General features: G+C 66.7%; 45 protein-coding genes (1 of these 45 running past the window's edge). 32 read left to right on the top strand and 13 right to left on the bottom strand.

The window, feature by feature from the left end:
• The 4 genes from R5W23_RS24315 to R5W23_RS24330 all read left to right on the top strand — a co-directional run.
• Positions 1-1,662: amylo-alpha-1,6-glucosidase (locus tag R5W23_RS24315; protein ID WP_320688556.1), on the top strand; the 1,662-nt coding region annotated here is incomplete at its 5' end.
• A 477-nt stretch (positions 1,663-2,139) separates the two neighbouring features.
• A complete protein-coding gene (locus tag R5W23_RS24320) occupies positions 2,140-3,765 on the top strand; it encodes a sensor histidine kinase (protein WP_320688557.1) in 1,626 nt (541 codons plus the stop codon).
• A gap of 3 nt (positions 3,766-3,768) precedes the next feature.
• On the top strand, positions 3,769-4,212 hold the full coding sequence (locus R5W23_RS24325; protein WP_314733575.1) for a response regulator: 444 nt from the start codon (positions 3,769-3,771) through the stop codon (positions 4,210-4,212).
• Positions 4,213-4,228: 16 nt separating this feature from the next.
• Complete coding sequence (locus R5W23_RS24330; RefSeq protein WP_320688558.1) at positions 4,229-7,222, top strand: PAS domain S-box protein; 2,994 nt, start codon at positions 4,229-4,231, stop codon at positions 7,220-7,222.
• 9 nt (positions 7,223-7,231) lie between these two features.
• On the opposite strand, the gene R5W23_RS24335 is transcribed toward R5W23_RS24330, so the two are convergent.
• Both R5W23_RS24335 and R5W23_RS24340 read right to left on the bottom strand, forming a co-directional pair.
• A complete protein-coding gene (locus R5W23_RS24335) occupies positions 7,232-8,254 on the bottom strand; it encodes a WD40/YVTN/BNR-like repeat-containing protein (RefSeq protein WP_320688559.1) in 1,023 nt (340 codons plus the stop codon).
• A 75-nt stretch (positions 8,255-8,329) separates the two neighbouring features.
• Positions 8,330-8,512, bottom strand: a complete 183-nt coding sequence (locus R5W23_RS24340; protein WP_320688560.1) for a hypothetical protein — start codon at positions 8,510-8,512, stop codon at positions 8,330-8,332.
• Between the two features lie 230 nt (positions 8,513-8,742).
• Here R5W23_RS24340 and R5W23_RS24345 point away from each other — a divergent pair, with 230 nt between their 5' ends.
• The 4 genes from R5W23_RS24345 (at position 8,743) to R5W23_RS24360 (ending at position 12,926) form a co-directional block, all read left to right on the top strand.
• Entirely contained in the window at positions 8,743-10,290 is a 1,548-nt protein-coding gene (locus tag R5W23_RS24345; protein ID WP_320688561.1) for a HoxN/HupN/NixA family nickel/cobalt transporter, read from the top strand.
• 44 nt (positions 10,291-10,334) lie between these two features.
• A complete protein-coding gene (locus R5W23_RS24350; RefSeq protein ID WP_320688562.1) occupies positions 10,335-11,003 on the top strand; it encodes an LON peptidase substrate-binding domain-containing protein in 669 nt (222 codons plus the stop codon).
• Between the two features lie 110 nt (positions 11,004-11,113).
• Positions 11,114-11,629: a thiol peroxidase gene (gene tpx, locus R5W23_RS24355; protein ID WP_010043435.1), complete on the top strand. Its 516-nt coding sequence runs from the start codon at positions 11,114-11,116 to the stop codon at positions 11,627-11,629.
• A 334-nt stretch (positions 11,630-11,963) separates the two neighbouring features.
• Positions 11,964-12,926, top strand: a complete 963-nt coding sequence (locus R5W23_RS24360) for a hypothetical protein (RefSeq protein WP_320688563.1) — start codon at positions 11,964-11,966, stop codon at positions 12,924-12,926.
• A 199-nt stretch (positions 12,927-13,125) separates the two neighbouring features.
• Here the strand turns inward: R5W23_RS24360 and rsmA are convergent, their stop codons facing one another.
• Entirely contained in the window at positions 13,126-14,058 is a 933-nt protein-coding gene (gene rsmA, locus R5W23_RS24365; RefSeq protein ID WP_261187078.1) for a 16S rRNA (adenine(1518)-N(6)/adenine(1519)-N(6))-dimethyltransferase RsmA, read from the bottom strand.
• Between the two features lie 187 nt (positions 14,059-14,245).
• Positions 14,246-14,848 carry a riboflavin synthase gene (locus R5W23_RS24370; RefSeq protein ID WP_320688564.1) on the bottom strand — a complete coding sequence of 201 codons (603 nt, stop codon included), beginning with the start codon at positions 14,846-14,848 and terminating at the stop codon, positions 14,246-14,248.
• Between the two features lie 38 nt (positions 14,849-14,886).
• Here R5W23_RS24370 and R5W23_RS24375 point away from each other — a divergent pair, with 38 nt between their 5' ends.
• From R5W23_RS24375 to R5W23_RS24390, 4 genes are all read left to right on the top strand, one after another.
• Positions 14,887-15,951 (top strand): Rieske 2Fe-2S domain-containing protein, encoded by a 1,065-nt coding sequence (locus R5W23_RS24375; protein WP_320688565.1) that lies wholly within the window; start codon positions 14,887-14,889, stop codon positions 15,949-15,951.
• A gap of 95 nt (positions 15,952-16,046) precedes the next feature.
• Positions 16,047-16,658: a PEP-CTERM sorting domain-containing protein gene (locus R5W23_RS24380; protein WP_320688566.1), complete on the top strand. Its 612-nt coding sequence runs from the start codon at positions 16,047-16,049 to the stop codon at positions 16,656-16,658.
• A 772-nt stretch (positions 16,659-17,430) separates the two neighbouring features.
• Positions 17,431-19,434 carry a methyl-accepting chemotaxis protein gene (locus R5W23_RS24385; RefSeq protein ID WP_320688567.1) on the top strand — a complete coding sequence of 668 codons (2,004 nt, stop codon included), beginning with the start codon at positions 17,431-17,433 and terminating at the stop codon, positions 19,432-19,434.
• A 246-nt stretch (positions 19,435-19,680) separates the two neighbouring features.
• Positions 19,681-19,926, top strand: a complete 246-nt coding sequence (locus tag R5W23_RS24390) for a hypothetical protein (protein WP_320688568.1) — start codon at positions 19,681-19,683, stop codon at positions 19,924-19,926.
• 134 nt (positions 19,927-20,060) lie between these two features.
• Here the strand turns inward: R5W23_RS24390 and R5W23_RS24395 are convergent, their stop codons facing one another.
• Positions 20,061-20,723: a hypothetical protein gene (locus R5W23_RS24395; RefSeq protein WP_320688569.1), complete on the bottom strand. Its 663-nt coding sequence runs from the start codon at positions 20,721-20,723 to the stop codon at positions 20,061-20,063.
• A gap of 236 nt (positions 20,724-20,959) precedes the next feature.
• Here R5W23_RS24395 and R5W23_RS24400 point away from each other — a divergent pair, with 236 nt between their 5' ends.
• Together R5W23_RS24400 and R5W23_RS24405 are read left to right on the top strand one after the other, a co-directional pair.
• Positions 20,960-22,114 (top strand): mechanosensitive ion channel family protein, encoded by a 1,155-nt coding sequence (locus R5W23_RS24400; RefSeq protein ID WP_320688570.1) that lies wholly within the window; start codon positions 20,960-20,962, stop codon positions 22,112-22,114.
• Between the two features lie 355 nt (positions 22,115-22,469).
• Positions 22,470-23,324, top strand: a complete 855-nt coding sequence (locus tag R5W23_RS24405; RefSeq protein WP_320688571.1) for a phytanoyl-CoA dioxygenase family protein — start codon at positions 22,470-22,472, stop codon at positions 23,322-23,324.
• 180 nt (positions 23,325-23,504) lie between these two features.
• Here the strand turns inward: R5W23_RS24405 and R5W23_RS24410 are convergent, their stop codons facing one another.
• From R5W23_RS24410 to aroB, 3 genes are all read right to left on the bottom strand, one after another.
• A complete protein-coding gene (locus R5W23_RS24410) occupies positions 23,505-24,728 on the bottom strand; it encodes an inositol-3-phosphate synthase (protein WP_320688572.1) in 1,224 nt (407 codons plus the stop codon).
• A gap of 152 nt (positions 24,729-24,880) precedes the next feature.
• Complete coding sequence (locus R5W23_RS24415) at positions 24,881-26,104, bottom strand: glycosyltransferase family 87 protein (protein ID WP_320688573.1); 1,224 nt, start codon at positions 26,102-26,104, stop codon at positions 24,881-24,883.
• Positions 26,105-26,183: 79 nt separating this feature from the next.
• Positions 26,184-27,278 carry a 3-dehydroquinate synthase gene (gene aroB, locus R5W23_RS24420; RefSeq protein ID WP_320688575.1) on the bottom strand — a complete coding sequence of 365 codons (1,095 nt, stop codon included), beginning with the start codon at positions 27,276-27,278 and terminating at the stop codon, positions 26,184-26,186.
• Positions 27,279-27,479: 201 nt separating this feature from the next.
• On the opposite strand from aroB, the gene R5W23_RS24425 reads away from it, so the two are divergent.
• Positions 27,480-29,741, top strand: a complete 2,262-nt coding sequence (locus R5W23_RS24425) for a bifunctional SulP family inorganic anion transporter/carbonic anhydrase (RefSeq protein ID WP_320688576.1) — start codon at positions 27,480-27,482, stop codon at positions 29,739-29,741.
• 196 nt (positions 29,742-29,937) lie between these two features.
• Here R5W23_RS24425 and R5W23_RS24430 read toward each other — a convergent pair whose 3' ends face one another.
• Positions 29,938-30,363 (bottom strand): hypothetical protein, encoded by a 426-nt coding sequence (locus tag R5W23_RS24430; RefSeq protein ID WP_320688577.1) that lies wholly within the window; start codon positions 30,361-30,363, stop codon positions 29,938-29,940.
• A gap of 146 nt (positions 30,364-30,509) precedes the next feature.
• Here R5W23_RS24430 and R5W23_RS24435 point away from each other — a divergent pair, with 146 nt between their 5' ends.
• From R5W23_RS24435 to R5W23_RS24445, 3 genes are read left to right on the top strand one after another with little or no spacing between them, the layout of a single operon-like run.
• Positions 30,510-31,196: a sigma-70 RNA polymerase sigma factor region 4 domain-containing protein gene (locus tag R5W23_RS24435; RefSeq protein WP_261187065.1), complete on the top strand. Its 687-nt coding sequence runs from the start codon at positions 30,510-30,512 to the stop codon at positions 31,194-31,196.
• Positions 31,197-31,242: 46 nt separating this feature from the next.
• Positions 31,243-33,150: a protein kinase domain-containing protein gene (locus R5W23_RS24440; protein ID WP_320688578.1), complete on the top strand. Its 1,908-nt coding sequence runs from the start codon at positions 31,243-31,245 to the stop codon at positions 33,148-33,150.
• 33 nt (positions 33,151-33,183) lie between these two features.
• Positions 33,184-33,858, top strand: coding sequence for a hypothetical protein (locus R5W23_RS24445; RefSeq protein WP_320688579.1), 675 nt, complete (start codon positions 33,184-33,186; stop codon positions 33,856-33,858).
• Between the two features lie 154 nt (positions 33,859-34,012).
• On the opposite strand, the gene R5W23_RS24450 is transcribed toward R5W23_RS24445, so the two are convergent.
• Positions 34,013-36,478 carry a hypothetical protein gene (locus R5W23_RS24450; protein WP_320688580.1) on the bottom strand — a complete coding sequence of 822 codons (2,466 nt, stop codon included), beginning with the start codon at positions 36,476-36,478 and terminating at the stop codon, positions 34,013-34,015.
• 433 nt (positions 36,479-36,911) lie between these two features.
• Between R5W23_RS24450 and R5W23_RS24455 the strand changes: the two genes are divergently transcribed.
• From R5W23_RS24455 to R5W23_RS24485, 7 genes are all read left to right on the top strand, one after another.
• Entirely contained in the window at positions 36,912-37,136 is a 225-nt protein-coding gene (locus R5W23_RS24455) for a hypothetical protein (RefSeq protein ID WP_320688581.1), read from the top strand.
• Between the two features lie 80 nt (positions 37,137-37,216).
• A complete protein-coding gene (locus tag R5W23_RS24460; protein ID WP_320688582.1) occupies positions 37,217-38,023 on the top strand; it encodes a hypothetical protein in 807 nt (268 codons plus the stop codon).
• A 52-nt stretch (positions 38,024-38,075) separates the two neighbouring features.
• The gene (locus R5W23_RS24465) at positions 38,076-40,616 is read left to right on the top strand and encodes a ComEC/Rec2 family competence protein (RefSeq protein ID WP_320688583.1); all 2,541 of its coding nucleotides are present in this window, start codon (positions 38,076-38,078) and stop codon (positions 40,614-40,616) included.
• A gap of 413 nt (positions 40,617-41,029) precedes the next feature.
• Positions 41,030-41,236, top strand: coding sequence for a hypothetical protein (locus R5W23_RS24470; RefSeq protein WP_320688584.1), 207 nt, complete (start codon positions 41,030-41,032; stop codon positions 41,234-41,236).
• Positions 41,237-42,186: 950 nt separating this feature from the next.
• Complete coding sequence (locus tag R5W23_RS24475; protein WP_320688585.1) at positions 42,187-43,584, top strand: serine/threonine-protein kinase; 1,398 nt, start codon at positions 42,187-42,189, stop codon at positions 43,582-43,584.
• Between the two features lie 5 nt (positions 43,585-43,589).
• Entirely contained in the window at positions 43,590-44,759 is a 1,170-nt protein-coding gene (locus tag R5W23_RS24480) for a UvrD-helicase domain-containing protein (protein ID WP_320688586.1), read from the top strand.
• Positions 44,759-46,132, top strand: a complete 1,374-nt coding sequence (locus tag R5W23_RS24485) for a hypothetical protein (RefSeq protein ID WP_320688587.1) — start codon at positions 44,759-44,761, stop codon at positions 46,130-46,132. Before R5W23_RS24480 ends, R5W23_RS24485 begins: the two co-directional genes overlap by 1 nt.
• A gap of 62 nt (positions 46,133-46,194) precedes the next feature.
• Here the strand turns inward: R5W23_RS24485 and R5W23_RS24490 are convergent, their stop codons facing one another.
• A complete protein-coding gene (locus R5W23_RS24490; protein WP_320688588.1) occupies positions 46,195-46,413 on the bottom strand; it encodes a hypothetical protein in 219 nt (72 codons plus the stop codon).
• 83 nt (positions 46,414-46,496) lie between these two features.
• Here R5W23_RS24490 and R5W23_RS24495 point away from each other — a divergent pair, with 83 nt between their 5' ends.
• The 3 genes from R5W23_RS24495 (at position 46,497) to R5W23_RS24505 (ending at position 50,760) form a co-directional block, all read left to right on the top strand.
• On the top strand, positions 46,497-47,585 hold the full coding sequence (locus R5W23_RS24495; protein WP_320688589.1) for an IS630 family transposase: 1,089 nt from the start codon (positions 46,497-46,499) through the stop codon (positions 47,583-47,585).
• Positions 47,586-48,529: 944 nt separating this feature from the next.
• Positions 48,530-49,387 carry a TatD family hydrolase gene (locus R5W23_RS24500; RefSeq protein WP_261187059.1) on the top strand — a complete coding sequence of 286 codons (858 nt, stop codon included), beginning with the start codon at positions 48,530-48,532 and terminating at the stop codon, positions 49,385-49,387.
• A 107-nt stretch (positions 49,388-49,494) separates the two neighbouring features.
• Positions 49,495-50,760 carry a hypothetical protein gene (locus R5W23_RS24505; protein ID WP_320688590.1) on the top strand — a complete coding sequence of 422 codons (1,266 nt, stop codon included), beginning with the start codon at positions 49,495-49,497 and terminating at the stop codon, positions 50,758-50,760.
• Positions 50,761-50,946: 186 nt separating this feature from the next.
• Here the strand turns inward: R5W23_RS24505 and R5W23_RS24510 are convergent, their stop codons facing one another.
• Complete coding sequence (locus tag R5W23_RS24510) at positions 50,947-52,710, bottom strand: methyl-accepting chemotaxis protein (protein WP_320688591.1); 1,764 nt, start codon at positions 52,708-52,710, stop codon at positions 50,947-50,949.
• A 607-nt stretch (positions 52,711-53,317) separates the two neighbouring features.
• Between R5W23_RS24510 and R5W23_RS24515 the strand changes: the two genes are divergently transcribed.
• From R5W23_RS24515 to tsaD, 3 genes are all read left to right on the top strand, one after another.
• A complete protein-coding gene (locus tag R5W23_RS24515) occupies positions 53,318-53,863 on the top strand; it encodes a DUF4240 domain-containing protein (RefSeq protein ID WP_320688592.1) in 546 nt (181 codons plus the stop codon).
• Positions 53,864-54,001: 138 nt separating this feature from the next.
• Positions 54,002-55,741 (top strand): serine/threonine-protein kinase, encoded by a 1,740-nt coding sequence (locus tag R5W23_RS24520; RefSeq protein ID WP_320688593.1) that lies wholly within the window; start codon positions 54,002-54,004, stop codon positions 55,739-55,741.
• A 65-nt stretch (positions 55,742-55,806) separates the two neighbouring features.
• Positions 55,807-56,829: a tRNA (adenosine(37)-N6)-threonylcarbamoyltransferase complex transferase subunit TsaD gene (tsaD, locus tag R5W23_RS24525; protein WP_320688594.1), complete on the top strand. Its 1,023-nt coding sequence runs from the start codon at positions 55,807-55,809 to the stop codon at positions 56,827-56,829.
• A gap of 193 nt (positions 56,830-57,022) precedes the next feature.
• On the opposite strand, the gene R5W23_RS24530 is transcribed toward tsaD, so the two are convergent.
• Entirely contained in the window at positions 57,023-57,280 is a 258-nt protein-coding gene (locus tag R5W23_RS24530) for a hypothetical protein (protein WP_010049143.1), read from the bottom strand.
• 254 nt (positions 57,281-57,534) lie between these two features.
• On the opposite strand from R5W23_RS24530, the gene R5W23_RS24535 reads away from it, so the two are divergent.
• On the top strand, positions 57,535-57,671 hold the beginning of the coding sequence (locus tag R5W23_RS24535) for a class I SAM-dependent methyltransferase (protein WP_320688595.1). It continues 871 nt past the right edge of the window; only the first 137 of its 1,008 coding nucleotides appear in the window; it begins with the start codon at positions 57,535-57,537; its stop codon lies beyond the right edge, outside the window.

The raw sequence follows: 57,671 nt of genomic DNA on the forward strand, positions 1-57,671 counted from the left end.
TACTTCGCCTACCAGCACAACACCGTGTTCGTTCGGTACCGGCTAACCAAAGGCGCCGCTCCCGTCCGGCTGAAATTGAAACCGGCGGTCCACTTCCGCGGCCACGACGACCACGTCGGCACCCCGCGCGGTGCGCCGGTCGCGCTCACCGCGGTCGACGACCGGTACGAGCTCTCGTGCGGGGACACGTTCCCGGTGCTCAAGCTGTCCCTCGACGGCGGCACGAATGTCGGGTTCACGGTCCGCGGCGAGCGCGTTCCGGACGTGGTGTACCGCGTCGAGGAGTCGCGCGGGTACGAGTTCCGCGGCGTGCTGTCCGCGCCCGGGTTCTTCCGACTCGATCTGGCCCCGGGGCAGGAAGCCACCCTCGTCTGCTCGACCGAGCCGTGGGAGCAGGTCCGGGCCGTGTCTCCGGCGGAGGCGCTATCGGCCGAACTGGCTCGCCGCCGACAACTGGTCGAGCAAGCGGCTCCCGGCGCGCGGACCGGGTTCGCTGCGGAACTGGTACTCGCCGCCGATCAATTCATTTTTACCCCTGTGGCCCGCGTCGCCGGCGATGCCCCTGGGCACGGCGAGGGGCCACGGTCGATCATCGCCGGTTACCACTGGTTCACCGACTGGGGCCGCGACACGATGATCAGCCTGGAAGGGTTAACGCTCACCACCGGACGGCACGCGGAAGCCCGGCACATCCTTCTCACATTTGCACAGCACATCAAGGATGGGCTCATCCCCAACCTGTTTCCGGAGCGAAACCGCGAGGGGCTCTACCACACCGCCGACGCGACGCTGTGGTTCTTCCACGCGCTCAACCGCTACCTCCGGACCACGGAAGACCGCGGGACGCTCAGGCGACTGCTGCCGCAGCTCCGCGACATCGTCGGGCACCACGTCCGCGGAACACGGTTCGGCATCGGGGTAGACCCGGTTGACGGGCTGCTCAGCCAGGGCGCGGAAGGGTACCAGCTCACCTGGATGGACGCGAAGGTGGGCGACTGGGTCGTCACCCCGCGACGTGGCAAGGCGGTAGAAATCAACGCGCTGTGGTACAACGCCCTACGGCTTCTGGAGCAGTGGTTACACGAAGAAGGTGAGAAAACGGTCGCCGACGTGGTCGCCCGGCACGCAGCACGGTGCCGCGAATCGTTCAACCGGCGGTTCTGGTACGAACCCGGAGAGCACCTGTACGACGTGATCGACGGACCGGACGGGGGCGCCGACCCGGCCCTGCGCCCGAACCAAGTGTTCGCGATCGCGCTCGATCACCCGGTGCTGGACCGGGAGCGATGGCGGCCGGTGCTGAACGCGGTCCGCGAGCAGTTACTCACGCCGGTGGGGCTACGGTCGCTCGCGCCGGGACATCCGGACTACAAGCCGCAATACTTCGGCGATCTCCGAGCGCGGGACGCGGCCTACCACCAGGGGACCGTATGGGGCTGGCTCGTCGGCCCGTTCACGGACGCCTGGCTGAAGGTGCATCCGGACGACCGCGCCGCCCCGCACGAGTTCCTCGCCGGGTTCCGCCGGCACCTGGGCGAGGCGTGCGTCGGCTCGATCAGCGAGGTGTTCGACGCCGAGCCGCCGCACACCCCACGCGGCTGCGTCGCGCAGGCGTGGAGCGTGGCCGAGGTACTCCGGCGCCTCGCACAAACGGACGATTGAACGGGACGGGCCACTCCGTACCCACCCGCTCGGCGGTTCCGCGCGCGGCCGAAGAGCCAGACGGTCGGGCCGCGAATCACCTGTAACTGGAACCGAAAATTCCCACCAGGGCTGAACCGGCGCCCCGATCTGAACCAATAGCCAAAACATAGTTAGCGCGACTTGCGACCATTTTCAATGAGCGCGTGTCCGGCCCAGCCCCACGTTCCCGTTACCAATTTTGTGCCCCGGTCGTGCGGTAGCGTTTGCGCGAGGGTGGCAAAAATGGCGAGCCGCGCGAATCCGGTTAAACGCGGTTGAGTGAGCGTCACGCATCGCTTAACGTGGAGCATGCAACGGGCTAACGCCCCCTGCCGCCGGAATGACCAAAGCTCGCATCAGTTTAAAGCCTCGTATTCCGGCGGCGATCCGCAATCTCATCAGGGTCCGCGCACGGCGAGCCGGGGCGCTTCGCGGGTGCGTTCGGCGGGTGGTACCGTGAACTTGACCGTTTCTCAAAAGGGCGTGGCCCTCGTGCTGGTGCCGCTCGCGTTCCAGCTCGTGTTCGTCGCGCTGGTGCTGAAAGCCCAACACGACCAGGTCGAGGCCGGGCGGTGGGCGGCACACACGAAGGAAACGATCGTCCAGGGCCACGAGGTCAACTCGGCGGTCCTGGACGCTCATGCGGCGGTGCGCGGGTACGTGATCTCCCGGAGCCCCGCGTTCGCCCAGCCGTACCAGTCGGCCCGCCGCGAGTTGCCGGCGCGACTGGACGCGCTCAGCGAACTGGTCGCCGATAACCCCGGTCAGCAGGCCCGCGTCGCGGCCGTACGGGACCGCGCCGAGGGGCTGCTCGCTTGGCTCGACGCGGTCGCCGTGCTGGTTGCGAGCGGCAAAGACGCGGAAGCGGTGGAGCGGGTGCGGGGCGGTCGCGGCAACGAACAGGCCGACGCGCTCCGGTCCGAGGTCGCCCTGTTTCTGGCCGAGGAGGAGCGGTTGGACCACGAGCGGGCCGTGTCGCTGGAGCGGGCGCGTGTGCGGTTCAATTGGCTGCTCGCGACCGGCGGCGCTGCCGCGGTGGGGTTCACCGCCGCTCTCATCCTCACGTTCCGCCGGACCATCACGCAACGGTTCGCGACCCTGGAGGCGAACGCCCGCGCGCTCGGCGCGGGCGGCACCCCGGCCCCCCTCGACGGGAACGACGAGATCGCGCACGTCGATCGGGCGTTACGCGCAATGGCTACCGAACTGAGCCGCGCCTCGGGCGCCCTTCGGGAGATGAACGAGGGCCTGGAGCAGCGGGTGCGGGAGCGCACCATCGAACTGGAAGCGGCCAACCGGGACTTGGCCCAAAAGAACACCGAGAACGAGATGTTCGTGTACAGCGTGTCGCACGACCTGCGGTCCCCGCTGGTGAACCTCCAGGGGTTCAGCAAGGAACTCGAGAAGGCCGGGCAGCAGCTCGCCGCGGTGCTCGACGACGCGGCGGTGCCGCCCGACATCCGGGGCCGCGGGAAGTCAGTGCTCGGCGGCAAGATGGCCAAGTCCATCGGGTTCATCCAGACCGCGGTGCTGCGGCTCTCGGGGATCATCGACGCGCTGCTGCGGCTGTCCCGCGCCGGGCGGGTCGAGTACCGGTTGGAAGCGGTGGACCTGACCCCGGTGCTGACGCAAGTGGTGGCGGCGGCGCAGGGCACCATCGCCGAGCGCGGGGCGACGGTCCAGGTCGCCCCGCTCCCGCCCGCGTGGGGCGACCGAACCGCGCTGGGGCAGGCGTTCGCCAACCTGATCGGCAACGCGCTGACGTACCTGGACCCGAATCGCCCCGGGCTGATCGAGGTCGGCTGTGCCCCTGAACCGGGTCCCGACGGGCTGCACACGTACTTCGTCCGGGACAACGGGCTGGGCATCGCCGAAGGGCACCAGCAGAAGATTTTCCAGGCGTTTCAGCGGGCGCACCCCGGGGTCGGGTCCGGCGAGGGGCTCGGGCTGGCGATCGTCGCCCGTGTCGCCGAGCGGCACCGCGGGCGGGCGTGGGTCGAGTCCCGCCCCGGCGCCGGCAGCACGTTCTTCCTCGCCCTCCCCCCAGCGCCCCGCGCGTCCGCCAAAGTCAAGGGAGGCTGACCCATGCCGAAGCGAGAGCTCATGATTCTGATGGCCGAGGACGACGCGGGGCACGCGTACCTGATCCAGCAGAACCTGGAGGACGCGGGCATCTCGAACCCGGTGGTCCACGTGCCCGACGGGCAGGCGGCGCTCGACTTCATCCGCTGTGAGGGGGCGTTCGCGGGGCGGGTGCCGAACGGGCCGCTGCTCCTGCTGCTGGACATCAACATGCCCCGGGTGGACGGGGTCGAGGTGCTGCGGCGGCTCAAGGAGGACCCGCGCACCGAGCAGATCCCGGTGATCATGCTGACCACCACCGACGACCCGCGCGAGGTGCGGCGGTGCTACGAGCTGGGGTGCTCGTGCTACGTCACCAAGCCGGTCGAGTACGACCGCTTCGTCGAGGCGGTCCGGCGCCTGGGCCTGTTCCTGGCCATCGTCCAAGTGCCCCGAGAAGACCGCTGAGTTTCAGGAGCCGCCCGTGCCCGCCACCCTCTCCGCCACCGTTCTGATCGTCGAAGACGACCCCGGGATCGCCGCCCTGGAGCTGGACCGGCTCGAAGAGGCCGGGTACCGGTGCGTCGTGGCGGCCGACGCCGACGAGGCGCTCGCCGCGCTCCGCGCCGAGGACATCGACCTGATCCTGCTCGACTACCGGCTGCCGGGAGGGGTGAACGGGCTCCAGTTCTACGACCGGATCAGGGCCGCCGGGTACGCCCAGCCGGTGATCCTGGTGACCGGGTTCGGCAACGAGGCCACCGCGATTCAGGCGCTGCGGGTCGGGGTCCGGGACTTCGTGACCAAGTCGATCGAGTACCTGGACTACCTGCCGGACGCAGTGGGCCGCGTGCTCGGGCAGGTGCGCACCGAGCACCAACTGGCGGGCATCATCGGGTCGGCCCGGGACGCGATCATCAGCACCGACCTGGACCGCCGGGTGACGGTGTTCAACCCGGCGGCCGAGCACATGTTCCGGTGCCCGGCGGGCGCCGCGCTGGGGCGCCCGGTCACCGAGTTCGTGCCCGACGAGTCGCTCACCGCCGGCGCCCCCGGGGACACCCTGCCCCTGACCGCGCGCCCGGGGGCGTGGGGGGTGCGGGCCGGCGGCAAGCGGTTCCCGGTCGAGGTGTCGGTGTCGCGCGGCGAGGAGGGGTCCCGCCGGTTCTTCACGCTGATCGTGCGGGACGTGACCGACCGGGTGCGGATGGAGGACGAGCTGCGGCGCACCGCGGGGCTGCTGTCCGCGGTCGTCGAGGGCACCACGGACGCGGTGTTCGTCAAGGACCGTGGGGGGCGCTACCTGCTCGCGAACCCGGCCACCGCGGCGTTTCTGGGGCGCCCGGCCGAGGCCATCATTGGCCGCACCGACACCGAACTGATGAGCCCGGACGGGGCGCGCCAGGTGCGCGCGCATGACCTCCAAGCGATGGCCGCGGACCGGGCCGTGTCGGTCGAGGAGGAGCTGGTGCTCAACGGGGTCCGGCGCACCTTCCTGTCCACCAAGGGGCCGTACCGGACGTCCTCCGGGACGGTGGTCGGGATGATCGGCATCTCCCGCGACGTGACCGAGCGGAACCGGCTGGCGGCCGAGCGGGACGCGCTCCTCGCCCGGCTCCAGCTCCAGATCGACCGGATGCCGCTCGCGTACGCCCTGCTCGACGCGGGCGGGCGGGTGATCGAGTGGAACCCGGCGGCCGAACGCACCTTCGGGTACTCGCGGGCCGAGGCGCTGGGGCTCACCCCGTTCGACCTGACGCCGCCGGCGTTCCACGGCGCGGCCGCGAACCTGATCGCCCGCATCCGGAGCGGGGACCTGGCCGCGCACTCAGTGAACGAGAACGTGCGCAAGGACGGCCGGGTGATCACGTGCGCGTGGTACAACACCCCGCTCCTGGGAGCGGACGGGCAGTACGCCGGGATGCTGTGCCTGGGGCAGGACGTGACCGCGCGGGTGGCGGCCGAGGAGGCGCTGCGGCAGCGGGACCGGGCGATCCACGCCGTGACCCAGGGGATCATCATCACCGACGCCCAGCGGCCGGACCACCCGATCGTGTTCGTGAGCCCCGGGTTCGAGCGGCTCACCGGGTACTCGGCCGCCGAGGCGCTGGGCCGCAACTGCCGGTTCCTCCAGGGCCAAGACACGGACCCGGCGGCCGTGGGCCGGGTCCGGGACGCGCTGCGGGACGAGCGCACGTGTACGGTGGAGCTGCTCAACTACCGCAAGGACGGCACCGCGTTCTGGAACGAGCTGTCGCTGTCCCCGGTGCGAGACGGCGGGGACCGGGTGACCCAGTACGTCGGGGTGCAGACCGACGTGACCCAGCGCCGCGCGCTGGAGGACCAGTTCCGCCAGGCGCAGAAGATGGAGGCCGTCGGGCAGCTCGCCGGGGGCGTCGCCCACGACTTCAACAACCTGCTCACCGTCATCAACGGGTTCAGCGAGCTGGCCCTCCGCCAACTGCCCCCCGACGACCCCTGCCAGGCGCTCGTGACCGAGATCCGCGACGCCGGCGAGCGGGCCACCCGACTCACCCGCAAGCTGCTCACGTTCAGCCGTAAGGAGGTGGTGGAGCCGGTGGTGCTGGACCTGAACGCGGTGACCGACGGAACCCGCGGGATGCTCCGCTGGCTGCTCGGCGAGGGAGTGCGGCTGGTAGTGCAGTTGGATCCGAAGCTGGACCGGGTTCGGGCGGACGCCGGGCACATCGAACAGGTGATCCTGAACCTCGCGGTGAACGCCCGGGACGCCATGCCGAACGGCGGTACCCTGACTGTCGGCACCTCGAACGTCACGTCCGACGGCCCGGACGGCCCCGGCCACGTGCCCGCGGGCCGGTACGTGCGGCTCGCGGTGGCCGACACCGGGGTGGGCATGACCGCGGAGGTCCAGGCCAAGATCTTCGAGCCGTTCTTCACCACCAAGGGCGTGGGCCAGGGCACCGGGCTGGGGCTGTCCACGGTGTACGGCATCGTCCAGCAAACGGGCGGGCACATCCGCGTGGCCAGCGCCCCGGGGCGCGGGGCCGCGTTCGAGGTCTACTTCCCGTCGGTCGGTCGGGTCCCCGCCGACGCACAGCCGGCGCACGCGGCCGAGCCCGGCGGCCCGACCGGGCGGGGAACGGTGCTGGTGGTGGAGGACGACGACCGGGTGCGCCGGCTCGCCCGCATCGCGCTCCAGCGGTTCGGGTACACGGTGCTGGACGCGCCCAACGCCGAGGAGGCCCTGCGGGTGTGCGAGCGCCCGGACCCGCCGATCGATCTGCTGCTCACGGACGTGGTGATGCCCGAGATGGGCGGGCGCGAGCTGGCCGAGGTGGTGGCCCGGTTGCGCCCCGGGATCAAGGTGCTGTACGTGAGCGGGTACGCGGACGACGCGGTGGTCCGGCACGGGGTGCTCCGCGCCGAGGTGGCGTTCCTCCAGAAGCCGTTCACCCCCGCGGCACTCGCCGAAAAGGTCCGCTCCGTTCTGGAATGACGCTCGCGGCTACTTTTCGGCAACCGTGAACCGTGCGATGCGCCCCTTCGGCCCGACGGCCCACCCTTCACCGGTCGCCGTGAGCCCGACGCTGTTGTACTTTTCCCTGTCGAGCGGCGCCCAGGTCGCGCCGTCGTCCCGTGACACCTCCGCGCCCGACGTGCCCACCGCGACCCACCGATCCTTCGCCCAGGCGACCGCGGACCGGAACGGCAGCGGCTTCTTGACAGCCGCCCACGTTTTCCCGCCGTCGCTCGTCACCGCGACGGTTCCGGCGGTGTCGTCGGGCTTGCGGTAGTCGCCGCCGACGATCACCCCGTGGTCCCGGTCCCGGAAAGCGAGCCCGAACGCGCCGGCCGACGCGCTCCCGGCCAGTAGGGGTAATTCGACGACGGTCCAGGTCTGTCCCCGGTCGGTCGAGTGAAACGCCCGCGCGACTTTGGCCCCGCCGGTGCAGAACCAAACGTCCTTCTCGCCGCGGGCGATGAGGCAGGTGCCGCTGGCCGCGAAGGCGCCCTCGCCGGCCAGCGCCTCGGGCCGGGCCTTCTCCGGAAGCGGCTCCCAGGTCGCGCCGCCGTCCGCGGTCGTGAGCAACTGGAAGCGCCCGTTCACCGGGTCGCCGAAGGCGATCCCGCTCTTCTCGTCCCAGAACGCGATGGCGTCGAGGAACCCTTGCGGCTCGGGGTTCTTGAACTGAAGGGTCCAGGTCTTGCCGCCGTCGGTCGTTTTGTAGACACGCGAGTCCGCGCCCGGGCCGGCGCTCATCAGATAGGCGGCATCCGCTCCGAGCGCCTCCACGTCCCGGAAGTCGAGCTTCTCGGCCCCGGGCACCGTCCCGGCGGTCCAGGTGGCGCCGCCATCAGTGGTGCGCCCGAACGTGCCCTTCGTGCCGCTGACCCACGCGACCTTCGGCCCCACGACGCACAGCCCGCGGAAGTCGGCGTCCGTTTTGATCGTTTGCGGCTGCCACTGTCCGGACGCGCCGGGCGCACAGAACCCGAGGAGCGCGGCGGCGCTGAGTGCCAGTTTCATAAAGCGGTGCTCGCGGGGACGGTGTTACGGACCTTCTGCGTTCAGTCTACCGCACCCGCGCGTCGGAACCGAGGCTCAATCGGCGTCGCCGCCGCCCCACTCGCTCGTGTCCCACTCGACCGAGTAGTGGACGTGAGCGACCGGCTGCACCGCCGCGGCGCTCGGCTGCCGGGCGTCGTGGCCGGCGTACCCGTCCTGCGGCCCCGCCGGGTGTGCGCCCGCCCCGTCGGGCGTGCCGCTTCGTGTTTCATCGCGCATGTTATCGCCTCCGACGAGGTTCGCTTGGCTTCGGGCGTCCCGCCGGCACGGCGCCGGCACCTCTTATATCGTGCGGGTTGGTGAATTGCTTGCGGACAAGTTCGCGCACTTCCGCGGGCCGGCACCGGCGCGGCCCGCAGGCCCGTCAGGGGCGCGTAAGTCCCCGCCCGCACGAAGGTATCCTCGCGCGCCTCGTTCCCCCCTCGCGCGTGATGTGCTTAAATAGCGTTATGACCCGCTTCGCACTCCCCCTCCTAGTGCTGCTCGCGTCGTGTGCCCCGGCGCTCGCGCACCCGCTGCCGAACTTCCGCTACGACCGCGAACTCGACGTGCGGCTCGGCGCGCGAACGGTCGAGGTGCGGTACGTGCTGCTCGTCAGCTTCTGGACCATGTTCACCGACAGCCAGAAGCTGTTCACGCCCGAAGAGATCGAGCAGATGGGCGGCAAGCTGCGCGAGGTGAGCCGCCGGTACTGTGAGAAGATGGCGCCGCTCATGGCGCGGGCGCTCGAGGCGAAGCTGGGGGGCGCCGCGCTCCAGTTCCGGGCCACGAAGCTGGACGTCGAGCAGGACCGCGACCACGCCCGGTTCCGGTTCGTGTTCCAGGCCCCGTGGCGGCCCGCGGGCGGCGGGTCGGAGAACGCCTTCACGTTCGAGGACCGCAACTTCGAGGGCGAGACCGGGGCCGTGTGGCTGGTCGTTAAGCCCGACGAGTCGGCGCTGGACATCAAGGAGCTGGTCGAGCCGGAAGACCTTCGCAAGCGCGACCCGAGCCAGTACAAGCCCGGCGACGCGGCCCGCGCCCGGCGGGCGTCCGCCGTGTTCACCGCCCCGGGTCTCCCGCCGTTCGGGGCCGAAAAGCCCCCCACAACCCCGGCACCCGGGAGCGCTCCGGAGCCCGAACCGGCACCGGCCGTTGTGGAACAGGCGCCCGACGAGAGCTTCTTCACGCTCCTGTTCGAGCGCGGCCCGAAGGCCCTCTTCGACACCAACTTCGGCCTCGGGATGCTGCTGTTCACGGCGGCCCTCTTCGGCGCGTTCCACGCCTTCGCGCCGGGGCACGGGAAGAGCGTCGCGGCGGCGTTCCTGGTCGGCGAGCAGGGGACGTACCGGCAGGCGGCGCTGCTGGGGCTCAGCACCACGCTCGCGCACACCGGCAGCGTGATCCTGATCGCCGGCGTGTTTTACCTCCGCTACCGCGAGTCCGTCCCGGCGGAGGCCCAGCACTGGCTCGGGCTGTTCGGCGGGCTGCTGGTGCTGTTCGTGGGGATGTGGCTGTTCATGCGCCGGTTGCGCGGGAAGGTCGATCACGTTCACCTGTTCGGCGGGTGCGCCGACATGTGCGGGAACCACGCCGCCGCCCCGCGGGTGCCGGAGTGCCGCGCCCCGGTGCGCGGCCGGGACGCCACCGGCGAGCAAGTGCAGGTGCTCCGACTCGCGACCGCGAAGACGCCGCTGAGCTGGGTCCGCGTGGTGCTGCTCGGCATCGGTGCCGGGGCCATCCCGTGCGTGGACGCGGTGCTGCTACTGATGCTCGCGGTGTCCGCGGGCAAGCTCGGGCTGGCGCTGCCGCTGCTTCTCGCGTTCAGCGTCGGGCTGTCGAGCGTGCTGGCGCTGGTCGGGTCGCTCGTCGTGGCGATCCACCGGACCGGGCGCCGGGTGTCGGGCGAGGACGGCTGGTTCCGGCTCCTCCCGACCGCCAGCGCGGTTCTTTTAATGGGCATGGGACTGTGGATGGCGCGCGACGCCTGGAAGGGCTTCACCGCCGGCGTCCAATAGACCAGCACGACACGAACGCCCATTCTCCCTCCGGCGGCGCCACCATGAGCGCGAACGAACTCGACGGCTTCTCCGGCACGGTGCGGCTGTTTCCGCTGCCGGGCCTCGTGGTGTTCCCGCACGTGGTGCAGGCGCTGCACATCTTCGAGCCGCGGTACCGGCGGATGACCGCCGACGCGCTCGCGAGCGACGGGCTCATCGCGATGGCCACGCTCAGCGCCAGCGCCGACGAGCCCGCCGACCGCCCCGCGATCGAGCCGGTCGTGTGTGTCGGGCGGATCGTCTGGCACGAGAAGCACCCCGGCGGGAAGTACGACCTGCGGCTGCGCGGCCTCAGCCGCGCGCGGGTGGTCGAGGAGCTTGGTTCCGAAACGCCCTACCGCACCGCCCGCGTCGAACTGATCCGCGACACCGCGTCCACGGACCTCTCCCGGCTGACCGAGTTGCGCCGCGCGCTCGCGGCGGCCGTGCTGCCGCGGTTCGAGGACGGCTCGCCGGCCCAGCGGCAGTTGGGCGAACTGTTCGACGGGGACGCCCCGCTCGGGCAGGTGTGCGACGTCCTGGCGTTCGCGCTCCCCCTGCCCCCGGAGTTAAAACTCGCGCTGCTGGCGGAACCGCTCGCGGACCGGCGCGCGACGGCCATCGCGGACGCGCTGCGCGTCTCCGCGGCGCGGGCCGAGCGCCCGTTCCCCCCGCCGTTCAGCGCGAACTAGCGCCCGACGTTCGGTGTTGAGTTTTTGGTGTTCGGTGCGGGCCGTTTCGCGTAAATCACTGTCGGCGTTGTTCCGAACACCGAACACGACACACCGAACAGGAGCACACGATGGCCCGCACCGTCACGTTCAAGGGGAACCCGGTTCAACTGGCCGGCAACGAACTCAAGGCGGGCGACACCGCCCCGGACTACAAGGGGCTGCAAGGGCTCAGCGCGGTCACGCTCGCGGACACCCCGGCGAAGGCCCGGCTGTTCAGCGTGGTGCCGTCGCTGGACACCGGCGTGTGCAGCATGCAGACCAAGAAGTTCGATGAGGGCATCAAGGCGCTCGGCGACGGCGTCGCGTGCTACACGGTGAGCCTCGACCTGCCGTTCGCGCAGGGGCGGTTCTGCACCGCCGAGGGCGTGAGCACGATGAAGACCGTGTCGGACGTCCACAACCACTCGTTCGGCAAGAACTGGGGCGTGCTGATCGAGAGCGGGCTGCCGCTGCAACTCCTCACCCGCGCCGTGTTCGTGGTCGATGCGGCCGGCAAAGTCACCTACGCCGAGTACGTTCCCGAAGTGACCAGCCACCCGAACTACGACGCGGCCATCGAAGCGCTTAAGGCGGCTGCGAAGTAACCTCGCGTCGAGCGTGGTGAGGTCCGGAAGGCACGAAGCACCTCGGTGTGAGAGTGGGCGGCATCGGGCCGCCCGGACCGCATCTGCTCCCGAACCGCTGCGGCGACTTTTTACAATTCAATTTGCGCCCACTCTACATTGCCCATTTTGACTGTAAGTTAGCGAAAGACGGCCAAAGGCAACGACTTTACCGGCTGTAACGACAGGGGGCGGCTCTCCGGATTGTGCCATCTTCCGAAACCGTTTGTGTGCCGGGGGGGGCGAATTAGTCTAATGTGTGATGTTCGCCCAGCGCCTCGCGCCCGAGGCGATGGACACACCCGGAGATCGCACCATGAACCTGACCCGCTGTGCCGGGCTGCTGCTCGCCGCTCTTGGGGCCGTCAGCACCCCGGCCCGCTCCGAGGCCGCCTGGGACAACGTGTTCCAGGTGTGCTGCAACGACTGTAACAAGCCCCGCGTCAGCTACTACGCGCCGCCCCCGCCCCCCTGCCCGCAGCCGGAAATGCGGGTCAGCTACGTGCAGCGGAGCTACTACCAGCCCGTCACCGAGTACGTCCGCAAGAGCTACTACGAGCCGGTGACGAAGAACGTCACCAGCTACTACTACGAGCCCGTCACCGAGTACAAGTACAGCACCTACTACGACCCCTGCACCGGCTGCCCGCAGCGGGTGTCCACGCCGACCACCTCGTACCGGCTCCGCAGCCAGTGCAACGCGGTCACCAGCTACGTCGAGCGGTCCGCGCTGGTTCCGGTCACCTCGCTGCGGCAGGTGAACTACCAGCAACCGGTGGTGAGCTACTACTACCCGCCGACCCCCGGCAGCGTGAGCTACTACGCGCTGCCGCCGGTGATCGCCCCGGCCGGCCCGAGCGTCGAGCAGCTCCGCGAGAACAACCCGGGCGTGATGCCGGCGAAGCCGGGCGGGTCGGACAACGCGATCCCGCCGACGGACCTCCCGAGCACCCCCGGCACTTCGAACCCGAAGTCGGGCACCACGAAGTTCCGGCCCGAGAAGACCGTCAGCCGCAGCAGCGTCGTGTCGGTGCGCGGCGAGGTGGTGCAGAACGACCTCATCACCCCGCGGGCGAACGCGAAGCTGGTGTTCATGAACGCCAACAAGCCGGAGCAAAAGGAGTACACCACCGCGAACGGGTTCGGCGAGTTCGACGTGCGGCTCCCGGCCGGCGAGTGGTACCTGTACGTGGGCGGCGAAGCCGGCAAGGCCAGCTACCACAAGAAGATCAGCATCGGCGACCGCGACACCGTGGACTACAAGGTGGTCTCGCGGTAACGAGGAAGTGCAGAACGCGAAACGCGTTGGGCGGGACACATAGCAACAAAACAAAGTGTAAAGGCAAAAAGAGGCATCGCCCTTTTGCCTTTACACTTTGCCTTTTAACTTGCACTTGCGCCCCGGAGGGGCCGGCGGGCGTAGCACAGGGCGGAAGCCCTGTGCGATGTTAACACCGCCCCCAGCGTAGGCGGTCACATCACCCGAACACGGCGGCCAGTCGAAGGTGCTGCTCGATGTCCAGCGATTCACTCCGTAGCGTGCCGTCGATCCCGAGTTCGGCGAGTTTGGCGTCCACGTCCTTCTTGTCGCGCGCCCCGGTCGGCCAGCCGGCCAGGGCCTGCCGCAAGTTCTTCCGCCGGTGAACGTACAGGTCGCGGAGGAAAATCCGGAACTTCATCACGTCGCCGACCTTCGCCCGCTTTTCGGCGTTCGGCTTGATGAGCACGATCGCGGAATCGACCTTCGGCCGCGGGTGGAAGTTCGACGGCGCCACCTTCCGCACCGTCTCCACGTCCGCGATGCTCTGCACCAGCACCGAAAGGGCGTTGTAATCCTTCGTGTTGGGCACCGCCTTCATCCGCTCCGCGATCTCCCACTGCACCATCACCACCATCCGCTCGATTTCCGGATGCCCGATCAGCAGGTTGCTGATGAGCGGCGTGGCGATGACGTAAGGGAGGTTCGCGACCAGCTTTTTGCGCGTGCAGCCGGCCTCCTTCGCGGCGGCGTCCCAGGTGGAAAGCATGTCCGGGTTCAGTTCGCTCTTCTTGGCGAGCGCGTCGCCGAACACGAACCGCACGTTCGAGCGGTGCCCGATGACCTCTTTCGCCACGGGCTGGAGCGAGCGATCGACTTCGACCGTAACCACTACGCCCGCGGGGTCCGCGAGTTTCGCGGTCAGCGACCCGGTGCCGGTGCCCACCTCCAGCACGGCGTCGCTCTTGTCGAGTTCGGCGGTGCGCACGATCAGGTCGAGCAGGTTGAGGTCGATGAGGAAGTTCTGACCGAGTTTGCTCTTGGGCGATAGGCCGTGCGCCTCGAACAGCCGGTGCAGGTACGACAGGGTCTGGCGCGGCGGCGGGACCGGCGCGGCGGGAACGGGGAGCGGTTCTTGCGGGGTTTCGGACATGGGTCTCCGGCACGCGAGGGTCGAGAAGAACGTTGTCGGGATAAACGGGAGCGACGAGGCTCAGACACGGCAACGGACGCCGCGCTTGTTTTCTGAATCCCGCCGAAGAGTCTTCCGCCTCGCGCGCCCCTTCGGAGCCCGTCACAGGCGGTTGATCCCGTCAAAGCTCTTCCGCCTTCGCGCGGCCTTAAATCGTGAGGTTAATGCAGCCGAACAGTTTTTTCACGTGCTTGGCGAGCAGGTCGAACTCCAAGTTGACTGCGTCGCCCGGTTTCTTGTAGCCCAGCGTCGTGTGGGTGCGGGTGTGCGGGATCAGCATCACGCTCAGCCGGTCGGCTTCGGCGTCCACCACCGTGAGGCTCACGCCGTCCACCGCGACCGAGCCCTTGGACACGAGCAGATCGCCGAACTCCGCCGGGAACCCGAACCAAATCGTGAGCCACTCGCCGGTCACCCGCTCTTCGAGCACCCGCCCGACACAATCGACGTGCCCGGTGACGAAGTGCCCGCCGAGGGCGTCGCCGACCCGCAGGGCGCCTTCCAGGTTCACGCGGTCGCCCGGGATCAGCCCGCCCAGGGTGGTTTTTGCCAGCGTTTCCGGCCCGACCTCGAAGTCGAGCGCGTCGCCGTCACGCGCCACAACGGTGAGGCACGCGCCGCACACGCTGACGCTGTCGCCGATCTGGAACGCCGGCGCGAGGGCCGCTTCGGCGACGCGCAGCCGGCGCCCGCCCTGCCCGTCCGTGACCGCCCGCACCGTCCCGAGCGCCTGAACCAGCCCCGTAAACATGGGCACCTACATAAGATAGCAGTACCGGCGCAGTTGGGATGCACGCACGCACCGCGAACGACCGATTAAAGGGTATTCTAGCAGAGGGCACGTGGATGGGCATGTTGGACCACTGGCAACCGGTGTTCCTGAGCCGCCGGCTGCGCCGCGACCCGGTCGGCGTTGTGGTCGCGAACCACCCCGTCGCGCTGTTCCGCACGTCAAACGGCGAGGCCGCGGCGATCTCGGACGTGTGCCCGCACCGGCGGCTGAAGCTGAGCGTCGGCAAGGTGGTCGGCGACCGGTTGCAGTGCAAGTACCACGGGTGGACGTTCGACGGCTGCGGGAACGGCGAGAGCCCGGCAGCACCCAAGCTCACCGCCTGCACCGCCAGCTACGACGCCCGCGAGGCGCACGGGCTCGTGTGGATCAAGTCGCGGACCAGCGCGCCGCCGTTCCCGGAAGTCACAGCACCCGGGTTCTACCCCATCTGCACGCTGGAACACGCCGTCCCGGCCCCGCTGGAACTGGCGGTGGACAACTTCAACGAGATCGAGCACAGCGCCACCGTTCACGACACGTTCGGCTACGACCTGGACCGGCTGAGCGAGGTGAAGGTCGCGTTCGAGTCCACGGACGACACCGTGACGGTGACCAACGCCGGCCCGACGAAGACGCTGAACCGGGCGTTCGCGTGGCTGCTGGGCATCCGCAAGGGGGACACGTTCCACGACCACTGGACCACCCGGTTCTCGCCGGTGTATTCCGTGTTCGACCACTGGTGGACCAGCCCGGACGGCGCCCGCGAGGCGATGGTGCGGTGGCGGCTCTACATCTTCTTCGTGCCGCAGGACGACAAAACGACCCGGGTGTTCTCCGTGACGTTCGCCAAGTCCCGGTACCCCGGCCCGGCGGGCGGGCTGCGGCTGTTCCGGTGGCTCTTGCGGCGCGAGATCGACCGCGAGGTGAAGTCGGACGTGTCGATGCTGTACCACATGGCCGATTACGGCACCGGTATCGAGGGGCTGAAGCTGAGCCGGTTCGACAAGGTGCTCGGGCTCACCCGCGACCGGATCGCGCGGATCTACCGCGGCGCCCCCGCCGGCCGCGTCACGCTGGTGTAAGCTCCGACAGGGTCGCGCAAATTCGGGTTGTAGCGTTTCCCATTATTGGCTAGCCTCTGGCCCCCGCGGTTCGTCCGCGGCAAGGAGGCCCTGCTATGCTCCGCACCTTCCGGGCAGCTCTCGCGGTTGCTGCCCTGACCTGCGCGCCCGCCCTCGCCCACGCCGGCCCGGTTCAGTGGGGCTATCGCGCCGAAGCGCCCGACGGCACCGTGCTCCGCGAGATGCGCGGCCTGACGGAGCTCAACTGGTCCGACTTCTTCCTCCCGGACCCGAAGCTGCACGGGAACCCGATCCCGGACCCGGACGCGAACAGCTACCACTACACCGACACGTGGCGGTCGGCGTCCACCGTCACCATCACCGACGAGCGGTCCGGTTGCTCGGGCTCGCTCCCGTTGTACCTGGACTTCGTGCAGGAGTACGTCATCGCCCCCGGCGGCGAGCGCGAGCTGATCTACGAGGGGTACGAGTCGAACCTGTGGCCCAACGCCAGCACGTTCACGCTCGGCGGGAACACGTACCGCGTCCGGGCGCCGGGCGGGGAACTGCACGTGGACGTAACACCCGGAGTGACCACCCCCGAGCCGGGTTCACTGGCGCTCGCGGGCTTCGGTCTGGCCGCGGTGTTCGCCCGACGGCTGCGCCGAGTGCGGGTGCCGCGCGGTGGGACCGCAACGGTACTGTGTGCGTCGGCCGGTTCGCGCTGAACGGAACAGCCGGCCGCCGGGCCGATCGAGCGGGACCACGTGGCTGAATGCGTGCCGGCTACCTTCACACCGCCACTAGCGCCGCGTCCGCGTCCCCCGGGTACTCACCGGCCGGCCCCGGTCACCGGATTGCCCTCCGCGCTCCGAAGGCAGGCGGCTCATGGCTGTCGTTCCGGGGGCAAAGGCACGAGATCTGTAGCCCAACACGCGCTTGTAAATAAACGTGAACGGAATCTCCGGTTTCCCCGACACCCCGTGTCGGGAGTGAGGGCTAAGATTCGAGCACACCCCGATCGAACCGCGTGAGAGCCCGCGCCCGACATTAGCCGAACAGCCAGCCGCACACGTCAATCGAACTAACACGCACGCCCCACCGCGCGACAGCCGCCCACGGCATAACGCCACGGGTGTGAGCTCACGCGACGACACGCGCCCGTCGGGGAATGTGTCCGTAACAGCACCGCGCCCATCGCTTATCGAACCCCATCACAACAATTCAATTAATCTACAGCGCGCACGCGCGTGATACAATTGAAGCAAACAAACACAAAAATTACCGATCTTGTTGATAGCAGGGTCCGTCGCCCGGGCACGCCCGGAGCGAGCTGAAATGCGGTGCGGCCCCTGCGCGTCATGGCCTGCTGATGCCCCGGCAGGTGAACTCGCACAGCGGCCACTCGTTACACGGTCCCCCCCCCGCCCGATCGGGGCGCCGGGGCATCCCACGCAACCACTTATTGCCGTACTGTTAGGAAAGAAGGTCTAGCGTCACATGATCGATTCGATTCTCGCAGCGCTGTCGAAATTGCGCCTGGGTCCGCGCCTCGTGGGTGGGTTCCTGCTCGTCGCCGGGGCGTGCGGGCTGCTCGCCTACCAGTCATTCGAGGCCCTCAACGGGCTGCGCGAGTGCCAGGTCAACGCCAGCACTAACCTGGTCCCTTCGGCCCTGGCCCTGGGCAAGTTGCGGAGCGGCATCCTCACGGTCCAGCGGACGGAGCGCAGCGCGGTCATCTACGGCAAGCTCGGCGACGACAAAATGTCCGGCGTGACGCGCGGGTTCCGGGACCAGGCGCAGCGGGACGCCGACGAGGGAATGAAGGGGTACGTCGCGCTCCCGATGACCGACAAGGAGGCAGCCCTGTGGCGGGCGTTCGAGGCCAAGCACTCGGAGTGGAAGCGGTGTAGCGAGGAGATCTTTACGCTGGTCGACCGGCGCGAGTTCGAGAAGGCCGACGAGGCGCTCAAGCGCGAGATGCCGGCGATGGCCGAACTGGCCACCGCGCTGGCCGCGGTGATGGAGTTGCAGGAGGTGGCGAGCAAGCAGGACAACGCCAAGGCCAACGAGGTGTTCGAGCGCGGCCGGCGCACCTTGTGGACGGTGAGTGTCGGGGCGGTTCTGGTCGCGGCCGCGCTGGGGCTGCTGCTGACCGCGTCCGTGGTGCGACCGCTCACGCAGACCGTGTCGGTGCTCCAAGGGGTGGCGGCCGGGGACCTGAGCCGCAAGGTGCGGATCGAATCGGCCGACGAGATGGCGCAGTTGGGCACGGCGCTGAACGTGGCCATCGACGGGATGATCACCGCCAGGGAGACCGAGCGGGTGCAGGTGGAGCGGGACAAGGAGCGGGTGGTGCAGGAGGCCCGGGCGGTCGCCGAGCGGGCCGAGAAGGAAGCGGTGGCGGTGCGGGAGCGGGCCGACGCCGCCTCGGCCGCGGCGACCGAGTTGCAGCGCAAAGTGGAAGCCATCCAGATCAGCGTGTCGGCGATCGCCGCCGGCGACTTTACCGTGTCGATCCCGGACCTCGGTACCGACAACATGGGCCAGATGGCCAGGGCCCTGAACCAGGCGGTCGTCAACATGCGGGGCGCGCTCGAGGGGGTGCAAGAGGTTTCGGAACAGTTGGCCAGCGCCTCCGCCCAATTGTCCGGGGCCACGAACGAGATCTCCTCGGGTGCCCAGGAGCAGGCGTCGAGTCTGGAGGAGACGGCCAGCTCGTTGCAGGAGATCACGGCGACGGTGAAGCAGAGCGCGGACAACGCCCAGCAGGCGCGGCAGTTGGCGAGCGGGTCCAAAGAGGTGGCCGAGCGGGGCGGTCAGGTGGTGAGCGGCGCGGTCGAGGCCATGAGCGAGATCAACGCGTCCAGCAAGAAGATCGCGGACATCATCACCACCATCGACGAGATCGCGTTCCAAACCAACCTGCTGGCCCTCAACGCCGCCGTCGAAGCCGCACGGGCTGGGGAGCAGGGGCGTGGGTTCGCGGTGGTCGCCACCGAGGTCCGCAACCTCGCCCAGCGCAGTGCCACCGCCGCCAAGGAGATCAAGAGCCTGATTCAGGACAGCGTGAAGAAGGTGGAAACGGGGGCCGAACTGGTGAACCGGTCCGGCGGCACGCTGGCCGAGATCGTCAGCAGCGTGAACCGAGTCACCGACATCGTGACTGAGATTGCCGCCGCCAGTAAAGAGCAGTTCGTGGGCATCGAGCAAGTGAATAAGGCGGTTTCCCAGATGGATACCGTAACCCAGAAGAACGCCTCCCAAACCGAGGAACTGTCCGCAACGGCCCAGGCGCTCACCGACCAGGCGTCGCAGCTCAGCGGCCTGATTAGCCGGTTCAAGCTCGGAACCGGTGGGCGCGCCGCGTCACGGCCGGCGAAACCGGCCCCCCGGCCCCGCCCGGCCGTGGCCAAAGCCCTCGACCAGCGGCGCAGCGGCAACGGGCACGCGGGCGGTCACCACGAGTTAGACGCGCTCGACGACGGGTTCACCACGTTCTGAGTGCCCGAGCGTGTGGGACCGGTGGGGTGTTGGTGGGTGGCGGTCTGGTCGCCCACCAACACCCACCGGTCCCGGGGCTTGAATGGCAGGCGGCGAAGAGCCGGGGCAAAGTGGCAGGCCGATTCTCCTGACAGTGGACCTTAACGTTAAGGTTATCAGCCAGGTCACAAGTGGCGTGGCTAAGGCCCCAAGCAGCTATTCCGCTAATGACCTTCAGTCTGCGACGCCACTCAAATGGAGCGATCGATGGATCGCAACTCCGCTTGGCGGGGCGTGTGTAAGGGAACAGGATTTATGACCGATTACGAGAAGCTGTCGCTCCAACTCTTATCGCAGATCCTGGCCGGGATCAGCGTTTCGATTCAGTTGCACCAGCGCAGTGATGGACGGGGTGCGCAAACGGGTACAATGATCTCCGATTTTTACAGCGCACAACTATCACTCTTGGCAAAGGTTAGCGATGCCATCAAGAGGCACAACCCGATCACATAAATTAAATTAATAATAACATCATCAAATTGTAAGCGACTGGAGTCGGATCGAACCCACGGGGACGCACGCGGACCAGAAGATCTGTCAGAGCAGCGGAGAACCGGGCGTCCCCGGTTCCACGAGTTGCTGCGTGCTCAGCGCTGGGGTGTGAAATTCGGCCGGAACGAGTACGGGTCGCCAACCATCTGGTTCCACGTCTTCTGTTGCTCGGCCGTCAGGTACTTGTTAAAGCGGTCTTGTCGGGCGGTCCAGTAATCGCGGTACATCTGCGCCCCTTTCGTGGCGTCGGTCGCTCCGACCCGGTGGATGTCTCCTAACTGCTGGTTGCTCCAGTCGTATTGAGCTCGCAGGTTCCGCTGCTGCTCGGCCGTCAGGTTCAACTGCCGCTGTACCTCCGGGTCATACAGGGTGCCGAACCCGCCGTACTGGTAGTTCATCTGCTGGTACCGGCTCCGCTGGGTGTCGTTGAACACGTCCCGCGCACCCTTGTTCCAGTCGGCGTAGTACTTCTGGTTCAGCTCTTGGGTCCGGGCAAACCGCTCGGCGTCGTTGAGCGTGCCGAGCTTGGCGTAGTCGTCGCGGTACCGGGCCTGCGTCGCGTCGGTCAGTTTGTTCAGGTTGGTAACCTGTTCCGGGGTCAGGTTGAGTGATTTGCCGACATCGGGCATTCGGTACAGAGGTGCCGGGTAGTTGTAGGCCGGTGCGACTGGCGCTTTTCCGGGTTGGGCCGGCTGAGCGTGCAGAACGCTCGTGAGGGAAAAGCCGCCGGCCAGAACGAGAGCGTAATTAAAGCGCATCGGGGGCTCCGTTACGGGAGAGTGGGGCACGAGGCCGGCGTAAGCGGTGCAACCCTCGCGCCCGGAGCGATGCGGTGGTGCCGGTTACGTGATCCCCTGACGCCGGGCTCGGTTGTCGCGAAGCAACCGTTTCCTTGGAGCCCGACTCATCGACCGAGCCGACCGGCGTAGCCGGGACGGCACCCACTTTGCTTTCTCACCCGCCGGGCAGTTCATTGCGTGAGAGGTGAAAATCGATGTGGGATCAGGCGACTCACTGGCTGTCGGATGCGTCGAACGGTTGGCTCGGCGGCCCATCGTGTCTTGGAGTGTCGGCCGGGCGCTGGGTTCTCCTGGCCCTGTTCGCCGCGACCGGGTGGGTGATTGGGTGGCTTGCCGGGTGGCCGGCCCGGGCGGGTCTGGTGCGGCTACGCCGGCGGGTGCCGAGCGCGACGTGGGCCCCAGATGTTGAGGACCGGTTGACCGCGCCACTGGCGCTGCTCGCGGCGGCGGCAACAGTCCGCGCCGGGGTTGAGGTGCTGGGGATCGCGGACGTGGCCGGGGGGAGCGGGGTGCGGGCCGCGTGTAACGTCACGCTGATCGCGGTTTCGACGCTGTTGGCGGTGCGGGCCATCGGGGTCGGCAAAGAGTACCTGCAAGCGGCCCTGGTGGGCCGCGCGGCGGACCCCGGGCGGGTCCGCTCCATCACCACGCGCGTGACCGTGCCCGCGCGGATCCTCCAGTTCCTGGTCGGCGCGGGCGGTGTCGCTCTGGCGCTGCTCCAGTTCCACGCCGTGCGCGAAGTGGGGGTGAGCCTGCTCGCCTCGGCCGGGGTGGCCGGTGTTGTCCTTGGGTTGGCCGCCCAGCGCACCGTGGGCAACATCCTGGCCGGGCTCCAACTGGCGTTCGCCGAGCCGGTGCGGATCGGGGACACGGTCGTGGTCGAGAGCGAGTTCGGGATCGTCGAAGAGATCAACCTGACCCACGTGGTGGTGCGAGTCTGGGACCAGCACCGGTTAGTGCTACCGGTCAGCTACTTTGTGGAGAAGCCGTTCCAGAACTGGTCCCGCGGGTCCACCGAAGTTTTAGGGGTGGTAATGTTCCAGGCCGACTTCGGGGTGCCGGTGCCAGAAATCCGGACCGAGTTGAACCGGATCTTGGAGGGCACCGATCTGTGGGACCGCCGGGTCGGTGCCCTCCAGGTGACCGAACTGGTCGGGGGACGGGTGGAGTTACGGGCGCTGGTGAGCGCGGCGGACAGCAGCCGCTTGTGGGACCTGCGGTGCTACGTTCGGGAGCAACTGCTCGCATGGCTCCAGGGGCGGGCGGACCGCTACCTACCGGTCCAGCGCGTGGAGGCCGTCGGAGGGAACGGGCACCACGAGTTCGCCGCAAGCTACGGCCCGCAGTAAGGACGACCGGTCAGAAGTCGTCCGGTAAGCAAGTCGTAACGTCACGAAACTCTGCCCATATCGAATTTGTGACGTTAATACTTTCGACGAGCGGGCTTTTGACCAGAAGTCCTCAGCGTGCGATCGAGTGCGGCTTTCGGGCCGTCCTGCGAGCGTGGCAGCGGAAGGCGGATTACCCGACCGGTGCGGTCGGAGCGTGTGAACGGGTGAACCCACTTCCGAACGGGGGCAGTGCGTTGCGGGTCTGGAGTACACTGGAAGCTCCCCCCGGCGTATGCTCGACCACCAGGGCAAGGCGCCGGGCGGTCGAGCGCCAAGTGTAATCAACTGCCAAACTGCTTGGAGGACTCCCATCATGCCCGCGATCCTCTCCGACGACGCCGTCCGCGAGTACCACGCCAGCGGGTTTCACGTGGCCCGCGAGTTCTTCGACGCGGAAGAGATCGACCTCCTGAAGCGATCCGCGAAGGAGGACAACGAACTCGACCGGCGCTCGTTCGGCCGGGCGGACGGCGAGGGGGGCGTGGTGAGGCTGTCGCTGTGGAACCACCCCGGTGACGGGATCTACGGAATGTTCGCCCGCTGCGAGCGCATGGTCCGGAGCTGCGAGAAGCTGCTCGGCGACGAGGTGTACCACTACCACTCGAAGATGATCCTCAAGGACGCGAAGGTGGGCGGCGCGTGGGCCTGGCACCAGGACTACGGCTACTGGTACCAGAACGGCGTGCTCACTCCGAACCTCGTAAGCGTGTTCATCGCGGTGGACCCGTGTACGCGGGAGAACGGGTGCCTTCAGGTGATCGGCCGCTCGCACCACGCGGGGCGGGTGAACCACGTCCTCACCGGCGAGCAGGCCGGGGCCGACAAGGAGCGCGTCGAGGAACTGCTGAAGCGTCCCGACCAGTTCCCGCTGGTGTACGTGACGATGGAACCCGGCGACGCGGTGTTCTTCCACTCGAACCTGCTGCACCGGAGCGACCAGAACCGCAGCGACCACCCGCGGTGGGCGATGATCTGCTGCTACAACGCGAGATCGAACGACCCCTACAAGGACTCGCACCACCCGCGGTACACGCCGCTGAGCGTGGTGCCCGATGGCGCCATCAAGCAGGTTGGGGTGAAGCGGTTCATGGACAGCGGCGACGTGAAATGGCTCGATGACACGCGCGACAGCAGCGCCAAAGCGCTTCTCAAGGAAGAGGGCTCCTGATTCACGATCCGGCTGTTGGTGTCCGTCTTGGTTTTTGTCTTTGTGGCCCTGACATTTCTGTCTGTGCAGAGCGATAAGGCCGCATAGACAGAAATGTCAGGGCCACAAGAAACAAACACGACCAGCCGGACCGTGAATGAGAGCGAGCCGCCGCCGCTCGCTCGCGTTCGGTAATTTTTATTACGACGCGCGCCCGGGCTTGCAGGCGGGGTTCGCCAGATACGCTTCGAGCAGCGCGAACTGCTTGCCGAAGTCGTGCTCGGAGACCCCGATCGGGCTCTTGAAGAAGCACGCGAGGTGCGGCATCGGACCGCTCTCGCCGCGGCGCTGGGCCAGGGCGGTGAGCCGCACGAGGTCGATCACCAGCGGCGCGGCCAGCAGCGAGTCGCACCCCTGCCAGGTGAACTGCATCATCATCTTCGTTCCGAGGAAGCCCTCGAAGTGGATGTGGTCCCACGCGGTCTTCCAGTCGTCCAGCGATTCGATGTACTCGATGCTCACGTGCGACTGCGGCCTGTAACCGAGCAGCTCGGCGAGCAGCCGGTCCTTGCTCGTCACCTTGCTGGACTTGTTGTCCGGGTCGTTGAGCACCAGCCCGTCGCGGTTGCCGAGGATGTTGTGCCCCACCCAACTGAGCACGCGGAGGTTCCGCCGCGCGAACATCGGGGCCAGCACGCTCTTGAGCAGCGTTTCGCCGGTCTTGAGGTCCTGCCCGGCGTGCGGGACCCCACGCTTGCGGGCCAGCTCTTCGAGCGCCGGGAGCGTCGCCCCGCGGCTCGGGGTCATGTTCACGTAGGGGAAGCCCGCGTCGAGCGCGGCGAACGCGTACACGCCGCTCGTGGGCAGGGACGCGGGCGCCGCGCGCTCGAGCGCCGGGAGCAGCCGCTCCAGCGACTTCTGCTCGTCGGTCGGCTCGAAGGGGGGCTCGGTCGAGGCCGCGTTCACCACCACGAGCTGGTCGAGCCGGTGGGCCGCCTTGAACGCCTTGAGGTCGGACTGGATCGCGTCGATGGCCTCGCGGGCGCTGCCGGCCCGGCGCGTGTCCGGGCGGTCGGCGAGAGCGGTGATCGCGGCGTCGGGGCGGTACACCACCCCGGGCCGGAGGTTCGCCGACCACGTCTCCAGGTCGCCGGCGCAGGCAGCAAGGGTGCGCTCGTCGAACACGTTCGACCGCTCGTGCAGCTCGCGCGCGGCGGTGAGGAAGTTGCCCTTCCGGATGTCGTGGCCGCCGACCACGAACGCGTCCGGGGCGTCGAAGTCGTGCCCCGCGAATTGGGGGAGCGCCGTGACGAGCCCCGTGGGCGGGGTCTGCCCGCGGGCCAGCGCCGAGAGCCCGAGTGCGGTGGTGCTCGCGACCCCGCCGCAAGCACCGATCAGCCACAGTCCGACACGCCGAGGGGCCATGAGAGTTAAACGTCCGTCGAGGGGGAGGCAGGCGGATAACGTATTCTACCAAAAATTGTCGATGCCGCGCGCGACCGAGTCAAGCACGCGACGCACGCCGGAGGCAGAACGAGCCGTTGCCCACCCGCTTTAACCGGGTGAGCAACTTTTGCTCACCTGCGCTCCTCCGGCTCACGCGCGAGTTCGCGCGCGGCGAGCCACCCGACCATACCCATCACCGGCACGCCGGCTTGCACGACAACTGGGAACTCGTGGCGGATTTGCACGGCCGTTAACGCCGATGTGGCGGTCAGACCCGCCCACGCGAGGGCGAAGAGCGGGAGCCACGCGTCCCGCGAGCCCGGGAGCCGTTCCCACAGCACCACCGCGGCGGCGACGAGGAGCGTCCATTCGTAGATCAGGGCGTGCGGCGACGCCCACAGCGAGAGGAACACCGCGACCGGGAACATCACCGCGACCGGGCCGCCGCTTTTTCGCCGCACCCACCACGCGGCACCGATGCCCACGACCGCGCACACGGCGGCGAGGGGCCAGTGCAGTTGAGGGTGCTCGGGTAGCAGCAGCGCGAAGAACCCCTTCGGGTTCACGACGTTCCACATGCCAAACCCGCTGAACCCGGCGTTGGTGCGGAGCGTTTCGACGAACGCTTGTGACGCTTCGGGAACAACCGCCCACGACACCGCGGCCAGAAGGGCGCCACTACAACCGACCCCGAGGAAGCACCTCCAGTAGCGGCGCGGCTCGAGCGCCCACCAGACGAACAGCCCGAGCAGCAGTTGCGGCTTGAACCACAGGAGCCCCGCCACCAGTCCCGCGGCGAAGGTCCGGTCGTTCGAGAGCAGTCGGTACACGCCGGCAAACGCCGCAAGACTGATAAACGTGTTCTGCCCGAAACTGGCGGTCGCGAACACCGGGAAGAACGCCAGCGCCCACAGGAGCACCCGGGCGGGGCGCGCCGGGCGCAGGAGGAGAACGGCGAGCGCGAGCAGCGAGAACCCGATCAGCGTCCAGACGGCGACGCTCTCGTAATACGAGAGGCCCGCGGTGGGCGTGTAGAGGAGCGCGTAGAAGGGCGGGTTGCGGTACGCCTCGAACGCGCGGCTCGGGCCGCCCCAGTCCCAGCCCACGAGCTGCTGCTGATAGCCCTCCGCGATCAGCTCGGGATAGCTGTAGATGCGGTGCGGCTGGCCGTCCCGGATCAGCTTCGCGGCGTGGTAAAACGCGAGGTGGTCGGCCCCGATGAGTTGGCCTCCAGAGTCCTTGTACCACCCGCCGAGCCCCAGACTGACCGCCCACACGACCCACGACGCCGCGCCCACCACCAGCCCGACCCACAGCTTCGGTCGGAGCCACTCGGCGGTCGCGGCATACGTCATGATGCTCTCGTATCGGATCGCGGTGATTCGTAACAGTCATGACCGTTGGCGGCACAGGGCGGAAGCCCGGTGCCACCAATCACCTGGAGACGGCCGATTCCAGAACGGCCCGCACCAGCGGTTCGGGCACGTCGTCGAACAGCTTCACCTCTCCCATGCGCGTGGGGAGGATGAACCGCATCTGTCCGCCCACGGCTTTCTTGTCGCGGCGCATCACGGCGATCAGGTCGTCGATGGGCCACCGGACCGGTGGGGCCGTGGGCAGGCCGAGCGCGTCGAGTAGCTTCGTCTGCCGGGAAACGAACTCGTCCCCGATCAGCCCGATTTCCCGGGCCAAGCGGGCCGCGCACTCCATTCCGATGCTGACCGCTTCGCCGTGAAGAAGGGTGCCGTACCCGCCGCACGTCTCGAAGGCGTGCGCGAACGTGTGGCCGTAGTTGAGCACTGCTCGCAGGCCGGTGCGCTCGTACTCGTCCTGTTCCACGACATCGGCTTTGAGCCGGCAGGACCGCGTCACGACGCGGAGCAGCGCCCCCGGTTCGCGCGTGCGCACGGCGTGGGCGTGGGCTTCGAGGTACGCGAAGAAATCGGCATCAAGGATGACGCCGTATTTCACCACCTCGGCGAGCCCGCTGATGAACTCGCGCGCGGGCAGGGTGTCGAGGAACGCGAGGTCGATCCACACGCCGGCGGGCTGGTGGAACGACCCGATGAGGTTCTTGCCTTTGGGGTGGTTAATGCCGGTTTTGCCGCCGACGCTCGAATCGACCATCGACAGGAGCGTAGTGGGCACCATCACAAGCGGCAGCCCGCGGTTGTACGTAGCGGCGGCGAACCCCGCGAGGTCGCCGATCACCCCGCCGCCGACCGCCACCACCGCGGTGCTGCGGTCGGCGGCGAGTTCGTAAAGGGCGTCGTACAACACCGCGAGCTGGTCCAGGCACTTCGACGCTTCGCCCGCCGGCACCACGGCGCCCCCGGCGCGCAGGCCCGCGCCCGTGAGTGCGGCCTGAATCGATTCCGCGTGCGGCCGGCTGTTGGAATCGCCCACCACGAGCACGGTTGAGGTCTTCGGCAGCGCGGCCCGGACGAACGCGCCGAGGCCGGCGGTGGCGCCATGAGCGAGGGCGATGTCGTAGCTGCGCGCCCCGAGGTTCACACGAACGGTTTCCATGCTCCGCATTTCAGCGAGAACACGGAGGTTCGCCAAGTGCCGCCCGCCCGCTCTACCGGGCGCGAGTTCGTACCGCGGGGCACCGTTTCGGCCCGAAACTCCTAGGATCGTAGGGTCCGTGCCGCTTCGGCCGGCGACGTTTCGGGCGCCCCCGCAGAGCCGTCCGGACGTAACATTCTATCTCCAAACGAGTTGAACCCGATGCCGACCGAAGACAACGCCAAATCGGGAAACCTGCTCCCCGATCTGGGAGCGGGGCTGGTGGTGTTCCTCGTCGCCCTCCCGCTCTGCCTCGGGGTAGCGCTCGCGTCCAACGCCCCGCTCTTTTCAGGTCTGCTGGCCGGGGTGGTCGGCGGGTTGGTGGTCGGCTTCTTGAGCGGATCGCACACCAGCGTCAGCGGCCCGGCGGCGGGGCTGACCGCGGTCGCGGCCGCGCAGATTACCGCGCTCGGGTCGTTCCAGGCGTTCCTCCTGGCTGTCGTCGTAGCCGGCTTGATCCAAATCGTGCTCGGCCTCGCCCGGGCCGGGTTCGTCGCCGCGTTCTTCCCCACCGCCGTCATTAAGGGGCTGCTCGCGGCGATCGGCGTGATTCTGGTTCTCAAGCAGATCCCGCACGTCGTGGGGCACGACCCGGACCCGGACGGGGACATGGCGTTCCAGCAGCCGGACCACCAGAACACCTTCACCGAGCTGATCCACACCATCGAGGATGTCCACCCGGGCGCCGCGACCGTCGGCCTGCTGTCGATCGTCATGCTGGTCCTGTGGGAGCGGTCCCGGCTGGCCCGGCTCCCCGTGCCGGCCCCGCTGGTGGTCGTGCTGTTCGGGGTGGGGCTGAGCCAACTGTTCCGCCAGCTCGGCGGGGAATGGCTGATCGAATGCGGGCACCTCGTGCAGGTGCCGGTTGCGGACAGCGTGGCCGGGTTCCTGGGGTTCCTTCAGTTGCCCGATTTCGAGCAGTTGAGCAACCCGGCCGTGTACATGGCGGGCCTCACCATCGCCGCCGCCGCGTCCATCCAGTCGCTGGTCACGCTCGAGGCGGTGGACCGCACGGACCCGCAGCGGCGCGCGTCGCCGGCCAGCCGGGAGCTGCTGGCGCAGGGGTGCGGAAACGTCCTGCTGGGGTTCCTCGGCGGGCTCCCGATCGTGACCGAGATCGTCCGCGGGACCGTGAACGTGAAGGCCGGGGGCCGGACCAAGTGGGCCACCGTCGTCCACGGGGCGCTGCTGCTCGGGTGCGTGGCCCTGCTGCCGACCCTGCTGAACCTGATCCCGCTGTCGTGCCTGGCGGCCATTCTGCTGGTCACGGGGGTGAAGCTCGCCAGCCCGCGGCTGGTCCGGAGCATGTGGGTTCAGGGCTGGCCCCAGTTCGCCCCGTTCATTCTGACCGTGGCCGCCATCGTGCTGACCGACCCGCTCATCGGGGTGCTGATCGGGCTCGCGGCCAGCGTCGTGTTCATCCTCCGCAGCAGCGTCCGCTGGCCGCTGCGGCTGATCGTCGAGCGGCACCTGTCCGAGAGCGTCACCCGGATCGCGCTGCCGAGCCAGGTGAGCTTCCTGAACCGGGCGGTGCTGGCCCGGTCGCTGGACGAGATCCCCCGCGGCGGGCACGTGCTGCTCGACGCCGAGCACACCGACTACATCGACCCGGACATCCTCGGGCTGATCCGCGAGTTCACGGAGCAAACGGCCCCGGCCCGCGGGGTGGAGGTGAGCCTGCGCGGGTTCCGCAGCGAGTACCGGCTCAGCGACCAGATCCAGTACGTGGACTACTCGACCCGCGACGTTCAAGAGGCGATGACCCCGGAGCAGGTGCTCCAGATCCTGCGGGACGGGAACGAGCGGTTCCGCGCCGGGCGCCAGCTCACCCGCGACCTGGGGCGCCAGGTGCGCGGCACGGCGGGCGGCCAGCACCCGCTGGCGGTGGTGCTCAGTTGCATCGACTCCCGGACCCCGGCCGAACTCGTCTTCGACCTGGGGGTCGGGGACGTGTTCAGCGTCCGGCTGGCCGGGAACGTGGCCAGCCGCAAGGTGCTCGGGAGCATCGAATACGGGTGCGCGGTGGCGGGGGCGAAGCTGGTGCTGGTCATGGGGCACACCCGGTGCGGGGCCGTGACCGCGGCGGTCGATCTGATCTGCTCGGGTCGGACCGCGGCCGAGGTCACCGGGTGCCAGCACCTCGACCACATCATCGGGGACGTTCAGCGGGTGGTGGACCCGGTCGCGTGCCGCGCCGCCCACTGGCCCACGCCGGCGGACAAGGAGGCGTTCGTGAACGACGTGGCGCGGCGGAACGTGCTGCGGGTGGTGGCGTCGGTCGTCGAGCAGAGCGAGACGCTCCGCCGACTGGTCCGGGAGGGCCGGATCGCCGTTGCCGGCGCGATGTACGACGTGAACACCGGGGAGATGGAGTTCCTGACCGCCGGTGCGACAGCCCCTGCACCCGCGCAATCAGATCAGTAACCGACCGCACCCCGGAAACGGCTAACGCCTCGTGCCCCGCCCGGGGTAGAATCCCGGGCGGGGCACGAGGCGTTCACTTCGCAGTAACGCGATCGATCAATTGGGCAATCGGTCCGCCACGCTCCCGGTAACTGCCATTAAACTAATCCTCATCTTCGATGGCGTGGCGGCCGGGCAAGCCCGTCAGTGGCCAGCGCTACCATCGGTACGTGGGGGTTTTGTAGGCCATTGTGGTGTTGCCGTAGCGGTAAGTAAACTTCACATAGAAGTAAACCATCTGATAATCCCCCACCCCGACGGCCCACGTGCCGTTCGTCGGGTTGAACGTGCCCTGGGCCACGCTGAGTTCGCGGCCGTTGGCGTCCAGCGTGACGATCCGAACGTCGGTCAGGGTTTCGTAGGCGTTAAGCTGGTAAACGCCGTTCAGTTCCACCACCTTGGCAGGACCGCTATAATACTTTCTGCCGCCGGTGATCAGTTGGCTGAACGCGTGGGCCTCGCCGGCCAGGGAGACGAACAGCCCTGCAAACAGGGCGAAGGCCAAGCACAGTTTGACGCACCGCATGTCTACGACCTCCAAAGGACCGTGCGACTTGAGCCAGGTCGGGGACGTGTGACCCACGTCAGGGGGAACCGGTTGCTGGCAGAAGTGAGTAAGAGCGGCCGGGCGATTCTCGGTGAACTTTTTCACAATTTCGGGCAGCACGGTGTGGCCGACCGCCCTACGCGCGTGCCGCGATACGATGTGCTCATCGCGAGGGTTGCAAAATGTCTAGCCTTGTCACTTCGACCGCCCTTTTGTCCGCGATGCTCGATCCCGAGCAGCCGGAGGCGTGGGAGAAGTTCCACAACCTGTACGCAAAATGGATCAAAGGGCAGATCGCGGGGCGGCTGTCCGCCGCGCCGAGCAAGCAGTTGCAGCAGGAGATCGACAACCTCGTACAAGACATCGTCAGCCGAACGTGGGAGCAATTCCGCGGGAAGCGGTACGACCCGCAGAAGCGGGCGCACACGGGCGGGTTCCGGGCGTGGCTCAAGACGGTCGTGCAGTCGGTGACCGTGGACGCGGTCCGGGCGCGGCAGCGGGCGACGAGCGCGGCGGGCGGGGACTCGGACTGGCTGGCCGAAGTGCCCGACGCCCACGCCGTGGCGACGGAGTTCGAGGCGACGTTCGTTGAGGACGTCGCCGAGCGGGTGTTCGGCGAGTACCTGCTCGAGTGCAAGGAGTGGCAGCGGGTGGTGCTCGAGCGCCGCGGCCTCCGCCACGGCAACACCGCCCCCAAGCCCGGCGAACAGTTCCCGAGCCTGCCAGAGCTGAGCGCGGAGCTGGGCAAGACGGTCGCGGCGATATCCGATTTTTTGACAGACGCCCGGCGCACGCTACAAAAGCGGTTCGTGGACACGCTCGACGCCCTCGACGCGCACGGGCTGCCGGCGATGGCGAAACCGCGGTAGCGTCTCGCGCAACGGGCCTCGTCGCCCCCTGTTCAGGAGTCGCACCGTGAACAGCGAACTCGATGGCGGTGCCGGGCCGCGGCTCGCGTCGGCAGACCGCCCCCGCACCGCCCCCGCCGAGGGGGCGGCCCCGAACCTCGCCGCGCTGCTCGAGCGACGGCGGCAGCGCGTCCGGCACATCAGCGCCACGCCGGACAAGGTCGGGCGCTACATCGTTAAAGAGGTCAAAGGCCGTGGGGGAATGGGGGTCGTGTATGCGGCCGTGGACCCCCACTTGAACCGCGACGTGGCCGTCAAAGTCATTCGGCCCGAGTACGCGGAGTCGCCGGCGTTTCAGGCGCAGTTCGTCCAAGAGTCGCGCGCGATGGCGGGCGTCAAGTCGCCGAATGTCGTCACCGTCCACCACGCCGAAGTGGATGAAGCGGGGCACCTCTTCCTCGTGATGGAGCTTTCGCCGGGAACTTCGTTGCAACACCTGCTCCGCTCGGGGCAGGCACTGCCTCGGGCGACGGCGCTGGAACTGGGAATCGGCTTGGCCATCGGGTTAACGGCCGCTCACGCGCACGGGGCCATTCACGGCGACGTGAACCCGAACAACGTGCTCGTCGAGCCGGGGCCGGACGGAACGCAGGTCGCCAAGTTGACCGACTTCGGGCTGGCGCGGTTCGTGGAGGACTCCGGTTCGAGCATCGGGTGCGGAACGCCCGGGTACCGGAGCCCCGAGCAAATCGACAGCAACCAAAACGTCACCGTCGCGAGCGACGTTTACGGTCTGGGCGCCGTCCTGTACCGGATGCTCACGGGAAGACTGCCCGTTGCCGACGAGCCGCTTCAGTTCCCGTCACGGTCCCGCGTCCCGCGGCCCTTGCGTCGGCTTTGCGTCCGGTGCCTTCAGGCGGACCCCAACGCGCGGCCGCCGGCGGCGGAAGTCGTGCAGGCGCTCAAGGCGTACCGCGCCCGGTGGCGGCGCCGGCTCCTCGTCGCCGGAGCGCTGGCCGCGACCCTCCTGACGGGCGTTCTCGGCGCCACGTGGTGGTTCAACATCAAGTCGGCCGCGACCATGAACAAGGTCCGGGCCGACATGCTGCACATCCGGGCCTCGTCGCTCATGACCTCCCCCGACCCGGCGAAACGGGCGCAGGCGGAGCGCGAGTTCCGCGCGGCCGTGCCCGTGTTCCGCAAGCACGCCGCACGGGGCGAGGTCGAGGCGACGATGGACCTCGCCGAGGTGCTGTGCAACCTGGCGACCCTCGCCGCGCCGGACGAGGGGCTGAACCTGTGCGACGAAGCCGAGCGCGCCCTGAACCAGACCGGCGTTCCCCCCAACAACGACATCTGGGCGTTCACTTGGTTAACGCGGGGCACCGTCCTCCAAAGCCTCGGGCAAACGGAGAAGTCGTTCGAGGATCTGACGCGGGCTCGGACGCGCTATGCCGAACTCGCTCCGACGGTCGATCGCGACGAGTTCAAACAGCACCACGCGACCGCCCGGCTGAACCTCGCCAAGCAGCTCATCCGCCGAAACGACTTCGCGGCTGCGGTCCAAGAGCTAGACGCGGCGGTGGCGATCTGGCAGTCGCTCCTGGCCGCGAACCGGACGCAGTACCTCACGCCCTGGATCGACGCACGGTACACGCGCGGGATCGCGCGGTACGGGTACTCCTCGTCCCTGCCGACGGAGCCGGCCGCGGCCGAGCGAGCCACAGCGATTCAAGATTTTTCCGAGGTGATCGCCGAACAAATGCGCTCGGTCGAGGCGGGAAACACGTCCGACGCTCTGGTGCTCCTGCGCGCCCTGATGATGAGGCACGGCCTGTTCGTCCGCCAGGGCCGGGCCGCCGACGCGCTCAAAGACGCCGAGCAAGCCATCACCATCAACGACCGCTTCGCTCCCAACGTGCCCGGCCAACAGATCGACGCCCTGCGAAAGTACGTCCAAAAGCACCAGCACTGAAAACGTCAGATGAACGATCAGCGAGGGCCGCGAATGACCGAAGCGGAATGGCTTGCGGCGACGGACCCGACACCGATGCTGGCGTTCATTCGGAGTAAGGTGAGCGAAAGGAAGCTGCGGCTGTTCGCTGTGGCATGCTGCCAGGGTGCATGTCGCCTGTTGCAGTCCCAGCGTTTTCAAAATGCAATCGAGATGAGCGAGCTGTTTGCGGACGGGCTGGCGAGCGACGGTAAGTTGCGTAAGGCAAGGTCACAGGCTCGGGAATCGGCCCGGCTCATTTTGTCACCAGGGCGAGTGCCCCCGTGGTCCCGCGCGGTCCGAATCCTTTCTGCTCGGAGCATGGTGATTTCAGTTTGCTCAAGAAACATCGACGAGGTAATTCAGGCCCTGAGTCACGTTTGCGTTACGGCCGACAGCTCCGAGTCGGACGAGTTGAATCGCAAACTTGAAAGGCAGCATCGAGCAGCCGTACTCCGTGAGGTTGTTCAGTTCCGCCCCGTCGCCGCTGACCCGTTGTGGTTAACCTCCACCGTCCTTGCTCTCGCTGAGGGCATTTACGCCGCGAACGCCTTCGACCGTCTCCCCATCCTTGCCGATGCGTTACAGGACGTCGGATGCAGCTCCGACGACATCTTGAGCCATCTGCGCAGCGACGGACCACACGTCAAAGGCTGCTGGGCGCTGGATGGAGTGCTGGGCAAATCGTAGCGAAACTGGGGCAGGGCATCGTTGCGCTGACACCGCACAGGGGTGATTGAGAAGACTGACAAGAAGTGGCTGGATGGCACAGACCCATACACATTAATAATTGCTCTCGCTGAGAAGGAGAACTCAGGGCGTATTAGTGCATTTGACTTGTCTTTTAGCCGATATCGTCCACTTCCTTTGCTTCTAGAACGCTATCCTGAATCCTGGCCATCTCATTCATGGCTTGAGAGTATGCGGTCTTCCACAACGAGCGTACTGAAACATCGAGGATGCCTTCGCTGCACTTGTCAAGGTACTCCACAAACAAGGCGCACTGTCGCACTCTGTCTTCCAGCGTTCGTACATCGCGAAGTTCTGCTCTCGTTGCATCGTCCAATATGGGCGTATCGATTGAAACTGCGTCAAGGTAGTTGAACCGCGAAATCAGGTGGGCTACGTGGTATTTGCCACGATGTGTAATGCAGATGAATTCGATGCTATCCGACCACTTTTCAATTGGGTCGCGTGACTCGATGCACTGCTTTTCAAAGAGGAACTGCACCGTCCTGTGTGCGTGTTCGGCAGTGTACCCCATTGTGCACAAGTGTGTCTTCACGTCGGAAACTCGCACATACGCCGCCTGTTGTGGCTGAGAGTCAGCGAACGTGTTCAAAAAGTTCAGTGCCGTCACGCGCGAAAAATGTTCTACAGGGTTGGCATGCTGAATATCGAAGATGTTGCAGAACGGACTTGAACTCGGATCATAGTGGACCGAATCTCCAAGCATGAGTGTGCGGATAATCTGATAATCATAGATTCTGTAGCTCGCATCGTGCATATAGCTTTCTGCTATAGTTCTACTATCTAGGAATTTGCTCGTGAGGTATTTCTTGACAAGCACAAGCATGGCACGGGTGTTATTGTTGGCCGCAGAGGAGAAAAGTTGAACGATGTCGCTGCCACCTCTGCTCCGTATGGAGTCCAGGAGGCACTGGATTACAGCCGCAACGGTCGGCATCTCGTAGCTAAATTTTGATCCGTACTGTGCCGTTCGGCTTTGCTGGCTCTTCAGCTTTCCTTCTGCGTATCGCTTGGCGTATTTCAGTCTCCGAGTAAGTACGATGTCACTATCTGCGCTCGTGATTGATATCACCTTGGGTGATACCGTGTCCAACACTCCCGATTGACTTGATTTGTAAAAGGTCGCAGGTCGCAAGCAGACAAAGACCAAGCATGCCCAGTCTCTGGCAATTGCTGACGCGCGAAGGAACGCTGCCTCTTGAATTCTGTCAGGGCATCGGTCGAGGTTGTCCATAAAGATGGCAACTGTATACTGCCGTTCCCCACGCAGGCTGCGAAACACTCGCCGGTAGAAATCGTGTTTATCTGCGCAAAAGCCGTTTATGAATTCCAGCTCTGCCTTAATGTACTCCGGTGAACTCTGGGGGAACGCCTTTCCAGCTGGGGTATTGGGAAATCTTTTCAGTTCATTTTTCAGAATCGAGCGAATGAGTTTGTCACTTAAAACGTCCATCTTGACTGGAGGCTTCATAAGCTGCTCTTCAATGGTGCGATAGACGTAATCAGACACCTCCCGGTCATCTGTAAGGCGGTCGAGAAAATCAATTTCAAGCTGGATATACTTCTCAAGCGTCTTCGACGCTTCTATCATTCGCAAGTATCGCAAGAACGTTGTTTTGCCGTTGCCCACGTTCCCTAGCACGATGATGGGACGTTGTGGCTGATAACTAGCGATTAGCCCAGGCACTTGAGCTGACTTCAGAATTGTGGCTGTTACATTTTCATCGCTTCGGTACTTCTGTTCAATTAAGTCTTTTGCGAATTCTAGTGTTGCTGATTTTGATGACGGTATCACATAACACTCTTCGAGAAACTCAAGTTCCAACTCTTCATTTTGAAGATCAGTCCACACATCTCCCAACACTAGCGCGATATCTTCAGCCGCCTGATTGGGCTGTACTGGGTTGGGGTAGCCAGTGATCCGCTGTGACAGCTTGTTTGGCGGGGGAGCCTTCCGGGAATCAAGCAGTTTGTCCAGTACCCGATTGGTTGCAACACCGTTCGGGCTGAAACACTCCCAAAACAGGCGGAACTTGTTTTTAATCGCGTCAAGCGACTCGAATACGATCACAGAGCGTTCGTCTACCGGCACACCGTCAAGCCAAGACAGCGAAATCAACCACTGGTGCCCGTTGCTGATTGCTATGTACCGCGCTCCCAAACTCGCGGCGTAACCCGAAGACTGCCGAAGTGCTTTGTCTGCCTCTGGGCACTCTTTCGCAAGAAGGCTGAACCCGATTGCATTAGCCGGGAACTTGACCTTGCTAGGTAAGACAAACGATTCCCCGATCTTCTTCTTTGTTTCCGCGTCCGTTGCCTTCTTCGCTTCGAGAATCATCGGCAACGCTTCGTCCGAATGCATCGCGTAGTCAGCGTAACCGACTTCCCGGCAATACTTCTCCACATCGACGCGCAGCTTGTCCCAGCCCAGAACATCGAAGAGAATCGTGTCAATCGCGCGCAACCGGGTCATCGCCTCATTCGTGCCAGCGGCAGCGGCGATGAGCGGTTCGTGTTGTTTGAGCAACTCGAAGCAGAAGTCTGGCGTCCAGTGCGACACTGCTTACCCTCGCTGTAAGGTACTACCACCCGTGCTGGCATCTTCGCGTTTGTCTTCGCCACCAGTTTACCATCAACCGACGCTCAGAGTCGGCGCCTGTGGCTGTCTCAGCCGCATCAGGCTACCCGTTGGACGCAGTTTCAATCCTACCGTTTCAACCGAACCGGGTAGCCTTGACTTTGCCAAGTCGTCAAAGAACAGCGGCACACCCGCCGGAAATGCACCAGCGAACACCACTCATACATGAACCTGCCGTGTCTGCCGCATCTGGCCTCATAGAACGCGTGATTGGCCAAGTACTTACGACAAGCTAAATGGGATAACTTCGGCGGGTTCATGTATCAGGCAAAAGCGGTAACGGAATCCCAGGCGAAATTGCTGTTGTCGCCTTTCGTTCTCTTGTGACAAGTCATTTGTACTTCTCTTTGGAGCGATGCGCTGGCTCAAGCCGCGGGAACGGACGCCGGTGGAGCAGCTCATCGGCGAGACACACGGGGCGCCTTCTCGGTCGGCCCGCGAGGCGCTGCGGTGGGCGTGGAACCTGTTCGCCGTAGGGTTCATCCTGACGGCGGTGAACGTGCCGCAGGTATTGGCGTGGCAGAACGTCGCCTCGCCGGTTGCGGTCGTCATCGCCGGGCCGTACACCTTCCCGGCGTGACGCGCCTGCCCCGGTGGGTGAAGTCCGAGCGATCCGGCCGCAAGTGATTGCCCCGGGTGACGACATGCGAGGAGCGGACGATGGTGCCGGAAGACGAGGACGAATGGGTCGGCGTCGACCGCGACTGCCCTCAGGATGCCGACGAGTGGCATGCATGCACCGACATTGATGTCCTCTACTGGCCACTGCGGAATGCTGTCCTCGGTGAACGGGTGGCCGACCGAAGCCCGCGGAAGTGGGTTCTGTTCGCGGCCGGGTGCTGCCGCCAAGTTGGGCAGTTCCTAATCGCCCCCGAATCATGGGCCGCGGTCGAGGCGGCCGAGGCGTTTGCTGATGGGCTTCTGTCGGCAGGTGAACTGGCCGCGGCGGCCGCCGCGGCCGTGATGCCCTGGCGTCGGTTGTACGATCCGACCCGGACTGACTACGCTCACCCTCCGCAGATGCACGTCGCGATCGCTGTGACCCGGCTGGCGCTCGATGCTCCGGAGGACGATGCACCTGTGGGGTCCGACCAAGCCTACAGTCATGTGGTTGACGCACTGGCTGCGGCGACCGGGAACGACCCGGCGGATGGTGACCGGTGGCGCGGACGTGTGCGCGGGTCTCGACTCGCGGCCGACCTGTTTCGGTGTGTGATGGGCAACCCGTACCGGACCGTTGCGTTCGCCCCGGAGTGGCGGACGGCCACGACCGTCGCTTTGGCCCGGCACATGTATGAGACCCGTGATTTTTCGGCGCTGCCCATTCTGGCCGATGCCCTTCAGGACGCCGGGTGCGACGACGCGGCCGTGCTGACCCACTGCCGCGGGCTCGGACCGCACGCGCGCGGGTGCTGGGTGCTCGACTGGGTCCTCGGGTACGGCGAGCCCTACACCTTCTCGGAGTGACAGCGGTGGCGCGATGGCCGCTCGCCCACTCGTTCACCATCGAGAGCCGAAGATGCCCGCCCCATCGCCCGCACCCGACGACGAACCCGCGAAGCCGTCGCCCCCGCCGTGGCGCGAGTTCGCGCGGTCGCCGCTCGTGCCGTTCGCGCTGGCGGCGTCGGCGGGGTTGCTCGCCGATCGCTACATCGGCGTGCCGCTCGGGGCCGCGTTGGTCGCCGCGGCGGTCGCACTCGTGGGGTGGTTCTTCACCCGCCGCGCGACGCCGCAAACGGCCCTCGGGTGGCTGCTCGTGTGTGCCGCCGCTCTGGCCGCCGCACACCACCACGCGCACCGGCACACGTTCGCCCCCGACGACGTTTCGGCCCTGGCGAAGGCCGCGCCGGAAGTCGTCCGGGTTCGGGGCACGCTGGCCGAGGAGCCGGACCGGTTCCGGCCGCCGCGGTTCGACCCGCTGCTGACCATGCAGCGCGAGGCGACCAGCACGACGGTTCTTGACATCAGCGAAGTAGACGGCGCCACCGGCTGGCGCCCCGCGTCCGGGCGGGTGCGGCTGTCGGTGGAAGGGCGGCTCGACGACCTGCACTGCGGCGACGCGGTTCAGGTCGTCGGTCGGCTGTCGCTCCCCGAAGGGCCGGCCAACCCCGGCGAGCGCGACTACCGCGGGTTACTGCTCGATAAGCGGATCACCGCGGACTTGCGGGTGAAGCGATCCGCGGACCCGGTGGTGCGGATCGAGGAGGGCTGGCGGGCGTCGCTGTTCGGGTGGCTGGCGGTGCTGCGCGGGTGGGGTACACGGGCGCTCGCGCAATCGCTTCCCAAGGACGAAGCGGGACTCGCGACGGCCCTGCTCCTGGGCGACAGCACCGCACTGGACCGCGAGGAGTGGGACGCCTACGTTCGCACCGGGGTGATACACGTCCTGGCGATCTCGGGCCAGCACTTGGTCATTCTGGGGGCGTTCGCGTGGGCCGTGCTCCGGCTGTGCGGGTTCCGCAACCGCTACTCGGCGTGGGCGGTGGCGCTGCTGCTGCTCGGTTACGCGCTGCTCACCGGGGCGCGCCCGTCGGCGATGCGAGCGGCCGTCATGGTGTGCGCGATCTGCGGCGGGATCGTGTTGCGGCGCCGGGTGATCCTGGCCAACGTACTCGCGTTCGCGTGGCTGGTGGTGATCGCGCTGAACCCCGCCGACCCGTTCACCGCCGGCTGCCAGTTGTCGTTCCTGTGCGTGTTCGTGCTTCTCTTCGGTGCGGTGCGATGGCTCAAGCCGCGCGACCTCACACCCATCGAACAACTCATTGACGAGACCCGCGGGCCAACCGAGAAGGCCGCCCGCGCGGCGCTGCGGTGGGCGTGGAACCTGTTCGCCGTGGGGTTCATCCTGACGGCGGTGAACGTGCCGCTGGTGCTGGCGTGGCAGAACGTCGCCTCGCCAGTCGCCGTCCTCATCGGGCCGCCGCTGGTCGTGCTGACCGGTATTGCGCTCATTGCCGGCTTTGTGCTTTTGGTGATGTCGCCGCTGGGCGTGTGGGCCGCGTGGCCGTTCGCGCGCGTGACGGAAGCGTGTCTGGCGGGGTGCGAGTGGATCGTTCACCTGGCAGACCGTGTTCCGGGCGGTCACGTTTACGCCCCCGGGCCGCCGATGTGGTGTCTCGTCGGGTTCTACGTACTCGTCGCGGGGTTGGTGCTGCTCGACGGGCGCCGCTCGCGGCAGCTCTTCGTCGCCCTCGTCGTGTTTTCGACCTTCGCCGCGGCTCTCGGGCTGACGCCGCACACGTCCGACGAGATGCGGGTGACGTTCCTGGCGGTGGGTCACGGCGGGTGCGTCGTGATCGAGGCGCCGGACGGCCGGGTGCTGCTGTACGACACCGGCACCACCGCCGGCCCGGACGCCGTGCGCCGGGTGGTGGCGCCGTACCTGTGGAGCCGTGGGGTGACGCGGATCGACGAGGTGTTCCTGTCGCACGCCGACCTCGACCACTTCAACGGCGTGCCGGAACTGCTCCGACGGTTTCATATCGCTCAGGTGACGATGACGCCGACGTTCCCGGACAAGAACAGCCCCGGCGTGGAAGCCGTGCTGGCCGCGCTGGACCGGCACAACGTCCCGCGCGGGTTCGCTACCGCGGGGCAGCGGTTCGTTGCGGGAGATGTCGCGCTCGAGGTGTTGCACCCGCCGCCCGGCGGCCTGGAGGGGAACGAAAACGTGAGGAGTCTGGTGCTGCTCGTGCGTCACGGCGCGCACACCGTACTGCTGACGGGCGACCTGGAGGGCGAGGGGCAGGCCCGCGTGACCGCCCGGCCGGTTCCGCCGGTGGACGTGATGCTGGCCCCGCACCACGGGGCCAAGAGCGCCAACGCGCCGCGGGGCGTGGCGGGCGCGCCGGAGCCGGGCGCGATGGCGGCGTGGGCGCGTCCGAAGCTGGTGGTGTCGAGCCAGCGGGCCGGGACCGCGACCGAGCACCTGCACCGGAGCTACCGCGGGGCGACCGTGTGGGACACGCCATCAGCCGGGGCCGTGACGGTGCGGAGCCACCGCACCGGGCTGGTCGCCGACGCCTTCCGCAGCGGCGAGCGCCAGGTGATCGAGCGATGACGCGGCCATCGGCCGCACCGTTTCACATGACGAATATCATTTTATTGCAATTTATGGGGTTTCTTGAGGTGCGGCTTCCTCTCAAGCAACCAGTTAACCGCCTCGACCAATCGTTCCGACCGCCGAAGAGGTATGCCCCACCAAGCCGGTTCCCCAGGCCCGCGCGAACGATTTGACCTCGGTGTCCTTCCCCTCCAGGCAAACGCACTGAACCTGTGGGATTTTTCGGCAGGTCCGGTACGCGATCCACGAGCGTAGGCCGGGAGCGACATCCGCCCCACTCCACGCATTGGAACCAATCACCGCCGCCGTGGCGCACGAAGTGCAGTACCTCGCCACGTCACAGCGGGTTCCGTGGTGACAGCCCGTCGCAGCTCAATCGCGGCTTTCGTTTCCGGTTTCGGGAGACCAACATGGCTGATGACACGTCTGGAGCCGGTACACCACAAACAGAAGAGCTGAATCCCGGGTTACCGTCCCTCGTGCTCGAAATGCGCGTCCGGCTGGGGCCGCAAGCGACGCCCGAACAGGTGGCGGCTGCCGTTCGCGCCGCCGGATACCCCAACACCTCCGACGAAGACGTGCGCCAGCTCTGGGACGAGGGCCATCTGAACGGGTGAGAATTGCAACCGTTCGCCCGCGCCAATCGCCCCCGACTTTCGCGCCTCAGGCACGTACCCGGTAATACGGCCGCTTTCTCAACGGGCCACGACCACCAAGGTAATGGCACTCGTTTTCTCTGTTTATCGGGTCGAGGCCGCCCGGCTGGGGCGCAGCTCGGCGACGCGGCGAACGCGTGCGTGAGCGTCCCCCGTCACCCGCGAGCCGGGCCATGTTCGGCGTCGGAACGTATTTACCGCCATACGGTGAGCAATCGCCCCAGCCGAGGTCGTCGGTAAGAAAGACAACGACGTGCGGCGCGTCCACGGCCCCCGCTCGGCCTACCAAAAGCGCGAGAAGAACGGCTACCACGAGCGGCTTGTTTATGGCCGTGATTCTACTCCGGATGATGGCCTTCTCGGTGAACCCTTTCGCCACGACGGACCGAGTGCGACTGCCACGCAAAGGTGGCAGAGTTCGCCTTCACCGCAATCCCGTTACCTTCGACCTGCGTGAGCTGCGGTGAAGGGTTTCGGGGCCGCGTGCCATCGGTATCTTAAGGGTGAGCGCGAATGCCACCGCACCGCCGACGCTACGCGGGCTAGTCGATGCCGCCCCAAGAGTGCGGCCTCCTGAGTGCAGGACCGGGTTTGCGATTGGCTACCCCTATTTCACTTGGTTTCCGCTGACCCTCGCGAACCGGAGTCGGAAAATTGTCCGATGGGGGTCGGGAGCACGCCCACAGAGGGCTATCGCAACTACTGATTCAACAAGCCAGTTACGGCGTATCGCATTTCGGGATTCACTTGGCGTCGCAAAGTGGGTCCTGCACTCTCGGCCCCTCTACCTCCCGGCTCCGCGGTAGGCGCGGGCGTGCCGGGTGGGTAAAATGCGTTGTTGGCTCTCTCGCGCACGCCCTTTGAATCGGCCCGCGGTCGTGCCGATTCGGGAGTGACGTTGAGGGGGTCCGATGGACAGCGTGATCGCGGCGAGGATGCGTGACGAGCTCGTCGGCAGGGAAGTCGGCGGCTGGCGCGCGGTTGAGCTTCTCGGTGCCGGTAAGTCGGCCCTCGTTCTGAAAGCTGAGCGGGACGGGCAGACGGCCGCGCTCAAGGTCTTCGACCCAGAACTTATCAAAAAATACGGCGAGGAAAGGCAGCTCGGGCGGATCGAGCGCGAGCGGCGGCTGATTGGCCTCACGCATCCTCACCTTGTTCGCATCTTCGATGGCGGCAAGTGCGGCTCGACGAACCACCTTTACGTGGTCATGGAGTGCGTGCCCGCCAAGGACCTTTCGCAGTTGCTCCCGGCCGTGCCGCGCGACAAGATTCGCCCGCTCATCGCGCAGCTCGCGCTGGCGGCGAGGTTCTTGCACGAGCAGGAGCTGGCGCATCGGGACATCAAGCCGAGCAACATCGCCGTCTCGGATGACTTCGAGCGGCTGACGCTTCTCGACCTGGGCGTGCTGCGGCCGTTCGGCGAGGTGGGGCTGACCGACGTGGAGGGGCAGCACTTCGTCGGCACGCTGCAGTATAGCTCGCCCGAGTTCCTATTTCGCAACGAGGAGGACACGCCCGAGGGCTGGCTGGCGCTCGCGTTCTACCAGATCGGCGCGGTCCTGCACGATCTCCTGACGAAGAGGACGATTTTTGAAGACTTCGTCACCCCTTATGCCCGGATGGTGGACGCGGTTAAGCACACCCCGCCCGACCTGAACGTGCCCGGGGCCGACCCGGACCTGGTGGCCCTCGCGCAGAGCTGTCTGGTCAAAGACCCGCACACCCGCTTGCGGCTCGTTTCATGGGAGAAGTTTGCGGCCGCGCCGCCGCCGGTGACGGTGGCGACAATCAAGGACCGCGTGAAGAAGCGGCAGGTCAGCGCCGCTGCGCCGGTCACCCAGTCTGCGGTGGCGGCTAGCCTGGCGTTGAACGAGCTGCTCGGGCCGCTCACGAGCATGATCCGCGGCGAGTGCCTGAGCAACGTCGACGTGTTCCCGCAGGTCGAGGTGCACGACCACCCGCTCAGTGAGGCCGAAGCCGTCGCCTTTCGCGCCGCGTTCCCCAAGGCACCCGCCAAGGGGCTGAATTCTTGTTTCGCGCTGCTGTTTGTCATTCGGATGGTCGATGCGGCGGCCAGCATCGTCGAGGTCACCGTCGCCGGGGCCGTATCGAACGATGTCCGCCGGTTCCCGGCGGATGCGTTTTCCGACCCGAAGGTGTTTTACCTAGGGCCGTCCGAGAACGAAAAGCTCAAAACTCAGGTCGAGTATGTCCTGTACGCGGCCGTCGAGGCCGCAATGGTCACACCGGTCGCGGGCGATGAGGACGCCGCCCCGATGGCCGTGGAAATCCCAGACGGAGTGGAGTGAACCCTATGGCTGGCGCGTGGTGGATCGGCGAGTCCGACTTGGATGACGACCAGAAGGACGTAATCAGCCTGGCCGCCGAGGGGAACCACCTCGTGCTGGGGCCGCCCGGCTCGGGAAAGACGAACATCCTTCTCCTGCGGGCAAATTATCTGACGTTGTTCGGCAAGCCGAATATCGCTATCGTAGTGTTCACAGGTACACTGCGGAAGTTCATCGCCTCCGGCGGCAAGTCTTACGACTTCTCGCAGGACAAGATCATGACCTGCAACGCGTGGCAGCGTGACGTGCTTCACATGTACGGGGTGACCATCGACCCGCCGAAGGAATTCGCCGCGCAGCGGAAGTATCTGGCGGAGAAGGTGGCCGAGCTGGTTCAGCGGAAGAATCTGTCGTACATTTACGACGCGATTCTGCTCGACGAGGCGCAGGACTACACGCCTGCGGAGATCGAGCTGTTCACCAAACTCGCCAGGCAGATTTTTGCGGTGGGCGACGGCCGCCAGCAGATTTACAAGGGCGACGGGAGCGAGGACGACCCCCTGAGCTCGTTGCGTGCCGCGATTCCCGAAGAGAACGTCCACGAGCTGCGATACCACTACCGAAACGGGCTGGAAATCTGCAAGCTCGCCGACAAGATCGCGAAGGACTCGGACACCTACCAGCCGCTGACCCCGACCGCCCAGTACAAAGAGGACGAGAACAAATCGACCGTGACGATGTTCCAGGGCACGCTTGAGGCCCAGTGCCAGGAGATTGCGAAGTCGCTACGGCGGCAGCTCCGCGCGTTCCCGAACGAGCTGCTGGCCGTCGTGTGCCCCAAGCGGGAGCACGTGAATCAGGTGTACGCCCGGCTCCAGCAGGAAACCGATCTGGCCGCGAAGCTGAGCAACATCAGGGACGACGAAGCGTTCGACATGGCGAAGCCCATCTGCGTGAGCACCGTGCACGGCGCGAAGGGGCTGGAGGTGCGGGCGCTCCACTTCGCCGCCGCGGAGCACGTGAAGCACGGGCCGCACCAGCGGAACGTCGGCTTCACGGCCGTCACCCGCGCCAAAACGGCGCTCTCCATCTACCACGACGGCGACCTCAAAGGTTGGTTCGAGTCGGCGGTGGTTGGGCTGAACCCGCCGAAGACGCCCCCTGCGTTCGGTTCCCTGTTCAAGGGGAGAAAGTGATGTGGCTCCTACCTGTCACGCGCCGCGAACTGGTTGAACTCATCACCCCCCGCCGTGATGCCGACGTTCCGGGGGCGGTGGAAGAACACCGGTCGACCCTTGATCTCGTCCGCTCGGACTCGATGGTGGCGCTGTGGCCTGAGCGGCCGAGCGACTTCGGCCGCATGCCGACGGCGATCGTGGTGCCGGAAGGCACGAAGCGGGACACTTTGGCCTGGCTCTCGACTTACGTGCGGGACCTGCGGCCGTTCACGGCCTATTGTCGCGTCGTCGAGCGTTCGACCGCCGAACGATTCTTGCGCGGGCCGGCCTCTCCAAGCCTGCTGGCGATGGAGGGGATGTGCGCGGGGCTGATTTTGGGCGAGGCGCTGGCGCATGCCCGGGGGCGCGCGTCCATACTCGACCTGCCGGCCACGGCTTACTCGGGCACGCTATCCCACGCCATGGCCCGAACGCTCGCCCTGACACGGGGAGCGGTGCCAATCGACGAGGTGGTTCGCCTCTGGGCGCAGTCGCGAGAGCTGGTGGGGCAGAACGGAACCGGCATCTCGCCGGGGAGCATTTTTTCCGTGTGGGCGATTGCGCTGGGTGCCCAGCACCAACCGGCCCAATCCAGAACGCTGTTCGAGCCGGCAAACCTTTTGATTGCGGCTTGGTCGGACGCTTATTCGATGGGGGAGATTCGCGATTCGGTGTGGCACCGGCTCGTCGATGATTTCCCAGACCTGGAGCCGATGCAGAAGATGGTGGGCATCCCGCGCGAGCAGCGGGTTCAGGTGGTCGATTCGGCGCTCCGGGGCTTGATCTCGTCGAAGCGGGGGGACGAGGAACTGCGGTCATTCCTCGCGGGGTATTTCACCAGCACGCTGGCACCGGGAACTCTCGACCACGCGGACTTCCTGGCCCCGGTCGCAGCGACTCTGCCGGCCGCGTATCTCTGGTACGGGCTGTTTGCCGGGGTCAACCCGCGTGGCGACGCGCTCCCGACGGGAAACCCGCTGGCGAGAAGGATTGTCCGAGACTTGACGCTACCGGATCGGGTGACCGACCGGCCGCGATGCGATGTCGCCTTCGACGAGCTGGCTATGCACGGGGCCACGGAGAATTTTCTGAAGCAGAGCGTGAAGGGCGGGCGGCTCGAAATCGACCTCCTTCCGGGGATCACCACGTCGGTCCGCTGGCAGACGCAGGACGTTGGCGTTCAGGAAGAGCTGCGACGAGCACGCGATTATGAAGCCCAGCATTTACTCATGCAACTGGACGATATTACGCTCCACGCACGCAGCATAGCGGAACGGCTTCGTAGCGTCTTTAACGGGACCGAGGAGGAGCGCCCGACCACGAACAAGCGGAAGCGCGGCACGAAATCGTAAGCCCGTCGATGTCCGACCAATCGCCCTGCACCGATACGTCACTCGGGCGGAGGCCCAACCAGTCACCTGCCCCGGTCCTCGCCCATCTGGTCTCGCAGCTCCCGGTACTTGTGCCGGCTGAAGGGCTCCGGCTTGCATTCGTGATGCGGCTTGGTCAGGTCGCGGAAGAGGTGGACCGCCGCGCCCGCCCCCATCAGGATGACGCTGCCGACGCCGACCCACTGCAGAATCGCCTGCATCTTCTCGCTGTTCGTGTGGCGCGACAGGTGGGTGGCGTGCATTCCTAGTGTCCTGAGTTAAAAATCCGTTTCCAGTTTGCGCTCTGCAGTTTCTGGGTCTACGATTCGGCAACCGGAGACCCACCATGCCACGCGGACCTCAGCCTCAGCCGATCGCCCTGACGGACGGCGAGCGCGAGAAGCTGACCGACTGGGCCCGTCGGCCCACCACCCAGCAGCGGCTCGCGATTCGCGCCCGGATCGTCTTGGCCGCTGCGGACGGGCAATCCAACACGGCCATCGCCGCCGACCTGCGGATCACCCTGCCGACCGTGCGCAAGTGGCGTGGCCGGTTCGCCGACGTCCGCCTCGATGGTCTCACCGATGAGCCGCGACCGGGCGCCACCCGGACGGTCACCGACGCCCAGGTCGAACAGGCCCTGGCCCGAACACTCGGAACCAAGCCCCAGGATGCGACCCACTGGAGCACCCGCACCCCGGCCCGTGAGTTGAACCTGTCCCAGACTGCCGTGAGTCGCATCTGGCGTGCGTTCGGACTCAAGCCGCACTTGCGGGAAACCTTTAAGCGGTCCACCGATCCGTTCTTCACCGCGAAGGTGCGCGATGTCGTCGGGTTGTACATGGCCCCGCCCGACAAGGCCATCGTGCTGTGCATCGACGAGAAGAGTCAAGTACAAGCCCTGGACCGCACCCAGCCGACCCAGCCCCTGCTGCCGGGGCGCGCCGAGAAGGGCACCCACGACTACGTGCGGCACGGCACCACGAGCCTGTTCAGTGCCCTCGATGTGGCCACCGGGGCGGTTGTCGGCAAGTGCTACCGGCGGCACCGGCACCAGGCGTTGGTGGCGTTCCTGGACCACATCGACACCACGCGGACCCGGGAACCGGGCACCACCGTCCACGTGGTGATGGATAACGACGGAACCCACAAGCACCCGGCCGTCAAGGCGTGGTTCGCCCGTCACCCGGAATACGTCCCGCACTTCACCCCGACCAGCTCGTCGTGGCTCAACCAGGTGGAGCGGTTCTTCGCTCCGATCACCGAGCGGCGCATCCGGCGCGGGGCGTTCCAGAGCGTCGAGGCGTTGGAGAAGGCCATCGAGGATTACCTCGCCACGCACAACGCCAACCCCAAGCCGTTCGTCTGGACCAAGGACGCCGACCTCATTCTCCGCAACGTTCAGAAGGTCTGCGAGCGGCTGGCGCCGCCATAAAATAACTGGAAACGGATCTCTAACTCAGGACACTAGTTCCTTCTCGGCTTAGTGCCGCTCGATTGCGATAAATGCTGAAGTGATTGGTGGAATGTGTGCGTGGTCGCTTTCGGCCATATCTTCCCCTGCCTTGTCATCCCGTCGCCGTCGGTCGTCGTTTGGGGGTTCGGAGCCGCACACGCGCGACAGCGCGTAAAATGCGGCGGAGGCCAGAGGCGGTGACTTCGCAAGCGGCGGGCCTTTCTCCGTCACCTTTGAGCCAGCAGGTACTTTGCTGGTAACTCGCTTTCGCTGCAATCCCGTTACCTTCGGCCTGCGTGAGCCGCGAGGAAGTATTTCGGGGCCGCGTGCCATCGGTATCTTAAGGGTGAGCGTGAAGGCCACCGCACCACCACCGCAGCGGCGGTGTGTACGGTGGGGCTTTCAGCAAGCGCTGTAACGGGGGTTACAGCACGGCACCGGCTGACGCAGCACTGATGGGTCGCGGACTGGACATTCGCTGGCGCCCGACTACCAATTCGCTGCTCGTTCGCTGGGTGGTCGCTACCCAGGAATCGCCGGTCCCGAGCACGAAATACGAGCCCCGGGACGAACCGAGATCAAACGCCAGCGGGACGTGGCGAAAGGCGCAACAATTTGCCCGGACGCATTTTGTGTCGATCCAGACTCGTGTGGGCGGCTTCGCCTCTCGGGTTGGAACCGGACGCCGACGGCACATCCTGACGGCATCGGGCTTCTGAAACTGCCGCACCGGGGGATAATGGGGTAGAAAATACCCGAACTGCGGGCCGCCGAGTCGATAACGGCTCCCCGAGCGGGAACACGTTCCGGTGCTGGTAGCAGATGGAATTTGGCCTACACCGGCGGGCGGCTTCGGCATTTGAAGACGAAACCCGGCGCGAAGCGGAGCGCAACACATTGGCCTTCAAGGAGATCGAGTCACGGTGAAATACATCGACCCGCACATCCACATGATTTCGCGGACCACCGACGACTACCAGCGGATGGCCTACGCGCAGTGCGCCGCGATCTCCGAGCCCGCGTTCTGGGCCGGGTTCGATCGCGGCTCCGCACAGGGGTTCCACGACTACTTCCGGCACCTCACCGAGTTCGAGCCGAAACGTGCCGCCCAGTTCGGCATCAAGCACTACTCGTGGCTGTGCATCAACGCCAAGGAGGCCGAGAACGTCTCGCTGTCGCGCGAGGTGATCGCCATGATCCCCGAGTTCCTGTCACGCCCCGGCGTGCTCGGGATCGGCGAGATCGGGCTCAACAAGAACACCCGCAACGAGGCGATCATCTTCCAGGAGCACCTCGACCTGGCCGCGAAAACCAACGAACTGGTCCTGATTCACACCCCGCACCTCGAGGATAAGTACAAGGGGACGCGGATGATCGTGGACATGCTCAAAGGCGACTCGCGGGTGAGGCCCGAGCGGGTGTGCGTCGATCACGTCGAGGAGCACACGGTTAAGTTGGCACTCGACAACGGGTTCTGGTGCGGGATGACGCTGTACCCGGTCTCGAAGTGTACCCCCGCCCGCGCGGCCGACATCATCGAGATGGTGGGCACCGAGCGGATCATGGCGAACTCGGCCGGCGACTGGGGGCGGTCCGACCCGCTCGCGGTGCCCGAACTGATCCAAGAGATGAAGCGCCGCGGTCACTCCGAGGCCGACATCCGGAAGGTGGTGTACGAGAACCCGCTCACCTTCTGGCGCCAGGCGAACAACTGGACGGAGTGGCCGCCGGAGCCCAGCGCGAACGGCGTCGCTCTCGCCAAAGCTAAGGCGGGGTACTGACGCCGGGCCACAGGCCGCACCGTTGCTCGGCCTCGCCGGGCGATGAGGTTACGGCTTGTGACCCGACGCCTTTTCAACTTGAAACCGCACACGGACGAACGCACGACATGGCCCGTCGCAACTTGAGCCTCTCCGACACGATCCGCACCGCGCTTGCGAACCCGGGGGCGTCGCTCGCCGAAGCCCTTGAACCCTGGGAAGACACGGAGCTCACGCTCCCCGACGCGGAGGAGTTCGTGGCGGTACTTCGCGAGCAAACGGACGTGAAACGGCTGCTCACCCCCGGAAACGGCGTGCCGCTCCAGGCGCTCGCGCAACTGTTCCAGAACGAGGCCACCGACGACGCCACGCGGTTCCTGCGCGACCGGGGCACGCCGGAACTCGTCCGGCTGTTCGACCTCGCCATCGCGGTTCCCGGCGTCGATCCGGAGGCGCTGTTGACGGTGTGCAAGATGCTCGCGGTGTACGTCTCCCAGCCGGGGTTGGAGCGCGTGGCGGCGGCCGTGCGCCGGTTCCCCGACGAGTACATGTGGGAGGTGGTGTTCGGGGTGTACGCGGAGGACGGGCACCCGCTCGTCGGCGCGTTCATCGACCAACTGCGGGAGCCGCTCCCGTCGGACTTCGCCGCGGTCGCGTTCCTCGATCTCGCCAACACGGCCGCCCGCGGCGGGACGGTCACCGCGCACCCGTTCGACACCGCGGAGGGCCACACGCGGCTCGAAGCGTGGCTCGCCGACTCGGACGCCGACAACTTCAGCTACGCGCGGAGCGCGGCGGCGGCGCTGCCGTTTATCAGCGCGGCGGCCCGGAACACGCTGACGGCGCTGGCGATGGACCACCCCGATGTCGGGGTGCAGATGGAGGCGGCGCAGGCCGGCGCCTCGCGCGGGGGCACCGCGGGGCTCACGTTCCTGGCGCGCCTGTGCGAGGACCCGCGCTACAGCCTGGCCGCGCAACAGCACCTGCGCGACCTCGACCGCGCGGACCGTATCCCGCCGGCGGCCGCGGAGCCGGACTTCGAGGCGCAGGCCGTGATGTGCGACTGGCTGGCCCACGCGGGCGAGTTCACCGGCCCGCCGACGCACATCGAGCTGTTCGACACGCGCGAACTCAACTGGGTCCCCACCGACGACCGGCGCCAGGTGTGGCTGCTCCGGTACACGTACACCGGGCTCAACGGCGACGGCACCGACTTCGTCGGGTTAGGTATGGTCGGCTCGATCCCGGCGGCGCTGATCGGCGAGGCCCGCGCCGACATGAGCCCGGAAGACGTGTACGGCCTGCACTGCTGCTGGGAGTTGGAAGTGACCGACGACCCGCGAGCGCCCGACCGGCGCTCCGCAAAGGCCGGGCGCGAGTTGCTCGGCATCTAAGCGCAAGCAGGGAAGGGGCTACCGGCCGGGGTTGCTCGGTTGGGCCAAGCGGCGAACGCCCGACCGGGACCGGATCGGCGCGAGGGCGTCACCCGGTGCGTGCAGGCCTTTGTTTGCTCGTGCTGCCTCGCGAAAAGCTATTGGGAGCGACTGGTCGCAATGATCGCACGACAGACGTTCCACCTGCTAGCCGTAGCTTCTGGCCTTCGTCGAGGCTTTGCGTACCGATGGCCGGCTCACGGCCCCGAGTTTGAACCGGGCCACCAGTTCGCGGAGCTGCGCGGCCTGGTCCGTGAGGGTTTGGGCGGTGGCGCTCATCTCCTCGGTCTGGCTCGCGTTCCGCTGGGTGACGGTGTCCATCTGGCCCACCGCCTTATTAACTTGTTCGATCCCCGACGCTTGGTCCTTGCTGGCCGAGGCGATCTCGGCCACGATCTCCGTGACGCGTTTGACGCTGGACACGATTTCCGCCAGGGTCGCACCGGACCGGTTCACCAAGTCGGTACCGGCGTCCACCTTTTTCACACTGTCGCCGATCAGTGCCTTGATTTCTTTGGCCGCGGTCGCCGAGCGCTGGGCCAGGTTGCGCACCTCCGACGCCACTACCGCGAACCCGCGCCCCTGCTCACCGGCTCGGGCCGCCTCGACGGCGGCGTTGAGGGCCAGCAGGTTGGTCTGGAACGCGATCTCGTCAATGGTGGTGATGATCTCCGCGATCTTCTTGCTGGACGTGTTGATCTCCCCCATCGCTTCCACCGCCCCGCTCACGACCGAGCCGCCCCTCTCGGCCACCTCCCGGGACCCGTTGGCCAACTGACGCGCCTGCTGCGCGCTGTCCGCACTCTGTCGTACCGTGGCCGTGATCTCGTGCAGCGTGCTCGCGGTCTCCTCCAAACTGCTCGCCTGCTGCTGCGCGCCCGTGGAGATCTCTTCGCTTGCGCTCGACAGTTGAGCGGCCGCATCGGCCAACTGTTCGGACACCTCCCGCACGCTCTCCAGGGCAGAGCGGACCGCACCGATCGCCTCGTTGAGCGCGGTGCCGACTTGGGCCAACAGGTCGTCCCCGAGCGACGGGACGGTCTGAGCGAAGTCGCCGCTGGCCATTCGGTTGACCGCGCTGAGGATCGCCCCGGCTTTGCGCTTTTGCTCGGTCAGGTCGGTGGCGAATTTCACCACTTTGTAGGGTTTGCCGTCGGCACCCATGATGGGGTTGTACGAGGCCTGGAGCCAGACCTCTTGCCCGGCCTTGTCCACCCGTTTGAGTTCCCGGATCACCGGCTCGCCCCGGTTCAACTTGGCCCAGAACTCCCGATATTCAGCGCTGGCCGCGTACGCCTGTTCCACAAACATGCTGTGGTGCCGCCCTTTGATCTCGGCCAGCGTGTACCCCATCGCCTTGAGGAACACATCGTTGGCGGTCCGGACATTGCCGTTCATTTCAAATTCGATGACAGCAAAGGACTGTTTGATCGAATCGATTTGGCCCCGCGAGTCCGTGTTGGCGGCTTCCAGCTCGAGTTGCCGGGTGATCACGTCCCAGGTGACGAGCGTCCCGAGCCGGGTGCCTGTAACGGAGAACACCGGTTGAACGCGCAACTCGAGCGTTTCCGGCCCGACCCGGATGTTGGTCACCGGGGGGATCGTGCTCGCGCTCGCCAGCACCCCACGCTGGTGTGCTGGGCGCTTGTGGAACACATCGATCGAACTGCCCACGAGCGATTCCGCCGGGATCGGCAAGTACTGCTGAAGCCGCTTGAGCGTCTGAATGGTCGCCGGGTTCGCGTACCGGATCACGAACTGCGTGTCGCAGTACATGACATTGAATTTGATCGCGTCGAGGATCTGGACCGGCACTTCGATGGGCAACCGGTGCCCGGTGTGCGAGGGGGGGCTGGTGACATCGCCTGTCGCTCCCGATGCGGCCTTGAACAAACGGCTCAAGAGTCCCATGAAGATCCTCTAGTGAGTATCCAACCGATGGGTCTGTTGCCGCGAAGGGCTCTCACGCGGGGCGGCGACGCGTTGACACTTGTCTGTTTTTGAAGCAGGTGAAGGCTGCGATGATGTTGTCGCTAATTAGAGTATACACTCTTTTTGTCAGTATTTCTCCTGTCAAGAATATTGTTCGGTGATAACGCAGCGGATTTGCCTAAGGCTTTTCACTGGAACAGAATTAGCCTCATCGGGTGAGGAAGGACGTAAAGCGATTCAGCTCGAATGGTGCGCGGTGCGATGCGGTGTAAGTGCGTGAGGCGGAGCAGGTTCGCAGCCGGGCCGGTCAGGGGCGCGCGATTCGCGGCTCTTGCTTGATTCGGATCAGATATCGGCTGACTTAGATCCACTCTTGGCGCAACTTTCAGGTGGCTCGAAAATTGTCGAAGGTGCTTCCACACTTTCACCGAGATCCGCCTCGATTCGGTTGGCCTTGATGCGGTATTGCGCGGGGCCGCGTGTGGCAGCCGACCCGGTTTCACCCAAAATGGCTTGGCAGCCCTATACTTGCACCGCGGCGCGGCCAGATGATGCCCCGGCACGCCGCACCGTAATGAGGTGCGCGATGGACTGGAAATCGTTCTGGAAGGTGATCGAAGACGCCTACCGGCCCGACGCGATCGACCATTTCGAGGCCCTTAAAGAGCGGCTCGGCGACCTCAAGTGGTTCGAGGTGATCGAGTTCCAGGTCAAGTTCGACGAGGCCGTCCGCTCCGCGAACCTCATCGACCTGTGGGGTGCGGCGCAGCTTATCAACGGCGGCAGCTCGGACGACGGGTTCCGGGACTTCCGGGTGTGGCTGGTGGGCCGCGGCCGGCACGCCTACGAACACGCCCTGAAGAACCCGGACTCACTCGCCGACCTTCTCGACGGCGACCCAGTGGACGGGTTCGGGCTCGATGCCGCGGCGCTGCGGGTGTACGAAGAGAAAACCGGGATGAGCGACTTCTACACGCGGCTCGATCGCGCCGAGGAGGACGCCCCGCCGCCCCCGCCCGAGGGCACCGACTGGGACTTCGACGACCCCGACGAGATGCGCCAGCGGTTCCCGAAGCTGTGCCATCTGTACCTTGTATCGCCCGAGGAGCCGAGCGAGGACGCGGCGCCGTGACGGCGGACGCCAACCGCGAGAAGCGCCGCTCGCGGCAAACGCTCTTTTCGCCCGAAGCCACGATTGCTGGCGTTTCGGCAACGCGGGCGAGACGTGTGGTATCTTATTCTGAAGCCCACCTGCGCTGAGCTGCCGCACATGCCCGATACCCCGGACGTCACCGCCGTTCGTCCGCCCGACGGGGCGCCCGACACGACCGTGGCACGCCCGGTCCCGAACACGGTCGATGAGACGCTCGTTCGGCCCGTGACGCAAAACCCGACGGGCGCCCAAACCAGCATCATGCCGCCGCGCACCGCATCGACGGGGTCGGCCGGGTTCGCCGAAGAGACACGCCAGCTCCTGCGCAAGCGACTACTGGTCACACACGGCTCGATCGGGCTCGTGACCGGTGTGGTCGCCTTCCTGGGGCTCACCGGCCTCGCCCCGGTGCCGGAAGAGGCCGGGCTGGGGCGGTGGGCGGTCGGGCTCCCGCTGCTCGTGTTCGGCCAGAGCGCCGCCGGGCTGGCGTTCCTGCTCCGGTACCCCGGCGCGTCGCTCGGGGCGCTCCGGGCGGTTGAGGTGACCGAGTTCGGTATCATCGCCGGCGCCGGGTTCGTTGCCCGGTTCGTGGTGCTCGAAACCGACGCGGCCCCGTCGCCGGACGCGCGGTACCACCACCTGCTTTACCGGTTCAACTCGCTGATGACGGGGCTGCCGCTGCTGTTCGCGATCGTGCTGTACGGCGTACTCATTCCGAACACGCGGCGGCGCAGCCTGATCGGGTCGGCGGTGCTGATCTCGGTGCCGCTCGTAGCCACGGCGCTGGCCGCCGCCGCCAACCCCATGGTGCGGCCGACGCTCGCGTATGTGCTCCCGACGACGGCGCTGCCGCTGTTCATGGCCGGCGTAATCGCGGTGTTCAGCGCGGCCCGCTCGAGTACTCTCCAGCGGCAAGCGTTCGACGCGGTGCGCGAGTTGAAGCAGTTGGGGGCGTACACGCTGCGCAAGCGACTCGGCGAGGGCGGAATGGGCGAGGTCTGGCTCGCCGAGCACCGGCTGCTGAAGCGCCCGTGCGCCATGAAGTTTGTGCGGGCCGATCTGGCTTCCGAGCCCGCCACCGCGGCCCGGTTCGAGCGCGAGGTGCGGGCCGTCACCGGCCTCACGCACTTCAACACGGTCCGCATCTACGACTACGGGCGCGGCGACGACGGCAGCTTCTACTACGTGATGGAGTACCTCGAAGGACCGACGCTCGACCGCTTGGTGAAGGACCGGGGGGCGCTGCCCGCGGGCCGCGCGGTGTACCTGCTGCGGCAGTTGTGCGGCGCGCTGTCGGAGGCGCACGGGGCCGGGATGGTCCACCGCGACCTGAAGCCCGCCAACATCATCGTCGCGGCCCTCGGCGGGCAGCGCGACGTGGCGAAGCTGCTCGACTTCGGACTGGTACAAGACCACGGATCTTCGAGCGACGTGAAGATCACCCGCGCCGGAACCGTGCTGGGCACCCCGGCGTACATGTGCCCCGAGCAGGCCGCCGGCGAGAGCGTGGACCCGCGCGGCGACCTGTACTCGCTCGGCGCGGTAGCGTTCTTCTGCCTGACCGGGCGCCCGCCGTTCGAGGGCGCGAGCGTCGGCAAGATGATTAACGCGCACCTGACGCAACCTGCCCCGGACGTACGCTCCGTTCGCCCCGACGTGCCGGCCGACCTCGCCGGCGTGGTTGCGAAGTGCCTAGCGAAAGAGCCGGCGGAGCGATTTCAAACGGCGTGCGCCCTGGAGGCCGCGCTCGTGGCATGTGCGTGCAGCACCGAGTGGACCCCGGCGCTGGCGGCGCGGTGGTGGGAGCCATCAACCGGGGCCGCGGACGCCGCGCCCTCTGCTACACTGGTCCTGTAGCGCGGCAAGGCGCCGAAACCGCATTCGCGGCGCACAGAGCGGGCGGGACGCCCGCAGTCCCAGGGATGAACCGAGTGACGTACTTCTTGGCCCTCGAAACTTCGTGCGACGAGACGGCGGCGGCGGTGTTCACGGACGAACTGCAAGTGCTGTCGAGTGTGGTCGCGTCGCAAACGGACCTGCACGCGCGATTCGGCGGGGTCGTTCCCGAGATCGCGTCCCGCGCCCACCTGCGGAGCCTGCTGCCGGTGGTCGATGACGCGCTAACGCGTGCCAACATCGGGTTGAAGGACATCGGCTGTGTGGCGGTTCACAACACCCCCGGTCTGGTCGGGGCGCTGCTGGTGGGCGTGAGCGCGGCCAAGGCGCTCGCGTTCGGGCTCGGCATCCCGTTGATCGCCGTGAACCACGTCGCCAGCCACATCTTCGCGTGCCGGCTGGCCGCGGGCCGTGACATCTTCCCGTGCGTCGGTCTCGTGGTGAGCGGCGGGCACACGGCGCTGTTCCGGTGCGACGCCGCGCTGTCGATGGAGTTGCTCGGCGGCACCCGCGACGACGCCGCGGGCGAGGCGTTCGATAAGGTGGCCGCGATTCTGGGGCTCGGCTTCCCAGGGGGACCGGCGGTCGAGCGCGAGGCGGCGGCAGGGAACCCTAAGGCGCACGATTTCCCGCGCTCGTTCATCGATGACGGTCGGTTGGAGTTCAGCTTCAGCGGTCTGAAGACGGCGGTGATGTACGCGTGCCACGGACAGGACGTGAAACGCGCCGCCCCACCCGGTCCCGGGCAGAAGCGGGCCGACCTCGCGGCGAGCTTTCAGTCGGCGGTGGTCGATGTGCTCGCGATGAAGTGTAAGCAGGCGCTGCGCAAAACCGGTCTCACGCGGCTCGCCGTTGGGGGCGGCGTGAGCGCGAACAAGCTGCTCCGAGCCGCGTTGGAAGCGATGTGCAAGAAAGAGGGAGCGGAACTGTTTATCCCGCCGCTGTCGCTGTGTACGGACAACGCCGCGATGGCAGCGCTGGCGGTCGAGAAATGGAAGCTGGGCGAGTTCGCGCCCGACGACTTGGACGCCGAGCCCAACTGGCTCTGATAGAAGAGTATTCACCGCGGAGGGAGGGCGCGGTAGTGTCGGTTGGTGTGGAGGGCGTGATAAAGCGTATTCACCGCAGAGAGCACGGGAGGGCGCAGAGAGGAGGCATGAGAAAAGAGTTCAGTTAACTCTCTTGGTGCCTTCTCTCTGCGCCCTCCCGTGCTCTCTGCGGTGAATACGCTTGCTCTTGGTTTTATGCCTTGGCTTCTTCGGGAGCAGGAGCAGGAGCGGCGGCCGGCTTCGGAGCAGCTTTCTTGGCCTTCCGCTTGGCTTCGCGTTCGGCCTTGACCTTGGCGAGGCGTTCCTTCTCGGCCGCGGCGAACTTTTCCATCTCGGCGTTCACGGCAAGGCGTTCTTGCTTCGGAAGGTAGACGCCCGGCCCGAGGCGTGCTTCGTACCGCTTGCGGCGCTTTTCGGTCGCCTTCCGGGTATCGCTCGCGGGGTTCCCCATTATCGACTCCTTATGCTGTGTGTGTGCCCTTGACTGATTCGGTTTAGGGTATCGGTTGGATACACGAACGTCGAGTGCGAGACGCGGCAATGGACCTGGAAACGTTTCGCGAGTTGCTGAGCCCCACGGGACAACGGTTATTGCGCCAAGCCGTTTCGCTCCAACCGACGGAAGCCACGTTCCTTACGTGCGCCGCAACGCTCCGAAAGCACCATGCACCGGCTCTCGCCCACGCAGCACTCGAGACCGCTCTGTTGCGAATCAAAGCTCGCGACAAGTTCGCCGATGCGGCCCTCATGTACTTCACCCGCGAGGCGCTGGAGCAGTCCACGAGTGAAATCGTGGGACGGCACCGGGCGCGACGGTTCGCGGAGTTCGGGAACGTTGCGGA

The organism is Gemmata algarum, from assembly GCF_034097035.1.
Taxonomy (GTDB): Bacteria; Planctomycetota; Planctomycetia; order Gemmatales; family Gemmataceae; genus Gemmata; species Gemmata algarum.

Coding starts and splice junctions, on each gene's coding strand:
- R5W23_RS24325 (WP_314733575.1), top strand. CDS start 3,769: ATGCCGAAGCGAGAGCTCATGATTCTGATGGCCGAGGACGACGCGGGG.
- R5W23_RS24335 (WP_320688559.1), bottom strand. CDS start 8,254: ATGAAACTGGCACTCAGCGCCGCCGCGCTCCTCGGGTTCTGTGCGCCC.
- R5W23_RS24340 (WP_320688560.1), bottom strand. CDS start 8,512: ATGCGCGATGAAACACGAAGCGGCACGCCCGACGGGGCGGGCGCACAC.
- R5W23_RS24345 (WP_320688561.1), top strand. CDS start 8,743: ATGACCCGCTTCGCACTCCCCCTCCTAGTGCTGCTCGCGTCGTGTGCC.
- R5W23_RS24350 (WP_320688562.1), top strand. CDS start 10,335: ATGAGCGCGAACGAACTCGACGGCTTCTCCGGCACGGTGCGGCTGTTT.
- tpx (WP_010043435.1), top strand. CDS start 11,114: ATGGCCCGCACCGTCACGTTCAAGGGGAACCCGGTTCAACTGGCCGGC.
- R5W23_RS24360 (WP_320688563.1), top strand. CDS start 11,964: ATGAACCTGACCCGCTGTGCCGGGCTGCTGCTCGCCGCTCTTGGGGCC.
- rsmA (WP_261187078.1), bottom strand. CDS start 14,058: ATGTCCGAAACCCCGCAAGAACCGCTCCCCGTTCCCGCCGCGCCGGTC.
- R5W23_RS24370 (WP_320688564.1), bottom strand. CDS start 14,848: ATGTTTACGGGGCTGGTTCAGGCGCTCGGGACGGTGCGGGCGGTCACG.
- R5W23_RS24375 (WP_320688565.1), top strand. CDS start 14,887: ATGCACGCACGCACCGCGAACGACCGATTAAAGGGTATTCTAGCAGAG.
- R5W23_RS24380 (WP_320688566.1), top strand. CDS start 16,047: ATGCTCCGCACCTTCCGGGCAGCTCTCGCGGTTGCTGCCCTGACCTGC.
- R5W23_RS24385 (WP_320688567.1), top strand. CDS start 17,431: ATGATCGATTCGATTCTCGCAGCGCTGTCGAAATTGCGCCTGGGTCCG.
- R5W23_RS24390 (WP_320688568.1), top strand. CDS start 19,681: ATGGATCGCAACTCCGCTTGGCGGGGCGTGTGTAAGGGAACAGGATTT.
- R5W23_RS24395 (WP_320688569.1), bottom strand. CDS start 20,723: ATGCGCTTTAATTACGCTCTCGTTCTGGCCGGCGGCTTTTCCCTCACG.
- R5W23_RS24400 (WP_320688570.1), top strand. CDS start 20,960: ATGTGGGATCAGGCGACTCACTGGCTGTCGGATGCGTCGAACGGTTGG.
- R5W23_RS24405 (WP_320688571.1), top strand. CDS start 22,470: ATGCCCGCGATCCTCTCCGACGACGCCGTCCGCGAGTACCACGCCAGC.
- R5W23_RS24410 (WP_320688572.1), bottom strand. CDS start 24,728: ATGGCCCCTCGGCGTGTCGGACTGTGGCTGATCGGTGCTTGCGGCGGG.
- R5W23_RS24415 (WP_320688573.1), bottom strand. CDS start 26,104: ATGACGTATGCCGCGACCGCCGAGTGGCTCCGACCGAAGCTGTGGGTC.
- aroB (WP_320688575.1), bottom strand. CDS start 27,278: ATGGAAACCGTTCGTGTGAACCTCGGGGCGCGCAGCTACGACATCGCC.
- R5W23_RS24425 (WP_320688576.1), top strand. CDS start 27,480: ATGCCGACCGAAGACAACGCCAAATCGGGAAACCTGCTCCCCGATCTG.
- R5W23_RS24435 (WP_261187065.1), top strand. CDS start 30,510: ATGTCTAGCCTTGTCACTTCGACCGCCCTTTTGTCCGCGATGCTCGAT.
- R5W23_RS24445 (WP_320688579.1), top strand. CDS start 33,184: ATGACCGAAGCGGAATGGCTTGCGGCGACGGACCCGACACCGATGCTG.
- R5W23_RS24455 (WP_320688581.1), top strand. CDS start 36,912: ATGCGCTGGCTCAAGCCGCGGGAACGGACGCCGGTGGAGCAGCTCATC.
- R5W23_RS24460 (WP_320688582.1), top strand. CDS start 37,217: ATGGTGCCGGAAGACGAGGACGAATGGGTCGGCGTCGACCGCGACTGC.
- R5W23_RS24465 (WP_320688583.1), top strand. CDS start 38,076: ATGCCCGCCCCATCGCCCGCACCCGACGACGAACCCGCGAAGCCGTCG.
- R5W23_RS24470 (WP_320688584.1), top strand. CDS start 41,030: ATGGCTGATGACACGTCTGGAGCCGGTACACCACAAACAGAAGAGCTG.
- R5W23_RS24475 (WP_320688585.1), top strand. CDS start 42,187: ATGGACAGCGTGATCGCGGCGAGGATGCGTGACGAGCTCGTCGGCAGG.
- R5W23_RS24480 (WP_320688586.1), top strand. CDS start 43,590: ATGGCTGGCGCGTGGTGGATCGGCGAGTCCGACTTGGATGACGACCAG.
- R5W23_RS24485 (WP_320688587.1), top strand. CDS start 44,759: ATGTGGCTCCTACCTGTCACGCGCCGCGAACTGGTTGAACTCATCACC.
- R5W23_RS24490 (WP_320688588.1), bottom strand. CDS start 46,413: ATGCACGCCACCCACCTGTCGCGCCACACGAACAGCGAGAAGATGCAG.
- R5W23_RS24495 (WP_320688589.1), top strand. CDS start 46,497: ATGCCACGCGGACCTCAGCCTCAGCCGATCGCCCTGACGGACGGCGAG.
- R5W23_RS24505 (WP_320688590.1), top strand. CDS start 49,495: ATGGCCCGTCGCAACTTGAGCCTCTCCGACACGATCCGCACCGCGCTT.
- R5W23_RS24510 (WP_320688591.1), bottom strand. CDS start 52,710: ATGGGACTCTTGAGCCGTTTGTTCAAGGCCGCATCGGGAGCGACAGGC.
- R5W23_RS24515 (WP_320688592.1), top strand. CDS start 53,318: ATGGACTGGAAATCGTTCTGGAAGGTGATCGAAGACGCCTACCGGCCC.
- R5W23_RS24520 (WP_320688593.1), top strand. CDS start 54,002: ATGCCCGATACCCCGGACGTCACCGCCGTTCGTCCGCCCGACGGGGCG.
- tsaD (WP_320688594.1), top strand. CDS start 55,807: ATGAACCGAGTGACGTACTTCTTGGCCCTCGAAACTTCGTGCGACGAG.
- R5W23_RS24530 (WP_010049143.1), bottom strand. CDS start 57,280: ATGGGGAACCCCGCGAGCGATACCCGGAAGGCGACCGAAAAGCGCCGC.